At 67.3% G+C, this 56,571-nt stretch carries 57 protein-coding genes (2 of these 57 cut by a window edge); 30 read left to right on the forward strand and 27 right to left on the reverse strand.

Features of this window, described 5'->3' with window-relative positions; genetic code table 11:
• Both E0L93_RS00290 and E0L93_RS00295 read left to right on the forward strand, forming a co-directional pair.
• A protein-coding gene (locus tag E0L93_RS00290) for a proton-conducting membrane transporter (protein WP_132687115.1) crosses the window boundary here: on the forward strand, positions 1-465 show its final stretch. The gene continues 657 nt to the left of window position 1, outside the view; 465 of the gene's 1,122 nt are visible here — the last part of the coding sequence; its start codon lies off the left edge, out of view; the stop codon is at positions 463-465.
• 60 nt (positions 466-525) lie between these two features.
• Positions 526-1,479, forward strand: a complete 954-nt coding sequence (locus tag E0L93_RS00295) for a lysylphosphatidylglycerol synthase transmembrane domain-containing protein (RefSeq protein WP_132687117.1) — start codon at positions 526-528, stop codon at positions 1,477-1,479.
• A 7-nt stretch (positions 1,480-1,486) separates the two neighbouring features.
• Here the strand turns inward: E0L93_RS00295 and E0L93_RS00300 are convergent, their stop codons facing one another.
• On the reverse strand, positions 1,487-2,401 hold the full coding sequence (locus tag E0L93_RS00300) for an ACP S-malonyltransferase (RefSeq protein ID WP_132687119.1): 915 nt from the start codon (positions 2,399-2,401) through the stop codon (positions 1,487-1,489).
• Positions 2,402-2,517: 116 nt separating this feature from the next.
• Positions 2,518-3,405, reverse strand: coding sequence for a diacylglycerol/lipid kinase family protein (locus E0L93_RS00305; RefSeq protein ID WP_132687121.1), 888 nt, complete (start codon positions 3,403-3,405; stop codon positions 2,518-2,520).
• Positions 3,406-3,825: 420 nt separating this feature from the next.
• On the opposite strand from E0L93_RS00305, the gene E0L93_RS00310 reads away from it, so the two are divergent.
• Entirely contained in the window at positions 3,826-4,281 is a 456-nt protein-coding gene (locus E0L93_RS00310; protein ID WP_132687123.1) for a hypothetical protein, read from the forward strand.
• A gap of 123 nt (positions 4,282-4,404) precedes the next feature.
• Here E0L93_RS00310 and thpR read toward each other — a convergent pair whose 3' ends face one another.
• Genes thpR through E0L93_RS00325 form a run of 3 tightly spaced genes read right to left on the reverse strand, consistent with a single transcriptional unit; the run spans position 4,405 to position 6,203 of the window.
• Positions 4,405-4,971 (reverse strand): RNA 2',3'-cyclic phosphodiesterase, encoded by a 567-nt coding sequence (gene thpR, locus E0L93_RS00315; RefSeq protein ID WP_165874050.1) that lies wholly within the window; start codon positions 4,969-4,971, stop codon positions 4,405-4,407.
• Positions 4,968-5,738: a nickel pincer cofactor biosynthesis protein LarB gene (gene larB / locus E0L93_RS00320; RefSeq protein ID WP_132687126.1), complete on the reverse strand. Its 771-nt coding sequence runs from the start codon at positions 5,736-5,738 to the stop codon at positions 4,968-4,970. The genes thpR and larB overlap by 4 nt, the downstream gene beginning before the upstream one ends.
• A 39-nt stretch (positions 5,739-5,777) precedes the next feature.
• Positions 5,778-6,203, reverse strand: coding sequence for a hypothetical protein (locus tag E0L93_RS00325; RefSeq protein WP_132687128.1), 426 nt, complete (start codon positions 6,201-6,203; stop codon positions 5,778-5,780).
• Between the two features lie 100 nt (positions 6,204-6,303).
• Here E0L93_RS00325 and E0L93_RS00330 point away from each other — a divergent pair, with 100 nt between their 5' ends.
• The 4 genes from E0L93_RS00330 to E0L93_RS00345 all read left to right on the forward strand — a co-directional run bounded on the left by E0L93_RS00330 (position 6,304) and on the right by E0L93_RS00345 (position 10,292).
• The gene (locus E0L93_RS00330; RefSeq protein ID WP_165874051.1) at positions 6,304-6,774 is read left to right on the forward strand and encodes a flavodoxin domain-containing protein; all 471 of its coding nucleotides are present in this window, start codon (positions 6,304-6,306) and stop codon (positions 6,772-6,774) included.
• A gap of 104 nt (positions 6,775-6,878) precedes the next feature.
• Positions 6,879-8,276 (forward strand): Mur ligase family protein, encoded by a 1,398-nt coding sequence (locus E0L93_RS00335; protein WP_132687131.1) that lies wholly within the window; start codon positions 6,879-6,881, stop codon positions 8,274-8,276.
• Positions 8,273-9,019 carry a type 1 glutamine amidotransferase gene (locus E0L93_RS00340; protein WP_132687133.1) on the forward strand — a complete coding sequence of 249 codons (747 nt, stop codon included), beginning with the start codon at positions 8,273-8,275 and terminating at the stop codon, positions 9,017-9,019. Before E0L93_RS00335 ends, E0L93_RS00340 begins: the two co-directional genes overlap by 4 nt.
• Before the next feature lie 97 nt (positions 9,020-9,116).
• On the forward strand, positions 9,117-10,292 hold the full coding sequence (locus E0L93_RS00345; RefSeq protein WP_132687135.1) for a SpoIID/LytB domain-containing protein: 1,176 nt from the start codon (positions 9,117-9,119) through the stop codon (positions 10,290-10,292).
• On the opposite strand, the gene E0L93_RS15600 is transcribed toward E0L93_RS00345, so the two are convergent.
• Both E0L93_RS15600 and E0L93_RS15605 read right to left on the reverse strand, forming a co-directional pair.
• Entirely contained in the window at positions 10,289-10,462 is a 174-nt protein-coding gene (locus E0L93_RS15600; RefSeq protein ID WP_165874052.1) for a hypothetical protein, read from the reverse strand. The two genes, E0L93_RS00345 and E0L93_RS15600, sit on opposite strands and share 4 nt — an antisense overlap.
• 34 nt (positions 10,463-10,496) lie before the next feature.
• Positions 10,497-11,099 (reverse strand): hypothetical protein, encoded by a 603-nt coding sequence (locus E0L93_RS15605; RefSeq protein ID WP_165874053.1) that lies wholly within the window; start codon positions 11,097-11,099, stop codon positions 10,497-10,499.
• Positions 11,100-11,129: 30 nt separating this feature from the next.
• Here E0L93_RS15605 and E0L93_RS15610 point away from each other — a divergent pair, with 30 nt between their 5' ends.
• Positions 11,130-11,606 (forward strand): GNAT family N-acetyltransferase, encoded by a 477-nt coding sequence (locus E0L93_RS15610; RefSeq protein WP_165874054.1) that lies wholly within the window; start codon positions 11,130-11,132, stop codon positions 11,604-11,606.
• Here the strand turns inward: E0L93_RS15610 and E0L93_RS00355 are convergent.
• Entirely contained in the window at positions 11,565-12,107 is a 543-nt protein-coding gene (locus E0L93_RS00355; protein WP_132687138.1) for a hypothetical protein, read from the reverse strand. The two genes, E0L93_RS15610 and E0L93_RS00355, sit on opposite strands and share 42 nt — an antisense overlap.
• A gap of 116 nt (positions 12,108-12,223) precedes the next feature.
• Between E0L93_RS00355 and E0L93_RS00360 the strand changes: the two genes are divergently transcribed.
• The 5 genes from E0L93_RS00360 to E0L93_RS00380 all read left to right on the forward strand — a co-directional run bounded on the left by E0L93_RS00360 (position 12,224) and on the right by E0L93_RS00380 (position 19,485).
• Entirely contained in the window at positions 12,224-15,040 is a 2,817-nt protein-coding gene (locus tag E0L93_RS00360; protein ID WP_132687140.1) for an aconitate hydratase, read from the forward strand.
• A 441-nt stretch (positions 15,041-15,481) separates the two neighbouring features.
• The gene (locus E0L93_RS00365; protein ID WP_165874055.1) at positions 15,482-16,603 is read left to right on the forward strand and encodes an iron-containing alcohol dehydrogenase family protein; all 1,122 of its coding nucleotides are present in this window, start codon (positions 15,482-15,484) and stop codon (positions 16,601-16,603) included.
• 64 nt (positions 16,604-16,667) lie between these two features.
• Positions 16,668-17,633, forward strand: coding sequence for a TRAP transporter substrate-binding protein (locus tag E0L93_RS00370; protein ID WP_165874056.1), 966 nt, complete (start codon positions 16,668-16,670; stop codon positions 17,631-17,633).
• Entirely contained in the window at positions 17,630-18,211 is a 582-nt protein-coding gene (locus E0L93_RS00375; RefSeq protein ID WP_132687145.1) for a TRAP transporter small permease, read from the forward strand. The genes E0L93_RS00370 and E0L93_RS00375 overlap by 4 nt, the downstream gene beginning before the upstream one ends.
• Positions 18,208-19,485 carry a TRAP transporter large permease gene (locus E0L93_RS00380; RefSeq protein ID WP_132687146.1) on the forward strand — a complete coding sequence of 426 codons (1,278 nt, stop codon included), beginning with the start codon at positions 18,208-18,210 and terminating at the stop codon, positions 19,483-19,485. Before E0L93_RS00375 ends, E0L93_RS00380 begins: the two co-directional genes overlap by 4 nt.
• Here E0L93_RS00380 and E0L93_RS00385 read toward each other — a convergent pair.
• The 10 genes from E0L93_RS00385 to E0L93_RS00430 form a co-directional block, all read right to left on the reverse strand.
• A complete protein-coding gene (locus tag E0L93_RS00385) occupies positions 19,464-19,907 on the reverse strand; it encodes an amidohydrolase family protein (RefSeq protein ID WP_132687148.1) in 444 nt (147 codons plus the stop codon). The genes E0L93_RS00380 and E0L93_RS00385 overlap by 22 nt on opposite strands.
• 243 nt (positions 19,908-20,150) lie before the next feature.
• The gene (locus E0L93_RS00390) at positions 20,151-21,395 is read right to left on the reverse strand and encodes a hypothetical protein (RefSeq protein ID WP_132687150.1); all 1,245 of its coding nucleotides are present in this window, start codon (positions 21,393-21,395) and stop codon (positions 20,151-20,153) included.
• 113 nt (positions 21,396-21,508) lie between these two features.
• Positions 21,509-23,635 (reverse strand): site-specific DNA-methyltransferase, encoded by a 2,127-nt coding sequence (locus E0L93_RS00395; RefSeq protein ID WP_132687151.1) that lies wholly within the window; start codon positions 23,633-23,635, stop codon positions 21,509-21,511.
• Between the two features lie 6 nt (positions 23,636-23,641).
• Entirely contained in the window at positions 23,642-26,326 is a 2,685-nt protein-coding gene (locus tag E0L93_RS00400; protein ID WP_132687153.1) for a DEAD/DEAH box helicase, read from the reverse strand.
• Positions 26,327-26,457: 131 nt separating this feature from the next.
• A complete protein-coding gene (locus tag E0L93_RS00405) occupies positions 26,458-28,017 on the reverse strand; it encodes a xylulokinase (RefSeq protein ID WP_132687155.1) in 1,560 nt (519 codons plus the stop codon).
• Positions 28,014-29,051, reverse strand: a complete 1,038-nt coding sequence (locus E0L93_RS00410; RefSeq protein WP_132687156.1) for a zinc-dependent dehydrogenase — start codon at positions 29,049-29,051, stop codon at positions 28,014-28,016. Before E0L93_RS00410 ends, E0L93_RS00405 begins: the two co-directional genes overlap by 4 nt.
• Positions 29,048-29,836, reverse strand: a complete 789-nt coding sequence (locus E0L93_RS00415) for a class I fructose-bisphosphate aldolase (RefSeq protein WP_207890243.1) — start codon at positions 29,834-29,836, stop codon at positions 29,048-29,050. Before E0L93_RS00415 ends, E0L93_RS00410 begins: the two co-directional genes overlap by 4 nt.
• 52 nt (positions 29,837-29,888) lie before the next feature.
• Positions 29,889-31,163 (reverse strand): TRAP transporter large permease, encoded by a 1,275-nt coding sequence (locus tag E0L93_RS00420; RefSeq protein WP_132687160.1) that lies wholly within the window; start codon positions 31,161-31,163, stop codon positions 29,889-29,891.
• Positions 31,160-31,711 (reverse strand): TRAP transporter small permease, encoded by a 552-nt coding sequence (locus E0L93_RS00425; protein WP_132687162.1) that lies wholly within the window; start codon positions 31,709-31,711, stop codon positions 31,160-31,162. Before E0L93_RS00425 ends, E0L93_RS00420 begins: the two co-directional genes overlap by 4 nt.
• Positions 31,712-31,715: 4 nt before the next feature.
• A complete protein-coding gene (locus tag E0L93_RS00430) occupies positions 31,716-32,786 on the reverse strand; it encodes a DctP family TRAP transporter solute-binding subunit (protein ID WP_165874057.1) in 1,071 nt (356 codons plus the stop codon).
• Positions 32,787-32,994: 208 nt separating this feature from the next.
• Here E0L93_RS00430 and E0L93_RS00435 point away from each other — a divergent pair, with 208 nt between their 5' ends.
• The 12 genes from E0L93_RS00435 (at position 32,995) to E0L93_RS00490 (ending at position 42,643) form a co-directional block, all read left to right on the forward strand.
• A complete protein-coding gene (locus tag E0L93_RS00435; RefSeq protein ID WP_165874058.1) occupies positions 32,995-33,699 on the forward strand; it encodes a GntR family transcriptional regulator in 705 nt (234 codons plus the stop codon).
• A gap of 134 nt (positions 33,700-33,833) precedes the next feature.
• Positions 33,834-34,898 (forward strand): Ldh family oxidoreductase, encoded by a 1,065-nt coding sequence (locus tag E0L93_RS00440; protein WP_207890244.1) that lies wholly within the window; start codon positions 33,834-33,836, stop codon positions 34,896-34,898.
• Positions 34,899-34,911: 13 nt separating this feature from the next.
• Positions 34,912-36,438 carry an aldehyde dehydrogenase family protein gene (locus E0L93_RS00445; protein ID WP_132687167.1) on the forward strand — a complete coding sequence of 509 codons (1,527 nt, stop codon included), beginning with the start codon at positions 34,912-34,914 and terminating at the stop codon, positions 36,436-36,438.
• Complete coding sequence (locus E0L93_RS00450) at positions 36,435-37,127, forward strand: RraA family protein (protein WP_132687169.1); 693 nt, start codon at positions 36,435-36,437, stop codon at positions 37,125-37,127. Before E0L93_RS00445 ends, E0L93_RS00450 begins: the two co-directional genes overlap by 4 nt.
• Positions 37,124-38,302, forward strand: coding sequence for an iron-containing alcohol dehydrogenase (locus E0L93_RS00455; protein ID WP_132687170.1), 1,179 nt, complete (start codon positions 37,124-37,126; stop codon positions 38,300-38,302). Before E0L93_RS00450 ends, E0L93_RS00455 begins: the two co-directional genes overlap by 4 nt.
• A 141-nt stretch (positions 38,303-38,443) precedes the next feature.
• Positions 38,444-39,394, forward strand: a complete 951-nt coding sequence (locus tag E0L93_RS00460) for a 2-hydroxyacid dehydrogenase (protein ID WP_132687172.1) — start codon at positions 38,444-38,446, stop codon at positions 39,392-39,394.
• Between the two features lie 138 nt (positions 39,395-39,532).
• Positions 39,533-40,045, forward strand: coding sequence for a universal stress protein (locus tag E0L93_RS00465; RefSeq protein WP_132687174.1), 513 nt, complete (start codon positions 39,533-39,535; stop codon positions 40,043-40,045).
• Between the two features lie 123 nt (positions 40,046-40,168).
• Entirely contained in the window at positions 40,169-40,525 is a 357-nt protein-coding gene (locus tag E0L93_RS00470) for an SRPBCC family protein (protein ID WP_132687176.1), read from the forward strand.
• A gap of 139 nt (positions 40,526-40,664) precedes the next feature.
• Positions 40,665-40,916 carry a hypothetical protein gene (locus E0L93_RS00475; protein ID WP_132687177.1) on the forward strand — a complete coding sequence of 84 codons (252 nt, stop codon included), beginning with the start codon at positions 40,665-40,667 and terminating at the stop codon, positions 40,914-40,916.
• A 59-nt stretch (positions 40,917-40,975) separates the two neighbouring features.
• The gene (locus E0L93_RS00480) at positions 40,976-41,530 is read left to right on the forward strand and encodes a CGNR zinc finger domain-containing protein (protein WP_132687179.1); all 555 of its coding nucleotides are present in this window, start codon (positions 40,976-40,978) and stop codon (positions 41,528-41,530) included.
• A gap of 283 nt (positions 41,531-41,813) precedes the next feature.
• Positions 41,814-42,338, forward strand: coding sequence for an AzlC family ABC transporter permease (locus tag E0L93_RS00485; RefSeq protein ID WP_207890245.1), 525 nt, complete (start codon positions 41,814-41,816; stop codon positions 42,336-42,338).
• Positions 42,335-42,643 carry an AzlD domain-containing protein gene (locus E0L93_RS00490; protein WP_207890246.1) on the forward strand — a complete coding sequence of 103 codons (309 nt, stop codon included), beginning with the start codon at positions 42,335-42,337 and terminating at the stop codon, positions 42,641-42,643. Before E0L93_RS00485 ends, E0L93_RS00490 begins: the two co-directional genes overlap by 4 nt.
• Positions 42,644-42,945: 302 nt before the next feature.
• Here E0L93_RS00490 and E0L93_RS00495 read toward each other — a convergent pair whose 3' ends face one another.
• The 9 genes from E0L93_RS00495 to E0L93_RS00535 form a co-directional block, all read right to left on the reverse strand.
• Complete coding sequence (locus E0L93_RS00495; protein ID WP_132687180.1) at positions 42,946-43,974, reverse strand: ABC transporter ATP-binding protein; 1,029 nt, start codon at positions 43,972-43,974, stop codon at positions 42,946-42,948.
• Complete coding sequence (locus E0L93_RS00500) at positions 43,971-44,786, reverse strand: ABC transporter permease (protein WP_132687182.1); 816 nt, start codon at positions 44,784-44,786, stop codon at positions 43,971-43,973. The genes E0L93_RS00495 and E0L93_RS00500 overlap by 4 nt, the downstream gene beginning before the upstream one ends.
• Positions 44,779-45,633, reverse strand: a complete 855-nt coding sequence (locus E0L93_RS00505) for an ABC transporter permease (protein ID WP_207890247.1) — start codon at positions 45,631-45,633, stop codon at positions 44,779-44,781. Before E0L93_RS00505 ends, E0L93_RS00500 begins: the two co-directional genes overlap by 8 nt.
• Positions 45,634-45,636: 3 nt before the next feature.
• The gene (locus tag E0L93_RS00510) at positions 45,637-46,860 is read right to left on the reverse strand and encodes an ABC transporter substrate-binding protein (protein WP_165874059.1); all 1,224 of its coding nucleotides are present in this window, start codon (positions 46,858-46,860) and stop codon (positions 45,637-45,639) included.
• Positions 46,861-46,979: 119 nt separating this feature from the next.
• Entirely contained in the window at positions 46,980-47,492 is a 513-nt protein-coding gene (locus E0L93_RS00515) for a zinc dependent phospholipase C family protein (protein ID WP_165874060.1), read from the reverse strand.
• Between the two features lie 10 nt (positions 47,493-47,502).
• Positions 47,503-48,831 carry an HD-GYP domain-containing protein gene (locus tag E0L93_RS00520; RefSeq protein ID WP_132687187.1) on the reverse strand — a complete coding sequence of 443 codons (1,329 nt, stop codon included), beginning with the start codon at positions 48,829-48,831 and terminating at the stop codon, positions 47,503-47,505.
• Positions 48,832-48,928: 97 nt separating this feature from the next.
• A complete protein-coding gene (locus E0L93_RS00525) occupies positions 48,929-50,125 on the reverse strand; it encodes an MFS transporter (protein ID WP_132687189.1) in 1,197 nt (398 codons plus the stop codon).
• A 175-nt stretch (positions 50,126-50,300) separates the two neighbouring features.
• The gene (locus tag E0L93_RS00530; RefSeq protein WP_132687190.1) at positions 50,301-51,350 is read right to left on the reverse strand and encodes a prephenate dehydrogenase/arogenate dehydrogenase family protein; all 1,050 of its coding nucleotides are present in this window, start codon (positions 51,348-51,350) and stop codon (positions 50,301-50,303) included.
• Positions 51,347-52,408, reverse strand: a complete 1,062-nt coding sequence (locus tag E0L93_RS00535) for a pyridoxal phosphate-dependent aminotransferase (protein ID WP_132687192.1) — start codon at positions 52,406-52,408, stop codon at positions 51,347-51,349. Before E0L93_RS00535 ends, E0L93_RS00530 begins: the two co-directional genes overlap by 4 nt.
• A gap of 89 nt (positions 52,409-52,497) precedes the next feature.
• Here E0L93_RS00535 and E0L93_RS00540 point away from each other — a divergent pair, with 89 nt between their 5' ends.
• The 5 genes from E0L93_RS00540 to E0L93_RS00560 all read left to right on the forward strand — a co-directional run.
• On the forward strand, positions 52,498-52,830 hold the full coding sequence (locus tag E0L93_RS00540) for a chorismate mutase (protein WP_132687194.1): 333 nt from the start codon (positions 52,498-52,500) through the stop codon (positions 52,828-52,830).
• 7 nt (positions 52,831-52,837) lie between these two features.
• Positions 52,838-53,638, forward strand: a complete 801-nt coding sequence (aroF, locus tag E0L93_RS00545; protein WP_132687196.1) for a 3-deoxy-7-phosphoheptulonate synthase — start codon at positions 52,838-52,840, stop codon at positions 53,636-53,638.
• 13 nt (positions 53,639-53,651) lie between these two features.
• Positions 53,652-55,169 carry a serine/threonine-protein kinase gene (locus tag E0L93_RS00550; protein WP_243638048.1) on the forward strand — a complete coding sequence of 506 codons (1,518 nt, stop codon included), beginning with the start codon at positions 53,652-53,654 and terminating at the stop codon, positions 55,167-55,169.
• A 9-nt stretch (positions 55,170-55,178) separates the two neighbouring features.
• The gene (locus tag E0L93_RS00555; RefSeq protein ID WP_132687200.1) at positions 55,179-56,414 is read left to right on the forward strand and encodes a S1C family serine protease; all 1,236 of its coding nucleotides are present in this window, start codon (positions 55,179-55,181) and stop codon (positions 56,412-56,414) included.
• 97 nt (positions 56,415-56,511) lie between these two features.
• On the forward strand, positions 56,512-56,571 hold the beginning of the coding sequence (locus E0L93_RS00560) for a LuxR C-terminal-related transcriptional regulator (protein WP_132687202.1). 621 nt of this gene lie beyond the right edge of the window; the window shows 60 of its 681 coding nt (coding positions 1-60); it begins with the start codon at positions 56,512-56,514; its stop codon lies beyond the right edge, outside the window.

Here is a 56,571-nt window from a genome sequence, read left to right on the forward strand (position 1 = left end):
GTCGATGTGGAGAAGGAGGCCGGCAGGCTCTCGGTGATCGACGGCGGGCCGTACCTGAACGAGATGGGCATCGAGTCTCTGGGCGAGGGCGACGCCTTCGTGCGGCGCACCACCAACGGCTTCCTGGTCATCCCGAAGGGGGTGCCGAGCAAGGAGTACGGCAAGATCGAGACCCGGCTCCCCGAGGAGGGGGCTATCTCGCTGGTCGGGAAGGTCAGCGGGGTCGTCATCCCGCTCGGCGGCCGGTTCCTGACGCCCGCGAGACCGCTCGTCTCCGAGGGCGAGGAGGTCTCCTACGAGCAGAAGCTCGGTGAGCCCGTGGACGAGGGATTGTCTATCGGGGTCTGGTCGAGCATGGACGGCACCGTCTCCTCGATCGAGGACGGCGTGGTGACGATCGACGGCGGCGGGGCCTTCACACGCGGGGCCGGAGCGGAGGCCGGAGCGGCTCGCCCGCGGGAGTAGCGGAGCTGCCCGTCTGCGGGCCGGAAGAGACCCGGTCCGCCTGAGTCCCATGGAGGTTGAGTGAGGCGACCGGCGTTCGGACTGCTCCTGGGAGTTTTATTGAGCCTGGCCGCCCTTGCAGCGGTCGGGCTCCGCGCCGGCGACGGGGCGAGGATGCCGGGGGTGAACGAATGGTGGCCGCTGGCCCTGGCGGTTCCGGCGGCGGGCTTCGGCTGGCTGCTGCACGGCCTGATGCTCGCCGTTCTGGTGCGGCCGCAGCTGCCGGACGTACGGGTGCGGGATATGCTGCGCGTACACCTCGGAGCCTCGTTCGTGGGCGGCGTGACGCCGTTCGGCGGAGCTGAGGTTCCATACCAGATCTACATGCTCCGGAGGCTCGGGCTGGCCTCCGGGCTCGGCGGGGCGGTCATGGCGACCAAGGCGATGCTGAACGTCTCGGTCATAGTCTTCGGCGGGTTGCTGGGCCTAGCCTTCCTCTCGGGGCTCCCCCCGGGCGAGCTCCGGACGCTCCTGGCCGCGGGGGGCGTGGTGGCCCTCGTCTGGCTGCTGATCGCCCGCCTGGTGCGCCGGCCCCGCAGAAGACGCGCCGCGCGGGGCGGGGCGGTGCGGAGGACGGTGGCCGGATTCGTGGAGGACATGAAGGACGGCTTCGTGGTGCTCTGGCGCAAGGAGCCACGCGCCGTCGTGCTCTGCGCGGGGCTCATGGTCCTCTACTGGGCCGTGTACCTGACCCTCGGCCCGCTGGCCCTGATGGCGGCGGGCTGGACGGGGGACTGGGGGCCGGTCATAACGGCCCAGCTGCTGCTGTACGCGCTGCTGCCGCTCTCCCCGACGCCGGGCGGGAGCGGAGCCGCTGAGCTCGGGTTCGCCGCGCTCGTCTCCCCTCATGTTCCGGGCGGCTACCTGCTGAGCGGGGTCCTGCTCTGGCGGGGGATCACCTACCACCTGCCGCTCGTCCTCGGGGCCTTCCTCGTCGGGCAGGAGGTGGGGGGCGGTATGCGGGCCAGAGGCTGAGGAGGGATCACTCCTCCCCACGGTTCCTGCGCGTCAGGAGATTGTTCGCCTGCTGGCTGAGCCGCGAGCGCAGCTCCCCAAAGTTCACGTTCGGCGCCTGCTGGCTGAGCCGCGAGCGCAGCTCCTCCAGGCTCACGCCCCTTAGGGAGATCTCGAAGTCCCGGAGCATGCGGGTGAGCGTGTTGCCGCCGCCGAGCTCCACCCACTCCTCGACGCGCAGCCGGGTCAGGGTCTCTACCACCTTCACCCACCGCACCGGAGCAACCATCTGCTCCTCGAGCGCGGCCTTCACCGCCTCTGCGCTCTCCAGCACGCTCCCGTCCATGGCACTGATAACGGGCACCTGCGGCCTTCGGAACTCCACCGTGTTCAGCGCTTCCCGCATCTTCTCGCCCGCGGCGGCCACATAGGGGGAGTGCGCGGCGAGCGAGACGTTGAGCCGGACGGCCCGGGCCCGCACGGCCTTCAGCCGCGAGACGGCCTCGCCCAGCGCATCCACGACGCCGGAGATGACGGTCTGGCGCGGCGAGTTGTAGTTGGCGGCCACGACGGAGCCCTCCATGCCCTCTAGCGCCCGCTCCACCTCTTCGGGCCGGGTCTGCAGGACGGCGATCATGCCGCCGGGTGTCTTCTCGGCCGCTTCGGCCATGAAGCGGTCCCGTTGAGCCACGAGCCAGAGCCCGGTCTCCAGATCGAAGCAACCGGCCGCGTAGGCAGCGCCGTACTCGCCCAGAGAGTGCCCGGCCACCACGTCCGGCCGGAGGTTCATCCGCTCCGCCTCGCGGGCGTCCTGGGCGGCACGGGCGAAGGCTTTTACCTGATCCGGCACCCGCTCCCCGACGATGCGCCGGATCGCGCCCAGCAGCTCCTCGGGCGGCTCGGGAACCCTGCCGCCCTGACCCGGAAATACGAAAGCTCTCATCTGCACCACACCTCTCGAACGCCGAGTCCTCCGCCCCCCCGCCGGTGCGAAAGGTACGACTTCAGCCCCTGAATATACCCGGGTAGCTTACCATTAAACTCGGGTTTTACGAACCGCTACTCCCCGGGAGGCGCCACCACCCGCAGCGCCCGCGGCAGAACCCGCGCTTGAAACTCGCCCGTGAGCGGCAAGAGCTCGCCGTCCACGTGCGCCGGAGATACCCGCTCCAGCTCCACGGCCACCTCCCTCGCCCGCGCGTGGTGTACCTTGGGGTGATCCAGATGCCTCCCGCGCAGAACGGAGGGGATGAGCCGCAGAACCTCCCCGATGCCGACCTCCTCGGACCAGATCACATCGAAGAGCCCGTCGTCCAGCCGCGAGATGGGAGCCAGCCGGAACCTGGCCCCGTAGGTGGTGCCTAGCGCTACCGCCACCAGCACGGTCTTCGTCTCTACTACCTCACCGTCCAGCGTGATGCGGGCCTCCCGGCACTCCAGCTCCCGCAGCAGCCGGTAGACGGCCCACATATACCTCCCGAACCCCCCGAGCCAGGCAGGAGCCTTGACCACGTTGGCGGCTACCTCGGCGTCGAAACCGATGCCGAGCCCGTTGTTGAACCGGACGCCGTTCACCTCCCCGGCGTCCACCTCCCGGACACAGCCGGCAGCAAGCGCCCGCAGCCCCCTCTCCAGAGAGGGCCCGATCCCGAGCGCCTTTACGTAATCGTTGCCGCTGCCCGCCGGAAGTACCCCCATGATCCGCCGCGTCCCGATGCAGGCCAGCGCTACCTCGTGTACCGTCCCGTCACCGCCCACGGCAACCGGCAGCGCCCCCTCCGGTAGCCCGGCCACTATGCCGGTCGCATCCCCCGGACCCCGCGTGACATGCCAGCGGTGCTCAATCCCGAAGCGGTCCAGAAACCGGGATATGCGCCCCCGCTTGCCGGCAGCCCGCCCCTTACCCGCAACGGGATTTAAGATCAGATGTACCTCGCGTCCCTCCATCTCTTCAACCGCAGCAATATACCAGAGCCCCGGCCCTGCCTGATCCCTGAAAGCGCTTGCATCAACTATTATAGATGAGAGTTAACTGTGAGATTAACAGTGATTCACCTGCAGGAGTGAGGAGGCCGTCCGGGGATGTTGGAGCGGGGGTGCGGCAGGGCCGGACCGGGAAACGCCGGTGTTTGCAGGCAAGAAGGGGCGTGGTTTCTCCGGGAGCCGTCCGCCCCACTTGATATAACGTTTAGGTAGAGGTAGAGTGCATTTTGAGTATTCGGGTTAGAGTCGCCGGATTCTGGAGGGCGGGTAAAATAGGGGGCTGTGATGGAGGATTTATTGGAAGATGCGGGGGGTTGTTCGCATCCGGGTGGTCTGCGGGCGGTAACGGCGCGGGAGTTCCGGTGTCTGAGGTGCGAGGTTCGGATGGATCTCGAGGGGGTACGGGAGTGGGTACGGGCGGCCGAGCGGGCGCGGGATGAGGTTTATCCTCTGCTTGAGGTCGACCGGGAGTTTGGGGAGATCTTGTTGGACGAGCGGCAGCGGGAGGTTTACCGGCGGCGCAGGATTCTGTACGAGGTACAGGAGGCGACGCGGCGGGTGGCGGGCGAGCGTCCGGAGATGATCCTGGTCACCTACGACGCTGCTGGGGACCGCTACGAGTGCCGCCTCTTCTACAAGCAGGCCGGGGCGGTACGGGGGCTGGAGAGGTTTTCTGTGGCGGCCCGGCTGGAGGACGTGCTGGAGTTCGGCTCGCACGCGGACCCCAACGTGCGGCTGGCTTCGGAGAAGATCGGGGAGTTCCACGCCCTCCGGCTCCGGAGGGCGGAGGAGGGGGAGATAGCACCCTCCCGCCGCGTGTTTTACGCCAGCGAGCTGTAGACCGGGATTACGCTGGGGGATAGAATATCCTCTGGCGGTCGTCGCTCTGGAAAGGCCGGTGAACCGATGAGCAGCAACAACTTCATAATGCTGGTCTTCTTGATCCTGCTGATGCTGTTCCTGCTAATGTCCGTGGGGCCCCTGATCGCCCTCTAGAGCGAAGCTCCCGAGCGGCGTATAGACCGGCCCTCCGGGTTTCAGGACGCTCCGCATCAGATCGAACCCCTCTACCCGGAAGCGCCGCTCGGGGATGCTGATCGCTTCCGGATCGAAGGAGACCGGCCGGCCCGCGGGCCGGCCCAGCGTTATGTGGGCCCGGTACTCCCGCTGCTCGCGCTCCAGCCCGGTCCGCCGGTGCAGCGTCTCATCTAGGTCGGCGGCGAGGGCGGCGAGGGGGCCGGCCCCCTCAGAGATGCCGGCCCACACCACCCGCGCCCGGCGCGGTGCGGGGAAGGCTCCCAGGCCCGAGACCGCGGCCTCGAACGGCGCGTGGCGGCGGCGAACTTCCTCCAGAGCGGCAGCGACCTCCTCCAGAGAGCCCTCCGGAACCTCACCTAGGAACTTGAGCGTCAGGTGGAGGTTCTCCGGCTTCGTCCAGCGCACCCTGCCCCGGTGGGGGAGCTCCCGTACCGCCTGCCGCAGGAACTCGCGCAGCTTTTGCGGCAGCGCGACGGCGACGAAGAGCCTCACCCGCGTCCCCGGGCGGCGCGGTTGGCTATGAGGGCGGCCATCGCTCCGGCTCCAACTCCGTTGTCCACGTTCACTACGGCCAGGCCCGGCGAGCAGGTCTGCAGCATGCTGAGTACCGCAGCGGTCCCGTCGCCGCCGAGACCATATCCGGTAGAGGTGGGAAGCCCTACGACCGGCACGTCCACGAGCCCGGCGACCACGCTGGGCAGCGCACCCTCCATCCCGGCGGCGACGACCACGCAATCGGGATCGAAGCTCCTCAACTCCCGCAGGGGGACGCCGAGCCGGTGGATGCCGGCCACCCCGACGTCGTAGAAGCCGCGTACCTCACACCCCATCTGCTCCATCACGGCCGCGGCCTCTTCAGCCACCGGTATGTCCGAGGTCCCGGCCGTCAACAGCCCCACGCGGCCGCCGGTGCGCTCCGGCTCCCCGGCGCCGATCACCAGCGCGCGCCCGGCCCGCTGCGCCGGAACCCCGGGGAGATGCTCCCGGATCGCCGCCTCGTGCCCGGAGTCCGCGCCGCTCACGAGCGCCCTCCTCCCGCCGGAGGAAACGAGCGCCGCGCAGATCCGGGCCACCTGCTCCGGGGTCTTGCCGGGAGCATAGACGACCTCCGGCACGCCCTTGCGGCGCTCCCTCCCGGTATCCAGAGCCGCGAACTCGTCCAGATAGCGTACCTCCCCAGAAGAGAGGCGGCGCTCCGCCTCCCCGGGCGAGATCGCCCCGGCAGCCACGGCGGTCAGGATCTTGCGCAGCTCTTCCATGCTCCGGAGGCGAGTTTAGCATCTCGCGCGAGCGGCGCTCTAGCGGTTCAGCAGCCGGGCCAGAAAACCCCGGCTGCGCAGCTCCTCCAGCTCGCCACGGGCCTCCTTCAGCTCCTGCTCAATGTCCGCTATGTGCTCGATGCGCTCCATGAGCATCAGCCGCTCCTCGGCCGCCGCCCGCAGCTCCATCATCTCCTCCGTGAGCCTGCGCCGCTCGACGGTGCTCTCGCGCAACTCCCTCTGCAGCCGTACGCTCCGCTCTCGCGCCTCCTGAAGCCGGGCCCGCAGATGTCCGATCTCCTCCCGCGCCCGCGCTAGCTCTAAACCCAATACCGCTACCCCCACCCGTGCCCGTACCTCCTCCAGCCGTACCCGGCCCCCGGCATCCGCCAGCTCACGGACCTCCTCCTCCGGAACGCCCAAAAACCGCGCCGCCTCACTTACCGAAATAGTCTCCTCACCCATGCCCGAAAGGATAGCTCATCTCTAACGGATTTGATCGAGATCAATGAAAATAACAATCAGTGTCAGTAAGTTGCTGGGAGAGGCGAGACGAGGAGGCGAGATGGAGCGCGTAGTGATTCTGGTCGGCACTGAGACGGGCACTGCGGAGGATGTGGCGGGTGAGATGGCGGAGGCTCTGGAGGGGGCCGGGGTGGGTGTTGAGGTGGTGGACATGGAGGATGTCGGGCCGGGGGTTTTCGGCGGCGGCCGGGCTGTGATCGTGTGCACGGCGACGCACGGTGATGGGGAGTTGCCGGAGAACTCTGTGGGGTTATACGAGCAACTGGTGGAGGAGCGGCCCGATCTCGGCGGCGTGGCGTTCGCTGTTTGCGGGCTCGGCGACAGCGCGTATCCGGACTTCTGTGCGGCGGGCCGGATCTGGAGCCGCACTCTGGGCGAGCTTGGGGCCGAGGAGGTTATCCGGCGGTACGAGATAGACGGCTGGCCTGAGGAGGAGGATGTAGAGGGGGCTCGCGAGTGGGCCGGGCGGGCGGTGGAGAGGTTCCGCGAGCTCGTGCGGGGCCGCGGCTAGAGAGCATCTCCGGGTACCCCGCTCTGTATTCCTACCGCGCGGCGCGCGGGTGTACACCACGCGCGTTCCCGGAATACCTCCCCTCCGGCCGGTATAATCCCCGCATGGTCGGCATTCTGGAGCGGGCACGGCTTGCGGCGGCGATACTCGCTGCGCGGGCGGCGCGGCACGCGAGCCGTGCTCTGAGGACCGGGGGGGGATCCACGGTCCCCGGCGTGGTCGCGCGGCGGGTGGATCCCGGCGTGCTCGCCAGGCTCTCCGGGATGCTGCCTGAAGGAGCGGTCGCCATCACGGGCACCAACGGCAAGACCACCACCACCCGGATGGTGAGCAGGATACTCTCTGCGGCCGGGATCCGGGCCATGAACAACTCCACCGGGGCGAATCTCGCTACCGGTGTGACGGCGGCGCTCGTCTCGGACTCCGGCCTCTCTGGCCGGCCGCGTTCGGAGATGGGGCTCTTCGAGGTGGACGAGGCCAGCGTTCCCGAGGTCGTGAGGGAGGCGAAGCCGCACACGCTGGCGGTTCTCAATCTGTTCCGGGACCAGCTCGACCGCTACGGCGAGCTCTCCCATACGGGGCGGGTGATCTCCTCGGCCTTCAGCTCGCTGCCGCCGGAGGGCCGGGTTGTACTGAACGCCGACGACCCGCTCGTGGCGAGCCTCGGGTACACCTTCCCGGGCACGCTGTACTTCGGGGTCGAGGAGCCCGCGCTGGACACCGGCGTGCTGCAGCACATCGCCGATTCCCGGAACTGTCCGGTCTGCGGGGCGCCGTTGCGGTACGGAGCCGTCTACTTCGGGCACGTGGGTCTCTACGACTGCGAGAGCTGCGCCTTCTCGCGTCCGGAGCCGCAGTTCGCGGCCCGGGAGGTGAGGCTGGACGGCCCGCGCGGTTCGGACTTCACGCTCGTCACGCCGGAGGGGGAGCACCGGGTGCGGGTGAACCTGCCCGGGCTGTACAACGTCTACAACGCGCTCGCGGCGGCGGCGGTCTCCCTGAGCGCCGGCGTGAAGCCCGGGCGCGTGATGGAGGGCATCCGGGGTTTCGGCGGCGCTTTCGGACGCGTCGAGCGCGTGAGGGCCGGGGACCGGGAGGTCTTCCTGCTGCTCATCAAGAACCCGGTAGGGTTCAACGAGATCTTGCGCACCTTCCTCGCCGGCGGGGAGGCACAGAACGTGCTCATCGCCATCAACGACAACCACGCCGACGGCCGCGACGTCTCCTGGCTGTGGGACGTGGACTTCGAGATGCTCGGCGGGATCCGGGCAGACATAACCACCAGCGGCATCCGGGCTGAGGACATGACCGTGCGCCTGAAGTACGCGGAGATACCCGTGCGGGAGACCGTGCCCGACCGCCGCACGGCGCTGGAGCGCGCGCTCCGGCGGACGCCCCCAGGCGGCACGCTCTACGTGCTGCCGACCTACACGGCGATGCTGGAGATCCGGCGCGTTCTCAGCGACCTGGGGTACACGCACCCGTTCTGGGAGGACAGATGAAGCTCACGATCCATCACCTCTACGCGAACATGATGAACCTCTACGGGGACCGGGGGAACGTCATCTCCATCAAGAAGCGCTGCGAGTGGCGCGGCATCGCCGTGGAGGTGGTGGACGTGGACCTGGGGGAGAAGATAAGGCCGACCGGCTGCGACATCTTCCTCTTCGGCGGCGGGCAGGACCGGGAGCAGGCGCTGCTGGTGGAGGATCTCTCGGGGTCCAAGGGTGCGGACCTGCGGGCCATTGCGGACGACGGCGGCGTGATCCTGGGCGTCTGCGGCGGCTACCAGCTCATGGGCCACTCCTACGAGACGCCGGAGGGTGACCGGCTCTCCGGGGTGGGCATCTTCGACCTCCGCACGGAGCCGCGCAAGCCGCACGAGGAGCGCCTGATCGGGAACGTGATCGTCCGGGTCGGGCTGCCGGACGGCTCCGAGCGCGAGCTGGTCGGGTTCGAGAACCACGGCGGGCGCACCCGGCTTGGGGACGTGGAGCCGCTGGGGTACGTCGTGCTCGGGCACGGCAACAACGGCGAGGACGGCACGGAGGGCGCCCGCCGGGACAACTGCTACGGCACCTACCTGCACGGCTCGCTGCTGCCCAAGAACCCCTGGTTTACGGACCTTTTGATCGAGAGCGCAATCCGCCGGGTGGACGACTCCTTCAAGCTGGAGCCGCTGGACGACTCCGCAGAGCAGGCGGCGTTCGCCGCGGCGGTGGAGCGCGCCCGCGGGCGGCGGTGAGGCTAAAGTCCCGGAGGATTTCTGCCGAAAAATGTTCGTCGACCGCCGGAGTTCCCTGCACGGAAAGGAAGGTTCATTGCATAGAGTATGGGGAGCGTTGCTGGCCGGGATAGCCCTCGCCTTCGGGCTTGCGGTGCTGCTGGCCCCCGCAGCGCCTGCAGAGGGCCAGTCCGGCGTCCGGGTCTGCGGCTCGGGCTACGGGCACGGTGTGGGGATGAGCCAGTGGGGGGCTCTGGGCCGGGCGCAGGCCGGGCAGGGCTACGCCCTGATCATCCGCTCCTACTACGCGGGGACACAGGTACGCCGGCTTCCGGACGATCCCGTGGTGCGGGTGCTGCTGGGCTCCGGCTCCACCCAGGACGTGACGGTGCGCCCGGGGCGCGAGGGGCGTCTCATCAACCGGGCCACGGGGGGGCAGGTGAGCCTGGAGCCCGGCACCTACCGGGTCCGCTACCTCCCCGACCGGAACCTCTACCGGGTCGTGAACGTCTCCGCCGGACGCGCGGTGGGGAGCTACCGGGGGCCGCTGGTCTTCCAGCCCGCCTCCGGCGGACCGCTGGGGTACGGAAGCCGCGACTACCGCGGGGCTCTGCTGATACAGCGCTCCGGCTCCGAGCTGCGGACGGTGAACCGGCTCCGGATCGAGGCCTACATCCGGGGCGTGGTCCCGCTGGAGATGCCACCCTCCTGGCATCAGGCCGCGCTGCGCGCTCAGGCGGTCGCCGCCCGGTCCTTCGCGCGCGCCTCGCTGAAGAGTGGGCCCTACGATCTCACGACCGGCTCCATGGTCTACGGGGGAGCCTCGGCCGAGACTCCGGCCACCAACCGGGCCGTCTCCGCCACCGCCCGGGTCTATGCGCTCTACGACGGACGGCCGATCACGGCCTTCTTCTCGGCGGCGAACGGGGGATACAGCGAGGACTCCCGCTACGTCTTCAACGCCGTACCCTACCTGAAAGCGATCCGGGACGTCGACGCCGCCGGGCGGCCCTTCGAGCGGCGGGCAAACTCGCCCTGGATGCGCTGGAGCGGGACGCTGAGCGGCGCGGGCCTCGGGATCGGGACCGTGACCGAGGCGCGGGTTCTGGAGCGCACTCCCTCGGGACGGGCGATGCGGGTGCGCGTTACCGGAACCGAGGGATCGAGGGAGATCTCCGGCCAGTATGCCATTCGCGACAATCTGCGCACCACCGGCATCCGGCTGGCGGACGGCTCCACCCGCCCGGGCGGACCGCTGCCCGCCGCCCGGATCTGGTTCGGAGACGCCTGCTAGAGACCGGGCCGCCGGTACGAGTGGCAGCGCTCGATCTGCAGCCGGATAAGCCGCCTGCGCTCCGCCTCTTCCACCCGGAGGCGCTCGCGCTCCAGAACCAGCCGGTCCGGCCCGCTCGGTCGGTGCGCCCGCCCGCGGCGGCCCTTGCCCTCCTCTCTGCTGCCGGTCATTCCGGAGACTCCTCGCAAAAAGTATATCATGTTGCTAGGTGGGGGCGGATCTTCCGGCGCGCTCTCGCAGCATGCTGGCCGGGAAGAAGAAGAGCGCGGGCCAGAGCAGGAAGAGCCCGACCGTGGTAATCAGCAGGACGATCCCCAGGCCGGCTATCATCAGGGTCGAGAGGGTGGCCGTAGCCGGCCGCCGGGCCGCGGTTGCGAGCGAGACGCGGAGGGTGTCGCGCAGGCTGAGGCCCTCTCCGACCATGGCCGGGTAGAGGAAGGGGGAGATCAGGGCGAAGGCGAAGAGGAGTCCGAGCGTCAGGGAGAAGGGGAGCGACCAGAGGAGTCCGCTCTGGAGGGCGTAGAACCTGAGGTTGAAGAGGAGGATGGCGAGGATGACCGCGAGCGGCAGGAAGAGGGCCCATGCCCGGAAGAAGTACCGCCGCCCCGTTGCGAAGAAGTCTCGCGGGCCGAAGTCCTGGGATCTCATGGCGTGCGTGGCGGCTCCGGCTCCGGCCGCCAGCGCCGGGGGCAGGAGGATGACCGAGAGGGAGAGGAAGGAGCCCAGAAGGCCGGCCCAGAGCACGGTTCCCAGCCGGTCCCAGATGCGGGAGAGGGCGAAGATCATGTCCGAGTCGCGCCAGTCCACGTTTTCCAGTTTACCCGGGAGAGCGGTGCGGTGAGCGTGCGCCCGGCCCGGCCGGGGGATGCGGAGGCCATCTGCGCCCTCTCCGGCGAGCTCGCGCGGGTGCTGGGCGACGAGCCGCCGGAATTCGCGGAGGTCGGTAGGACGCTCCGGAGGCTGCTGGATGAGGGCAGGGCCCGGGTGCTCGTGGCCGAGGGCGAGGGAGGAGAGGTATTGGGCGCCGCGAGCGTGTGGGTAAAGCCCGACCTTGCGCACGGAGGGGTGGTTGTGGAGGTGCCGATGCTCGTCGTGGCGCGCGGTGCCCGCGGGCGGGGAATCGGGAAGCTCCTGATGTCCGAGGTTCAGGGCATCGGCGCGGAGGAGGGAGCCAGGGCCATAGAGCTCGCGGTGGCTGCGGACAACGAGCCTGCCCGCAACTTCTACCGGTCTTTAGGATTCATAGAGACGGGGCACATCCTGATGGAGTTCCTAGGAGACCTGGAGAATCCCCCGCACCCCGATGAAGAGTAGCGTGGCCACGGCGGCCGCGTTCAGGGCGGCCATGGCGAAGGGGATCTCGCGCACCTTCCAGAGCCCCACCGCCACCAGCAGCCCGCCGAAGTAGGCGGCGGCCGGAAGCTGCAGGGGCGGTATCCAGGAGAGCGTCAGGAAGAACCCGAGCGGGTAGACCAGCGTGCGCCAGGTAGCGGTGAAGCCGTACCGCCCGCCCGGCGTCCCGAGGCGGCACAGTCCGGCGAGGAAGGCCGAGCCCGGCCCGGTCAGGAGCAGGATCAGGAGCGCGGGCAGCCACCCGTGCAGAAGAAGCCACAGCACCGCCGCCGCGACGCTGCAGAAGCCCAGGAACATCGCCGGGGCCCGGATGTCCGGGATGCGGGGCAGGACCTCGAAGAAGTGCGCCGGGTGGGCGACGAGACGCCCCAGCAGGCGGGCGAAGCTGGAGAACGGCCGGGATACGTCCCACTCGCTCGGGCCGCCCCGGATCGTGTCCCGTGTGTATCCCCGCTTCGCCACGACCCCAGTATATACGGGTGCCGGGCGGGCCGCCGCGACTGTCAGGAGCGGGCGTATCCGTTACAATCAGGAAGGTTGCACGCGCATCGGTCGAGAAGAGAGGTTCGCAGGAAGATATGGCATCTGAGAACGGTTTCGGAGCCCGTGGAGAGCTGAAGACCGGCGAGGAGAGGTACCGGATCTACCGCCTCGAGCGGCTGGAGGAGGCGGGGGTGGGGGACGTCTTCTCCTTGCCGTACTCGATCAGGATCCTGCTGGAGTCGCTTCTGCGGAGCTGCGGTGGCAAGTTCGTGAGCGAGGAGGACGTTGAGGCGCTGGCGAACTGGCCGGAGTCGGTCGGACGGGAGCTGCCCTTCTTGCCGGCGCGCGTGATCATGCAGGATTTCACCGGGGTTCCGGCGGTCGTGGACCTGGCGGCGATGCGCTCGGCGATGAGCCGGGTCGGGGGAGATCCGGAGAAGATCAACCCCCTCATCCCCGCCGACCTGGTCATAGACCACTCGGTGCAGGTGGACATGTTCGGCTCGGAGTACGCCCTGATGTACAATGCCGAGCGGGAGTTCGAGCGCAACCGGGAGCGGTACGAGTTTCTGCGCTGGGGGCAGAACGCCTTCGACAACTTCTCCGTCGTGCCGCCGGCGACCGGGATCGTGCACCAGGTGAACCTGGAGTACCTGGCGAAGGTCGTGCAGGTGCGCGACGGGGTGGCCTTCCCGGATACGCTGGTCGGCACCGACAGCCACACGACCATGATCAACGGCCTCGGCGTGCTCGGCTGGGGCGTGGGCGGCATCGAGGCCGAGGCGGCGCTGCTCGGGCAGCCGTACTACATGCTCGTACCGGAGGTGATCGGGTTCAAGCTGACCGGCGCGCTGCCGGAGGGTGCGACCGCGACCGACCTCGTGCTGACCGTCACCCAGATGCTGCGGGCGCACGGGGTTGTCGGGAAGTTCGTGGAGTTCTATGGCGAGGGTCTCTCCAAGCTGCCACTGCCCGACCGCGCCACGATAGCGAACATGGCGCCCGAGTACGGCGCAACGGCCAGCTTCTTCCCGGTGGACGTCGAGACGCTGCGCTACCTGCGCGGCACCGGGCGCGAGGAGGAGCTGGTGCGGCTCGTGGAGGCCTACAGCAAGGAGCAGGGCCTCTTCCGCACCGACGAGACGCCGGACCCGCGCTTCTCCGAGACGCTGGAGCTGGATATGAGCACGGTGGAGCCGTCGCTGGCCGGGCCGCGCCGGCCGCAAGACCGGGTGGCGCTCACGGACATGAAGTCCGGCTTCCGCCGGGCCCTGGCCGAGACCTTCGGGAAGGAGATCCCGCCCTACATGTACGACGAGGAGGACTGGGAGTCGTTCCCGGCGAGCGATCCTCCGGCGGCCATGGCGGGCGTCACGGGCGAGGGGGCTCCGAACCACGATGCCCTCCGGCGGGACGAGCCCTCCGGCGAAGAGCGGGAGATCCCGGCGGCCGAGGCGAGGGTCGAGCTGGACGGAGAGGAGGTAGTGCTGCGGCACGGCTCGGTGGTGATCGCGGCCATAACCAGCTGCACCAACACCTCCAACCCGTCGGTTATGGTCGGGGCGGGGCTTCTGGCGAAGAAGGCCGTCGAGCAGGGCCTTGCGGTCAAGCCGCACGTCAAGACCAGCATGGCTCCGGGGTCGAAGGTGGTCACGGAGTACCTGCAGACCTCCGATCTCTTGCCGTACCTGGAGGAACTGCGCTTCAACGTGGTCGGCTACGGCTGCACCACCTGCATCGGCAACTCCGGCCCGCTGCCGGAGGAGATCTCCGAGGCCGTCGAGGCGAACGACCTGGTCGTGGCGGCGGTCCTCTCCGGCAACCGGAACTTCGAGGGCCGCATAAACCCCGACGTGCGGGCCAACTACCTGGCCTCGCCGCCGCTGGTGGTGGCCTACGCCCTCGCGGGCCGGGTGGACATAGACTTCGAGACCGAGCCTCTCGGGGAGGACGCGGCCGGAAACCCGGTCTACCTGCGGGACATCTGGCCCTCTCAGGCCGAGGTCAGGGCCGAGATAGACCGGGCGCTCGACCCGAACCTCTTCCGCAAGCAGTACGCGAACGTCTACACCGGCAACGAGCAGTGGAACGAGGTCGAGGTGCCGGAGGGCATCCTGTATGAGTGGGACCCTGACTCCACCTACGTCCGGGAGCCGGCCTTCTTCAAGGATCTCGGCCCCGAGCCCGAACCGCTGCAGGACATCCGCGGGGCGCGGGCGCTCGTCTGGGTCGGCGACTCGACCACGACCGACCACATCTCGCCCGCGGGCGCGATCCCGAAGAACAGCCCGGCCGGGCAGTACCTCATCAGCAAGGGCGTCGAGCCCCGGGAGTTCAACTCCTACGGCTCGCGGCGCGGCAACCACGAGGTTATGGTGCGCGGCACCTTCGCCAACATCCGGCTCCGCAACCGGCTCGTGGAGCGCGAGGGCGGCTACACCCGCCACTTGCCGGACGGCGAGGAGATGACCGTGTACGAGGCCGCTATGAAGTACCGGGAGGAGGGCACGCCGCTGGTGGTGCTCGCGGGCAAGGAGTACGGCACCGGCTCCTCGCGCGACTGGGCCGCCAAGGGCACCTTCCTGCTCGGCGTGAAGGCCGTGCTCGCCGAGAGCTACGAGCGTATTCACCGCTCCAACCTCATCGGGATGGGCGTGCTGCCGCTGCAGTTCGCCGACGGCGAGAACGCCGACTCTCTGGGACTCACCGGCCGCGAGACCTTCGATATCGAGGGGATCGCGGGCGAGGTGGAGCCGGGGCAGGACGTGAAGGTCACCGCCCGCACCGAAGACGGCGAGGAGAAGACCTTCACCGTCACGGCCCGCATAGACTCGCCCGTGGAAGCCGGGTACCTGCGCAACGGCGGCATCCTGCAGACCGTGCTGCGCCAGCTCCTCAGGGAGAGCGCGTAGGGCGGGCAGAGAACGAGGCGAAGCCTCTCCGGGGAGCACCGCGCGGCGCTCCCCTCTCGCTTTTCTGGCGTGAGAACCGCGCCGGTGATCCCCGTGCACGGGCTCTCGAAGAATATTTCTGCACTAATATCCTCATATATCGCTGGTGCGGTCGCTGCTCTCTAGAAGACCCTCTTTGTAGGGTTTACTGCCTTCTAGTTCCCAAATTCTAAGTTTTCTGGACGAAAGAAGCGGGAACAAGTGAAGGCTTCCAGAATGGAGCCTTTCTACCCCGTAGCGATGCCAGCTGCATCAAATACAACTTGTGGGTATTCAAAATATGGTATACCATATACGCATAGATGTTCTGAGAGCCATTGAGAGAACACGAATAGGGGTGAGTGCATGGCGCGTGCGGATCGCTGGGGTCAGATAGTACCGAGAAAGAGGAACCCGGACAGGGTGGTTCACTACAGGCTTCCCACCGAGGTAGTGTTCGGGGCGGGTACCGTCGCGCAGTTGGGTTCACGCCTGGTGGAGATGGGGTTAAGCCGCCCGCTCGTGGTAACCGACCGGGGGGTTCGGGACGCCGGTATCGTGGAGAAGGTGCTGGCGTCCCTAGAGGGGTCTGGTATGCGAGCGGCCGTATTCGATGGGGTGGAGTCGGACCCCACAACGCGGGTGGTGGAGGGGATCCGGGACCGGCTGCGCGAGGAGGGGTGCGACTCGGTGGTGGGCGTGGGCGGGGGGAGCCCGATGGACGCCGCCAAGGCGGCCGCCGCGCTCGCCACCAATCCCGGGTCTCCCCTGGAGTACGTCGGCCGGGACAAGGTAAGGAGCGATCCGCTGCCGACCGTGGCGGTGCCCACGACGGCCGGCACGGGCAGCGAGGTCACCATGTTCAGCGTGCTGATCGACTCCGACTCGGGGAGCAAGGTATCCATCGGGGATACGCGCATCATGCCCCGGCTGGCGCTGCTGGACCCGGAGCTGACGCTGGGCCTGCCGGAGCACCTCACGGCGGTTACGGGGATAGACGCTCTCAGCCACGCGGTGGAGTCCTATGGCAGCGTGTGGAGCCATCCCATAGCCGAGGGGCTGGCACTGCGCGCGATCGAGCTGGTCGGAGAGTGCCTGCGGCCGGCGGTGGCGGCCGGGAGCAACCGGGCGGCCCGGCGGGGCATGCTGATGGCGAGCCTGGTGTCGGAGCTGGCGGCAAACTCCACCCGGCTCGGCATCGCCCACGCGCTGGCCATCCCGGTCGGCGCCAGGCACCACGTGCCGCACGGGATGGCCGTTGCGTTGTTGCTGCCTCACGTCGTGGCGTTCAACGAAGCCGCGGACCCCGACCGCTACGCCCGTATCGCCCGGGCGCTCGGGGCCGCCGAGGGCGAGGGAGCGGGCCGGGCTATGGAGCGGCTGAACTACGACATAGGCATCAAGGACCGGCTGTCAGGCTGGGGGGTGGGGGAGGACGACCTGCCCGGGCTGGCGGAGCTGGCGATGAAGAGCGACAACGTCCAGGCGAACCCCCGGGTGGCGGGGGAGGAGGAGCTGGTGGCGGTCCTCAAGGCTGCGCTGTGAGGGCTATGCGCCGGACGAGCACGAAGGGAGATGACCGATGAGAGCAGCTTGTAAGTATGTCCTGTTGGTTGCGGCTGCCGTTCTGACGGCGGCGACGCTTGCCGCGTGCGGGGCGGCGGGAGAGGAGGAGCAGACGCTGGAGCTGGGCCACGTGTGGCCCGAGGACGACTACCAGGCCGAGGGGGTGGCGAGGTTCGCCGAAGAGGTGGAGGAGCTTACCGGCGGCAGCGTTACCGTGAACATCTCCCCGGCCGGCCAGCTAGGTGGGGACCGGGAGATCCTGGAGGGGCTCGAGCTCGGCACCAACGACATGTGGGTCGGAGGGGCCGGAGTGTACAATGCCATAACGCCCGTGGGTCAGCTGTTCCCGGCGCCGTTCATGTTCGATGACCTGGACGCCGCGGCGGAGACCTACGACGGTGAGATCGGCGAGGAGATCAAGCAGCGCATCGAGGAGGACACGGACACCGTGGCCCTGGCCTTCTGGGACCGCGGACCACGCCACCTGACCCTGAACTCCGCGGCCGAGCAGCCGGAAGACCTCGCGGGTAAGAGGATCCGGGTGCCGGAGAACCCCATCTTCATCGAGACGTGGCGGGCGCTCGGGGCTAGCCCCACGCCGATGGAGTTCCCGGAGGTCTTCACCGCCCTGCAGCAGGGTACGATCGACGGGCAGGAGAACCCCCTCGCCCTGACCCACTCATCCGGGTTCTACGACGTACAGTCGCACCTGATGCTTACCGGGCACGTGATCGAGCCCATCGCCGTGGCCATCAGCGCCGGGGCGTGGGAGGGTCTCAGCGAGGAGCAGCAGGACGCGCTCGTGGAGGCGGCCAACGGCGCGGCGAAGGAAGAGGTGGCGCAGATTACCCGGGATCAGGAGGAGGAATTCCGCCGGCTGCTCGAAGAAGAGGGCATGACGGTGATCGAGCCCGACCGGGAGGCCTACCGCGAGGCGACCGAGGGGATCGTCGAGGAGAACTTCCCCGAGATCAGCGACCTGTATAACCGCATCGTAGAGCAGCGGTGAGCACCGGGGGGGAGAGTAGGGGCGGTAACCCCGCCGGGGTGAGCGGCGTGGAGGTCTCCGCGGCGACCGGAGACTCCGGCCTCCTCACCCTGCCGCGGGGCCGGATCGACCGCTTCCTGAGCGTGTTGGTGATCGGGTTGCTCGCCGCGATCTTCGTTACGCTCCTCTCCCAGGTGGTCATGCGCTACGTCTTCGCCTCTCCCCTGGCCTGGTCGGAGGAGCTGGCCCGCTACCTCTTCGTGTGGCTGACCTTCCTGGGAGCCGCCCTGGCCTACCGCCTCGGGGCCCACATCGCCGTGGACCTCCTGGCCGAGTACCTGGAGCGGCGCGCGGGGGCGCGGGCGGGCCAGGTCCTGGCCCTGGCGATCCAGGCCGTGGTGGTCGCCTTCCTGGCGGCGCTGCTGGTCGGCGGGGTGGGTCTGGTGCGCGGGACCACCCACCAGGTCACGCCGGGCCTCGGCATCTCCATGTCCTGGGTCTACCTGGCCATCCCGGTCGGCAGCGCCATCATGATCCTGAGCGCCGCCGGGAAGGCGTTCGCGGCCTGGAGGCAGCGCCGGAGCGGAGCAAGCGGATGATAGAGGGCCTGCTGCTCCTGGGGGTGCTCCTGCTGCTGGTCCTGGTCGGGGTGCCGGTGGCCTTCGCCTTCGGGCTCGCCGCGCTGCTGGTGGTGCTGTTCGTGCTCGAGTTGCCGCTGGTGATCATCGCCCAGCAGGCCGGCACCGGGGCCGACTCGTTTACCCTGCTGGCCATACCGCTCTTCCTGCTGGCCGGGGCGCTGATGAACGCCGGCGGGATCACGCGCCGCCTGGTCCGCTTCGCCAACGTCATCGTGGGGTGGGTGACCGGCGGCCTGGGGCTGGTGAACGTGGGGGTGAGCATCTTCTTCGCCGGCATCTCGGGCTCGGCGGTGGCCGACACCTCGGCGGTGGGCAAGGCCATGATCCCCGGCATGGCGCAGCAGGGCTACCCCCGCTCTTTCGCCGCGGCGGTCACGGCCGCCTCATCGGTGGTCGGGCCCATAATTCCGCCCAGCATCCCCATCGTGGTGTATGCGGTCGCCTCCGGGCTGCCCATAGGCACGCTCTTTCTGGCGGGCATCGGGCCGGGGCTCTTCTTCGGGGCGGTGCTCCTGACGCTCACCTACCTCATCTCGCGGCGGCGGGGCTTCCCGCGCCAGCCGCGCATATCTCTGAAGGTGGCGGTGAAGTCCTTCCTGGACGCCGTCGGGGCGCTGGTGATGCCCCTGATCATCGTGCTGGGGGTGGTGGGCGGCGTCTTTACGGTCACGGAGGCGGCCGCGGCGGCCGCGTTCTACGCCCTGGTCCTCTCGACGCTCGTGTACCGGGAGCTGAAGCTGCGGGACCTGCCCCGGGTGCTGCTGGAGGCCGGGCTCTCCTCGGCGGTGATCATGTTCATCATAGCGGTGGCCAGCCTCTTCGGATGGGTGCTGGTCCGCTCGGGGTTCCCCCGGCTGCTGGGCGACTTCCTCTCCGGCGAGGCTTTCAACCTGATCCTCGTCCTGGCGATGATCAACGTCATGCTCCTGGTCTTCGGGCTCTTCGTGGAGGGGAACGCGGCCATAATCATCTTCACGCCGCTCCTTCTACCGACCGTGACGGCGCTCGGGGTCGATCCCCTGCACTTCGGGATAATCATGGTCTTCAACCTGATGCTCGGCCTCATAACCCCGCCGGTCGGGATGTGCCTGTTCGTGGCCTCGGAGATCGCGGGGGTCTCGGTGGCGAAGCTGAGCTGGGCCCTGGCTCCCTTCCTCGTGGCCGGCATCCTCACCCTGCTCGTCATAACCTACCGGCCGCCGCTGACGCTCTACCTGCCCTCGCTCCTGTAGAACCCCAGGACGCGCAGGATGTTGCCGCCCAGGACCAGCGCCCGGTACATGGCCAGCCGGACGTGCATCATGAAGAACGGGGTGTCGCTGCCAAAGCACACGCGGCCGGCGCCGACTTGCTCGATGGCTTCCAGGACGGCGTTCTCCGGGATGGCGCTCCCGATGATGGTTACGTTTCGGTGCCGGGTTGCGATCTCGATCGCGGCCCGGGAGAGCGGAGGCAGGGCGGCGCCGCCCATGTGGACCATCAGGAACTCGACCTCCGGGAACCTCCCGGCGAGGTTGCCCAGGCCGTAGGGGTGGGTGTTCTCGTAGGAGTCCGCGCCTACGTGGAAGGCGAGGGGCTTGCCGTACTCCGCGGCCCGCTCGATGCAGGGCGGCTTGGGGGCGTCTTCTCGGACGAGCGCGAGGTATGGGGCGATGAAGTACTATTCTTCGTCGGAAACGTCGCTTGGGCATGGTTTTCGAGTAGTCATGCCCAAACACTAACGCTCCCAAGCTATAAAGTTCATTACATTCTTTAGGAGAATAGGCTTGCCGCCTTTCCCCGCTGGCAGACTGCGAACTTACGCTCAGGGGCTTGGGACGATTCGCAGGGGCAGCTTGCGACCCGTCCCGATGGGTCACGCCTTCTCGCCACTAAGATAGGATAGCCACTGGATCGCCTACAAACGCTCAATTTTCTTTAGAGCATTAGCCAGTTCGTAGTCGGGATCCGGAAAGCGGATAATCCAGTAACCTTCGAATCTCTTCCGCGATTCCTCCGCTGCCTCGGAGAAGTCGATCCCGGCTTCCTTCAACTTTTTGGCCTCCGTTTCGTGAAGCGACGAGGTGAAGACCCTCGGCTGCAACCTTCGAACGTTATAGTTGAGGTACGTGAACAGGATGAAAAAGACTGACGCCAAAAGCTTCTCGGCTTCTTTATGGTCGCTCTCGCGAGCCCAGAGTGCCCCCTCGGCGGAGCGTTCTAGCGGTCTGGTGTTAAAGTTGATGCTCACCCCGAACGTCCTTTCGGTAGTGCCCATCTCAACGAAGGTGTCGGCCAGAACCTCCAACGCTTCCATGTCTCCCGCTTCTATCGCGGCCCCTCCGAAGGGCCGGAGGCCGTCCACCAGGTAGTAGATGCTCTCAGCGGGGCCCAATCTTCCCAGTAGGGAGTCCGTGGCGTCCCTCACGAAGGTACAGACTTCTCGCTCGACCCAGACGCTATCGGTGCGCTTCTGTGGGAACTGGTACTCGAAGAAGCCGGGCTTTCTTTCCTTGAGCCGGGATTTCTGCTCCCGCACGTACCATTGCAGGAAATAACTCAGGTGGTTCATGCTCAGGTGCAGACTCGTGTAGTCGGTAGAGAGCGCCAGGTTGTTGAGGGATTCTCCGAGACCGCGGACGGCCAGGGAGACGGTGTTGCGGTCTCCGCGTTTGACTCCCTCTACCGCCCTGGAGAAGACAAAACCGGAAAACTCTGCCGGGCTGATCCGCGCGAACCACACCGCGGCGAACCTCGCCAGCGCCATGAAGGTCAGTATCACGGGTCCCACAGTCCCTGCGGCCCACTCTTGGGTTGACCGGCTCGCGGTCTGACCACTCAAATCCAGCCACCCCAGGAGGAAAATACAGAGGGCGGGCACCTCGAAGAGTAGGGCCACAACGAACATGAATCCCGGACTGTTCACAACCAGCGCACCGGCCCTTCCGGTGTAGGCGGTGGCCTGCTGCTGGATGATGAGCACTATCACGCCGAAGGCTATCGTCACGGGGATGGCGGCGAACTGTGCCAGGGAGGACAGGAAGGTCGAGATTGCCTCGGGGTTATTGGAGAGGAAGGTCCAGCCAGAGAGCTTCTGTGTTATTACGACCAACCCCAGAGAGGCCAGAACGAGTAGCGAGGACTTGATCAGAGCACGGACCATGCGTCATAGCCCCTCGGCTGTTTCGGCCTTCCGGTGCGCCATCGACTCTTTGAAACTATCCCTTCCTAACGGTTGCCCCGCCTGATCCGCCGCACTTTGACAGAAGACGTTTTTTACTCGTTTGCAGCCAACTCTTCCGTGATCAAGACTTCCTCGCCGAGCATGTCGGTGATCTTGACGGCAACCGTAACAGGGCCGCCAGAGTCGGGGGCGGGAAGCTCGTAGGAGCCTTTGACTAGGTCGTTCTTGCTCTCGGGGACGTCGTAGAGGGCAACATCCAGCGCTTCGCCATCGTAGTCGGGGTCGATCATTACGGAGTCGACCATCGCGCGCCAGTCGGTGATCCTGGCCTTGAACAGCGAAGTGTCACCGGCGTCCATGCCGAGCCGCTCTACAATGGTCGGGCTGATGAAGTCTTCGATCTCGACGCGGATCTTGCCGTCGGCCCGGTCCACTCTCACGTCGGCCTGGGCGGGCTGGTGGACGAAGAACTTGCCGTATTGCTGATCCGTGCGGAGCTCTATGACCCGGATCTTATTGGCGAACTCCATGGGACGGTTCATCTTATCGAGCTTGACGATACCCCGGTGCTTGTTCCACTCCTCCAGCCAGTGATCGGCCTGCAGCTCCTTGCCGACGCAGACGAGCAGGATGCCACGCGTCTCCTCTCCCCCGCGGGCTTCGAGCTCGCGCCGGACCTCTTCGAGGTCCATGATACCGAGCGGGTGGTCGAAGGGGACGATCTTGACCAGTTCCTGCTTGCTGCCGGTGCCAAGCGTGCCGTCGAAGAAGCCGTCGGTCTTGGTGCGGTCTATGCCGATGTGCTCGCACGCCAGGTTGGCGGCCTCATTGTGCTGAATCGCCAGGTCGTAGTCGTTGACCCGATAGACGGAGAAGGACGTTTGAGCGGGAACAGGTAGCTCATCTTCCATATCCTCAAAACCATATTGCTCGGGAGCCTTTGCGCGTTCAACCTGGATTGCAATGGTCTTCTGCAAACGCCTGGAGGTCGTCTGAATAGCACCTTTATTGATGTCGCAACCGATCCAGCGACGGCCCAGTTCCTGTGCTGCTATAGCGGTGGTTCCGCTACCGATGAAGCAGTCGAGCACCAGATCGCCTGGATTGGAGAACCCCTGGACAATGCGAGCGAGCAGTGCCCGCGGCTTCTCCGTAGGGTACTCGACGCCACCTTTCATGCGCCCAACCGCAGTCCAGATGGACTGTAGGACCTGGCCTTCCCGTTCGTCCAGGTAGCTGACGCGGCATCTCGCTGCTCCCTTCTCAGGGTTTCTCAAGAACAGCTCTCCCCGTTCCAGAGCCGCTTCCATGCCTTCAAGATCATACGGCCATACACGCTTGTTAGAGGGACGAGCTCCCCGCCAAGTGAATCGGCGGGTAGGGTCATTGCCTTTGTATGTGCAGTCGTCGAGTTTGAAGCGTCGGCCCTGTCCTTCAAGTTCCGGTTTGTAAGGGACCCTATCGCCGTTCTCTAACTCTGTGAGGCTGTATTCCTTGAGCGCCGCTTCGGACAGAGGTTCGGCAACCTCTTGCCAGTTATACGTTACTTTCTCACCCTTGCTGTACCAGAGCAGCGTGTCGTGAATCCGCCCGACCCTACCCTTAGCGTCGTTGTGGGGGTCGGTCCTCTGCCAGATTACTTCGTTCTGCAAAGCTTCTTGCCCAAAAACCTCGTCCATCAGGCAACGTAGCTGATGGCTCTTGTGCCAATCGCAATGCAGCCAGATACTGCCGTCGTTTGCAAGAAGCTCCTTCAAGAGAATTAACCGCTCGTACATAAACTGGAGATAGTTATCGTTGGTCCAGATGTCCGTGTACTGGATCTGCTCTCCGAGCGAAAGGCTCTCTCCTTCGAGCGTTGCCTCCTTAGCAGTGCCTCTTAGCTGAACCTGACGAACATAATCCGCAGCTGAATCGAAAGGCGGGTCTATGTAGATGAGGTTGACCTTGTCGCGGAAGCCGCTCGTCAACAGGTTGGCGAGGACCTCTTTGTTGTCGCCATAGAAGAGCAGGCCACCTTTTGGGTACTGAGCCGGCCAATCTTCCCAGCGGTCGTCCTCCGACTCTGTGGGCGCGCCGTTCGCGTGGTAGGTCTCCATGAGTTGCGCGGGGAAGGCGTTGACCCTGGAGAGGGCGCGCTTGCCGACCCAACTGAGCATGGGGCGGCCCTTGACCGGGCCTATCTTCGCCGTGACACTCGCCTTGTCCTTCGTAGTCATACGGGGCTACCTACCTTCCGTGAACTCGCGGGCGCGCTTCATCTTAGAGCGCACCAGATCGCCCGCCGGGGCGAAGATGATCTCGTACTCGATCTTGCCGGGCTGCAGGTCCTCCAGGCTCTTGACAGCCAGGGCCTTGCGCCCCTCGTCACTGGTGGCCGCGCCGCGCGCCATCTCCTCGGTGACGGTCTTCTCGTACTGCTCGCTCTTTATCTCGACGATCAGGCATCGTCCCGAGCCTTCCGGCTCGCCCTCCTCGGGCTTGAGCCGGATGATGAAGTCGGGGGTGTAGCGCCGGTTCTTGTTCGCCGCGTCCCTCCACTCGACGAAGAAATCCGTCTTCTTGGGATCGGTGATGGCCCCGGTGAAGTAAATGTCTTCGACAAGATCCGGCTTCAGGTTCAGATGTTCGAGCATCTGAGTAAAGAAGGAGCGCTCGGGTACGGAGTCGAAGTTGTAGGGGTGGTAGTGGAACCCGAAGCCATGCGGGTTCTCCGAGTCGGGCAGCAAGTTGAGTATGAGGTGCTCCCTGTCCTCGGCGTAGGAGATAGAGGTTGCGTACTCGCCGTTCTTCTCGTCCAGCCAGCCCTCCGGCTTGACGATCTCGATGGTGAGGGCAACCGTCTCCTCCCCTTCCTCGTAGCGGCAGGTCTGCTCCTCGATCTGTGCCGCCACTGCGGGCAGGTGATCGGCGGGCATCTCACCCTCGGGGTAGAGTCTGGAGAGCAGGCGCCGGGTCTTCAAGGCGTCTAGGCGGTAGGTAGACGCGAGCGACGTAGCCGCCTTATAAAGGTCGGTGGTCTCGCCGGCGACGTCTAAGGGGATGTCATCCACGGCGCGCAGCACGCTCTTGGTGCCGGCCCGTTCGCCGACGCTGTATGTGGTCCGTAGCATCGCCTCTGCGGAGCCGTCGTCCTCGGGCCTCTTCAGCATCAGGCCGTCCGTGATGGAGCCGTTCTCGGAATCGAGCCTGCGGATGACGCGGCGCGTGAAGGTAACGATCAGGGGAGGTGGAGGCGCAGCAGGGTCCTTGAGGTGCAGGACGGCGGTCTTCTTTTTCTTCTCGGATTTGGTGAGGTTCCCGAGCGTTTCGCCGTAGGTCTCCTGGAGCTGCTTGTCCAGGGTGGCGCGGTTCTCATCGGAGATGTAGACGCGAGCACGCACGTTGTTGCCCGGCACCTGCCGCAGGCAGCGGCTCGCGGCCTGCAAGACAAAATTGTTAGAGGTCTTGAGCTTGCGGGCGAGGGCGCAGGCGAAGAGGCTAGGGCAGTTCCAGCCCTCAGTTCCCTTGTTTACCAGCAGGATCACGCGGTGGGGAGAATCCGGGTCGTTGAGGCGGTTGAAGGCGTCGATCTCCTCCTGGCTGGAGTCTGAGGTGTTCCGCAGGACCACGGCAGGACCCAGGCCGATCTCCGAGAGGGTGGCTTCGACGACGGGCCGGAGCTCTTCGAGGTCGTTAGTCTGGGGGAAGTAGATCGCCAGCTTCGCTGGCGCGCCGTCGGGCAGGGCCACGTCCCTGTAACCGTCGAAGAAATCCAGAACTACGTCGCGCACGAACTCGCTGGTCGCCGCGGCGTCGAAGCGGTAGGAAAGGATACTATCCTCCACCTCTTTGAGGATGCCCTCGGCTATGCCCTCGGCGAGGCCGTACCAGATCACCACGTCCTTGAGGACCTGCTTCTTGTAGTAGGGAGTGCCGGTGGTGTTGACGACGCAGACGAGCCGGGTCTTGTCCGCCAAGTAATCTACCGTCTGGCGCACCCTTTTCAGGCTCTTCTCCACGTCCTGTCCGTAGGTGTGGTGCGCCTCGTCGGAGAAGATCGCCAAATGAGGCAAACTCGCTATGGTCTGGAGGCGACGGTTGGCGATTTCCTCGGCCCGCTGCTCCTCGGTCTGCATCTGGAGCTGCGTCCAGCCTTTCTTCTTGCGCACGGGCTGCTTCTGGATGCGGATCTTCTCCGTGTTGGTGACGACCACGTTGAAGGAGGAGCCCCGCACCACAGGCACATCCGGGTCGCCGTCGCGGGTGAAGGCCAGCTTGAAGGACGCCGCGAAGCGTTTGTAGAAGCGCGGCGGCAGGATCTCGTCGTAAGGAACCTCGGCGAGCTCGCGGAGGGAGCCGATGATAGTCTTGCCGGGCGCGAAGACGAGGGCGTTCTCCACAAACTCGCCGTCCGGGTACTCGATAGCCATAGCGAACTCGGTGGCAAAGATCGCGCCAATGAGGATCGTTTTGCCCGCCCCCATTGCGAGCGCGAAGATGTAGCTGGGGTAGTCGAGGGTGAGGGTCTCGCGCAGGGAGTCCAGGCCATGCTCGCGCACCAGCTCGTCGTCGGTCCTGACGCGCTCCAGCAGACCGTCCAATCCTTCGTCGAGGATGATGTCCTGCAGGGCAGCACTGGTCAGTCCCAGCGCGTTGCGGCGCGAGCTGATGGAGGGGAACATCTGTGCGTAGAGGTCCGAGATGTGTGGGGTCTTCTCTATCAGCCGCAGGTACCAGTAGGTTTCGAGAGCGCGCCGTTGCGGCTCTCTAAGGAAGCGCAAAGTATCTACCAGCGCGCCGTCGGATACCTCTTCTGTTTGCACCTGGTACTCTAGGATTTCAGTGATGGCCGGGTATTCATTGCACGGATAGCCAACTTCGCGCCACTCCCTTACCTTCGCCCCAAGCATCTGATGCAGGTGATCCATACGCCCTCTTCTTAGACTATCCCTAATCACCAGCCCGCTGACCTACTACTAATAGAAGACAAGATATGCCTCCCACCTTCGGCCCAAGCTGATCCTTCATTGTCCTACATCTTGCTCCGTCCGACAAAGCCCTAGATCAAGCTTTGGCCCTCTCCCTGCTCTGTCTTGGGGGTCAGCGCGCCGAATGTCTCTCGCAGGGCCGGGTACAGGCCGGTGTAGGCCGCGTACGCGCGGTCGTAGATCTCCCGGACGGCGGTCTCTCCGGTCGGTTCGATCTTCTCTGCCGCGGGCGGCCCGGCTTCCCGGACCGCGCTCCAGGGGTCGTCGTGGACTCCGGCCCCGACCGCAGCCAGCAGCGCCGCGCCCCGGCAGGCGGACTCCACGTCCTCGGCCCGCCGGTAGACCCGGCCCGTTATGTCGGCCTTGAGCTGCGCCCAGAACCGGCTGCGGGCCCCGCCGCCCACGAGCAGCACTTCGTCTATCTTCGAGCCGCTGTGCCGCTCCTCGATCTCCATGATCTGCCGGATGCCATACCCGGCGGACTCGAAGACGGCCCGGATGAGGTCGCTGCGGCCGGTGGCGGTGGACATCCCTACCCAGGCTCCCCGGGCGTCGGGGTCCCATACCGGCGTCCGCTCCCCGAGCAGGTAAGGGAGGAAGACCACACCCCCCGCCCCCGGCTCCGACCTCCCGGCCTCGGCCTCCAACTCTGCGTAGCTCCGGGCCGGGGCTTCCTCGCAGAACACGGCCTCTCTCAGCCAGCGGGTCGCGGCTCCGGTGGCCGACATGGCCCCGTGGGAGAGCCACCGCCCCGCCAGCACGTGGCTCCGGTTCATGAAGAGCCGGTTCTGCGGGGGCTCGGACCGGCAGACGGTCAGCACGCCGGAGGTCCCGGAGGACTCGAAGACCGCTCCGTCCTCGACGCACCCGACGCCGTACGCCGAGCAGGCGGTGTCCGCCGCTCCCGCGACCACCGGCACGCGGGACAGCCCCAGCTCGGAGGCTGCCTCTCCCGAGAGGTCCCCGACCGGCTGCCAGGGAGCGACTACCTCGGGCAGGACCTCCTCGGGCACTTCCAGGGCCTCCAGCGCCTCGCGCGACCACTCGTGCGGCGCTCCGGTGCGCACGAGCCCGGTGTAGGAGGCGTTGGTCCAGTCTATTACCCACCGGCCCGTCAGCCGGCCGGCGAGGTAGGAGTTGAGGTGGCCGACCCGCACCCTGCCCGGTGGCCGGGAAGCCTCGTCCAGCAGGTGGCGCATGGCCGCGGCGGAGCACAGGGAAGAGGTCAGCCGGTTGCCCGTCAGGCGCCAGAACCCCTCCTCCCCTACCCGGTGGCGGACCTCGTTCAGGTACGCCCTCGCCCGGGTGTCCGGGTAGGTTAGCGCTCCGGAGAGGGGGCGCAGGTCCTCTCCCACGAGCACGACTGTGGGGCTGGCTACTGAGAAGGAGATCCCGGCGACCCTCGGGCCCGCGGCGGGATCCGCCACCACCCGGCGAACGACGGATACTACCCTGTCCCACACCCGGTGCAGGTCCAGCTCCTGCAGTCCCGGCCGGGGGCTGCGGGGGGTGAGCGCCGCGCTGCGCCGGCCACGACAGGTTCCCGTCGCGGTAAACAGGCCGGCCTTCACACCGCTCGTCCCGACGTCGACGGCCAGGTAGAGCCCTTCGCCGCCCCGCGCCGGCTTCACGGGATGAGGGCTACCTTCAACCCTTCGCCACCGGCGGCCTTCGAGATCGCCTCGGCGGTCCGCTCCAGGGGGAAGCGGTCCGTGAGCATCGGCCGCACGTCGATCCTGCCCGACTCGATGAGCTTCAGGGCGGTCTCGAAGTCTGAGCGGCGGGCCGCTGTGGTGCCCGTGACCTTCAGCTCGTTGTAGTGGATGAGGTTCGCCTCCACCTCCGTCCACCCCTTGCCGGAGAGCCCGGCGAAGATGTTTATGTAGCCGCCCTTGCGCGTCATGTGCAGCGCGTCGTTCACTAGCCGGGGCAGCCCGATGCAGATGATGGTCGAGTCTACGCCCAGTCCTCCCGTGGTCTCGGAGACGGCCGCGGCCAGGTCCTCGGTCAGGGGGTCCACCACGACGTGAGCGCCGAGCCGGGCGGCAAACTCCCGCCGGAACTCCGAGGGCTCGCTCACGATCACGCTCCGGGCCCCCGCCAGGAGGGCCAGCTGGAGGTGGAAGAGACCTATGGGGCCTGCGCCCAGGATGAGCACCGTACCGTCGAGCCGGATGCCCGAGCTGCGGTGACCGTTGACGCAGCAGCTCAGAGGCTCGGCCAGGGCGAGGTACGCGGGGTCCACCTCCTCCTCGACGCGGAACAGGTTGCCGGCTTCGAGCGCCACGGCGGGGATACGCACGTACTCGCTCATGCCGCCGTCGAACTCGTAGCCCATCGCCTGCCGGTTCTGGCAGGCGTTCTCCAGCCCGTTGCGGCAGTAGAAGCACCGGCGGCAGGGGATCACCGGGGCCATGGCCACCAGATCTCCGACCTCGAAGCCCTCTACCCGGCTTCCGACCTCGGCCACCCGGCCGGCGAACTCGTGGCCCAGGATGGAGGGCTTCCTGACGCCCCGGGTCTTCTCCCCCCGCAGGATGCGGCCGTCCGTGCCGCACAGGGTGTTGGCTCCCACCTTGAGGAGCACCTCGTCCGGGCCAATCGCCGGGACGCCGACCTCCCGGACCTCCAGCTCGCCCGGGCCGTTGAACACCGCCGCGATCATCGTCCCTCCCCGTTTGCGTGTTCCAGAGCTTCCTCGACTCCCCGGTCCTGGTGGACCATGAGCCCGAGCGCCTCGACCACCCGGTCCGGGCGGGGGTGCTGCCACACGAAGCGCCCGTAGGTGAAGCCGGCCGCCCCGGCGGCCAGAGCGTCGGCGGTCATCCGGAAGTAGTCGCGCAACTCCCGGCCCGGGGAGCCCCCGGCCAGCACGACGCGGGCGGGGTGGGCCGCCCGGACCACCTCGGCGAAGCTCTCGGCGCTGCCGGTGTACTCGGTCTTGACCACGTCGACGCCGACCTCCGCTCCCGCGCGAACGGCGTACTGCATGTTCTGCACGGACTTGCGGTCCCCCTCCAGCTTATCGCCCCGCGGGTAGATGTGTGCGGCCAGGGGGAGCCCTGCCGCTTCCGCTTCTCTGGCGATGGAGGAGAGGTGGGTCAGCTGCTGGGCCTGGTCTTCTCCGCCGACCAGCATGCCCACCGAGATGGCGTCGGCTCCCAGCCGCAGGGCCTCTTCCACCGTGGCGGTCGGGGTGTCGAAGGTGGAGTGGAAGGGCGAATAGGAGGTGGCCTTGACGATCAGGGAGATCCCGGCCGCCGCGTACTCCGGGGCGAACAGCCGGGAGGCGATGCCCTTCTGGAGGGTCATGGCGTCGGGGCGGCCCGCGGCCACCGCGGCGACGGCCGCCTTGATGTCCACCAGCCCGGGCAACACGCCGCGGGCGATGGCGTGGTCCAGGGTGATCGCCAGTAGCCGCCCCGACTCCCGGTTGAACAGCCGGCTCAAGCGTATTTCCTTGCCGAGATACATGCGCTGCTTCCTCTCTATCGGTCTGCCGTCACAGGTTGAACAGGTTCACCGGTCCGAGCGTGATAACCGGGATCAGGGCGACCAGCAGCAACTGGACGACGAGTGTCAGGTAGAAGGGTACGGTCTCCCGGGTCAGCCGCTCGATGCTGATGCCGCTGACGTAGGAGGCGGCGAACAGGCAGATGCCTACCGGGGGCGTGGTCAGCCCGAGCGCCAGCGCCATTACCAGGAATACCAGGAAGTGGATGGGGTCTATCCCCACCATCACCGCCGCGGGGGTGAGGATGGGCACCAGCAGGAAGATGGCCGCTATGATGTCCATGAACATCCCCAGCACCACCAGGATCACACCGATCATCAGCATGATCACGACCGGGTTCTCCGAGATGGCCAGCAGCCCGCTGCTGACCTGAGCCGGCAGGCCGTCCACGGTAAAGACGTAGGTGGCTATGCTGGCGCTCATGGCTATGAGCAGGATGGTCCCCGAGGTCCGGGCTGTGCGGATCAAAATGCCCGGCAGGTCGTTCCAGCGCAGGTCGCCGTAGAACAATGCGGAGACGAAGGCCGTGTAGACCACCGCCACGCCGGCCGCCTCCGTCGGGGTTATGAAGCCCCCGAAGATACCCGTCAGGATGACCACCGGGGTGACCAGCGCCGGGATGGCGACCAGGAACATCCGGATGCTCTGCCGGAGCCCGAACGACATCACCTCCCCGTAGCCGCGCCGCACGGAGATTATGTAGTTGGCCAGCATGAACAACGCCGCCAGCATGATGCCCGGACCGAGGCCGCCGGCGAGCGCCGCCGCCACCGACTCCTGGGCCGTCGCGGCGGCGACGATCAGGAGGATGCTCGGGGGTATCATCGAGGCCAGGGTGGAGGTCACCATCACCAGGGAGGCCGCGTAGGGTTTGGGGTAGCCGCGCTCGGTCATCGCCTTTATCTCCAGCGGGCCCAGACTGGCCACGTCCGCGACCGAGGAGCCGGAGATGCCGCCGAAGATCGTGCTCGCCACCACGTTGACGTGCCCCACCCCGCCGCGCCAGCGGCCCACGATACTGCTGGCGAAGTCGAAGATGCGCTCGGACATCCCCCCGCGCTCCATCAGGTTGCCCGCCAGGATGAACAGCGGGACGGCGACCAGGATGAAGGTGTTCATGGAGGTGTACATCGCCTGGGGCACGATGGAGAGCGAGAACCCGTATATATAGAGGACGAACACCGCCGCCAGCCCCAGAGAGACGGCGAGCGGGATGCCCGCCAGCGCCAGCATTGCGAATATGGCTATCAGCAGCCAGCTCACTCCAGGACCTCCCGGGTTCCTTCGAGGGTCTCGCGGGTCTCGGGGTCGAAGTAGGCGCTCTGGATGTGCGCCACGATGGCCAGCACCGCGGAGATCGCCACCGAGAGGGTGATGGTGTAGATGCCGATCTGGAGCGCCGGGGAGACCTGCCCGCTCCGGTACTGGTTGAGCGCGAGGATGGCTCCGTAGTAGGCGACGACGGAGAAGAATACTATTCCGAGCACCACGTAGAGGTGTACGGCCAGCCGGCGCAGGCTCCGCGGCAGCCACCGCAGCACGAACGTGATCCTCGCGTGCTCCACGGTCCGGAAGCCGGAGGCCATGCCCAGGAATATCCCCCACAGGAAGAGGAAGCGGGTAAGCTCCTCCGTCCAGGGCACCGAGTGACCGGCGAGCCGGGAGAAGATCTGGAGCAGCACCGTGACCAGCATGCCGACCACCGCGAGCAGCAGGATCCCGTCTATAACCCGCCACAACACCGAGCGCCGGGCGGCGCTCGGTGGTTGGGCGAAGGTCTCCGGAGCCTCCGAAAGCCTGCCGCCGGCCAAGGGACTAGCTCCCTTCTACGTACTCGAGGGTGGTGTTCATGAACTCCTCGTCCCCCACCAGCTCCTCGAACTGCGGGTAGAGGTCCCGGGCGATCTCCGCGAACTCGGCGCGCTGCTCCTCGGAGAGCTCGTTTACCTGCATCCCGTGCTCGTTCTGCAGCTCCTCGATAATCTCCGCTTCTTCGTCGCGGTCGTACTGGGCCTTGAACTCCGCGGTCTCCTCGGCGGCCTCCTGCAGGGCTTCCTGCTGCTCGGCCGAGAGGGACTCCCAGAGGTCGTTGTTGATCCCGAGCACGTAGCCGTCGGCGATGTGGCCGGTCAGGGAGAGATAATCCTGCACCTCGTAGAAGTTGTTCGCCAGCGGTACCTCAACCGGGTTCTCCTGCCCGTCGATGGTGTCGAGCTGGAGCGCCGAGTAGACCTCGGTGAAGTCCATGGGGGTAGGGTCCGCCCCCAACTCCCGGAAGAACGCGACCCATAGCTGGTTGTTGGGCGTCCGGAGCTTGAGCCCCTGCAGGTCCTCCGGCCCCTCGATCGGCCGCACGGAGTTCGTGACGTGCCGGAAGGTCCGGGTCATCAAGACCAGACCCTTGGTGTTCAACTCCTCAAGCCCCGCGAGCAGCTCCTGGCCAGGCTCGTCCTGCAGGTAGCTCTCGAACTGGTCCATGTCGGAGAACAGGTAGGGCAGGCTGATGGCGTTCATCCTGGAGTCGAAGTTCGCGTACACCGAAGTGCTCAGGATCGCCATGTCCAGCGTGCCGTCGCGCAACTGGTCGATAGCCGCCTCCTGGTCGCCGCCGAAGAGGACGCCGTCCGGATGCACCTCCACCGTTACCGTGCCGCCCGTCTTCTCCTCGACCAACTCGGCGTAGCGCTCGGCCGTTACACCCACGGCCGAGTGGATGGGGTCGCCCACCGCGAGCCGGATGTTGACCGCCTCCTCGCCTTCAGCGGCTTCGCCTCCATCTTCTCCAGCCGTCTGCCCGCAGGCGACGAGCGCCAGAAGCAAGCCCGCCAGTAAAATACCCAGCCCCAGCCTGCTGCCGAAGCTCAAACCCTTCCCTCGTAGTGACAAAGAAGGTCCTCCTTTCTCTGCGCCGGTTCCCGCCAGCGTGTCGTAATCGAGCATATAGTATACCAAATACCGAGTACGTGCAACACGGGTTTCTATTGCCGCCGGGCGGGTATCTGTTCGGAGTAGGAGCGAGTGCCGGATGGAGGTGTCAGAGAGCTCTGACCGGCGGGCTGTTGCATCTCTCCGGTATTTGGTATACCATATTCGCGTGACCAATCTGCGACCGATCAAGACGACGTACGTAAACGAGAGCGTATACGAGGCGCTCGAGCGGGCCATCCTGCACGGCGAGCTGCCGCCCCGGGCCGCGTTGAACGACCGCCGGCTGGCGGAGATGCTAGGGGTGAGCCGGACGCCCGTGCGGGACGCGCTGCACCGGCTGGAGGGTTCGGGGCTCGTGGAGCGCCGGGGCCGGCACGGGTGGGCGGTGGCCGGGCTGGAGCCTCGGGACGTGGAGGAGGTCTTCGAGTTGCGCCGGGTCCTGGAGCCGCTGGGTCTGGAGCGTCTGGCCGAGACGTGGGAAGGGGCGGCGGTGCGGGAGCTCTCGGGCTTCTTCGGCGGGTTCGACGAGCCGTTGCGGCGGGAGCAGTACCCGGAGTATCTCGGGCGGGACCACGACTTCCACAAGAAGATCGTGGCGTGCTCGCGGAACTCGCGGGTCATCGGGTTCTACGGCATCCTGGAGCAGCAGATCGACCGGGTCCGCCACTACCTGTCCTACGGGTATGAGGGGCGCGTCGAGGCCAGCCTGGCGGAGCACAAGCGGATCTGCGCTGCGATCGGCGCCCGCGAGCTGGAATCGGCGAAGGGGCTGTTGCTGGAGCACCTGAACATGGTGGAGAAGACCATGGTCAGCTTCGTCGAGAGCCAGGACCTCGAGCGGATCATCCGGGAGCGCGGTATTGGAGAGTAGGGGGCACGCGGGCTGCGGAGGAGCTGCTAAGGAGAGGCTCCGGCTTTCTGGCTCGTGAGCCTCGTGGGTTTTACGGCTACCGTTGAGGGCGCACCCGGGGGTGTTGGCCCGTTTCCGCGGAGGTAAGGAGGAGAGTGGAGGGTAACACCGTCCGGCCGGAGAGCTTGCGCAGCTTCTCGGAAGAGTGTCTGGAGGCTTGCGGCATGTTGCGGGAGAATGCTCGCGTCGTCTCCGACAGCCTGGTAAAGGCCAACCTGCGCGGGGTGGACTCGCACGGCGTTACCCGGCTCGGCATCTACGTGAAGCGGTTGAAGATGGGTCTGGTCAACCCCAACCCGGAGGTGCGGGTCGTCCAGGAGAGCCCGGCGACGCTGCTCGTCGACGGGGACAACGGCCCGGGACAGGTCGTGGGCTTGCGGGCGCTGGAGCTGGGATTGGAGAAGGTCCGGCGGGGCGGCGGGGTCTCTGTGGGGGTAAAGCACTCCAACCACTTCGGGACGGGGGCGTACTACGTGCAGCGGGCGGTCGAGGCGGACGTGATCTCCTTCGCCTACTCCAACGCGCCGCCGAGCATGGCTCCGTGGGGAGGCGTCGAGCCCTACGTGGGCACCAACCCCTACGCCTACGGCGTGCCTGCGGGCCGGCACGAGCCGATCATCTTCGACATGGCGACCAGCGTCGTGGCGCGGGGCAAGATCATCCTGGCGGCCAAGAAGGGCGAGTTGATACCCGAAGGGTGGGCAATAGATAAGGAAGGTCGGCCTACCACCGATGCCCAGGCCGCTCTGGAGGGGTGCGTGCTGCCCTTCGGCGGGCCGAAAGGATATGCGATCTCCCTTATGATCGACATCATGTCCGGGGTGCTCACCGGGGCCGGGTTCGGCCCGCGCGTCAGGAATCTCTACGAGGACTTCGAGGACTCGCAGAACGTGGGAGCGTTCTTTCACCTGCTCGACGTGGAGCGCTTCATGCCGGTCGAGGAGTTCAAGGGCCGGATAGACCGGATGATCGACGAGATCAAGGCCGTGCGCCGGGCGCGGGGCGTGGAGGAGATCTTCGTCCCCGGGGAGATCGAGCACCGCATAGAGCAGCAGCGCCTCGCCTCCGGGATACCGCTCGGAGCGGAGACGGTCGCGGAGCTGAGAGAGGTGGGCCTGCTCTGCGGCGTCGAGCTGGAAGACTTCGTACACGAGAGCTAGAGGAGGACATATCGTGTCAGAGACGAAGCAAGCTCTGAAGGAGTACCGGAACTACATAGGCGGAGAGTGGGTCGCCGCGAGCAGCGGCGAGACCTACGAGCTGGCCAACGCGGGGAGGACCGACGAGGCCATCGCTCGCGTGCCGGTCTCTACCGCCGAGGACGTCGACCGGGCCGTACAGGCGGCCCACGCGGCGTTCCGGGAGTGGAAGCAGGTCCCGGCCCCGGAGCGGATGGAGTACATCTACGGGCTGATGGAGGTCTGGAAGCGGCGCCGGGACGAGCTGGCCGAGGTGATGGTCCTGGAGATGGGCAAAGCCATCATCGAGGCCCGCAACGAGGTGGACCGGGCTCCCGGCGAGATGCGGTTCGTCGCCGGTGAGGCGTTGCGCATCGACGGCCAGACGCTGCCCAGCGGGCGGCCGAAGGTCTTCGCCTACACGGAGCGCGAGCCGATCGGGGTCGTGGCCGCCATAACCCCCTGGAACTTCCCGGTGCTCTCGCCGCTGCGGAAGGTGATCCCGGCCCTCGTCTACGGCTGCACCGTGGTGCTCAAGCCCGCCTCGCAGTCGCCGCTGACCTCGGCCCTCATCTTCGAGATGCTCCAGGAGGCCGGCCTCCCGGCCGGGGCTGCCAACCTGGTCATCGGGCGGGGCGGGGAGGTCGGCGACGCGCTCGTCACCCACCCCCTGGTGAGCGGTATAACGTTCACCGGCTCTACCGACGTGGGCCTCGGCATCTACGAGAAGACGACCAGGAACAACGCCAAGATACAGCTGGAGATGGGCGGCAAGAACGCCGCGGTCGTCGCGGGCTGCAACGACCTGAAGAGCGCCGCGGCGCAGATCGTGCCCGCAGCCTACGCGGCCACGGGCCAGCGCTGCACCTCCATCAGCCGGGTGATCGTGCTGGAGGAGCACAAGGAGGAGCTGGAGGCGGCGCTCGTCGAAGAGGCCGGGAAGCTCAAGGTCGGCTACGGGCTCGACGAGGAGACGACCATGGGCCCGCTCGTCAACCGCTCCCAGTTCGAGCGGTCCATGCACTACATCGACCGGGCGCAGCAGGACGGGGCCCGGCTCCTCACCGGGGGCAACCGGATAGAAGGCGACGATCTGGACAGAGGCTACTACCTGGAGCCGACGATCCTCACCGACGTCAAGCCGGGGACGCCCGCCGCGCTGGACGAGATCTTCGGCCCGGTGCTCGTGGTGATCCCTGTGGAGAGCTTCGGGGAGGCTCTGGAGGTGAACAACGAGGTCCGCTACGGCCTCACCTCCGCCATCTTCACCGACGACATGGACTGGGCGCGGGCCTACGTGAAGAGCTCCGAGGCCGGCATGGTGCACGTCAACAACGGGACTATCAGCGAGCCGCACATGCCGTTCGGAGGCGTGAAGCAGTCCGGTCGGGGAGCCTACGGCATCGGCTCGACGAATAAGGACTTCTACACCAACCTGAAGGTCGTCTACCACCAGCACGGCTACGACGAGGACGACCTGCCGCCGGCTAACCGGATGGTCGCGGAGGAAGATCCGGCATGAACAACCTCGGGTTCAGAATCTTCCCGCCCACGCGTGCGCCGGAAAAGTTAGTAGAGCTCTTCCGCGGGTTGCCGACGCCGAACATCAGCGACAACATGAACCGCCTCAACGGCGTGAGCGGCGAGATCCGGGCCATGCACGGCCCGGAGCAGTTGCTCGGGTCGGCGTTCACCGTGAGGACGCGGCCGGGGGACAACCTGCTCGTCCACAAGGCGCTGGACATGCTCGAGCCCGGCGACGCGCTCGTCATCGACGCCGGCGGGGAGACCACCAACGCCATCCTGGGCGAGATCATCATGCAGATGGCCATCGGGAGGGGCGCGGCGGGCATCGTGGTGGACGGGGCCATCCGGGACACGGACGCGTTCGCCGAGGCCCGGTTCCCCTGCTTCGCCCGGGGCTCGTCCCACCGGGGACCGTACAAAGACGGTCCGGGGGAGATCAACGTCCCCGCCGTCGTAGGCGGCGCGATCGTGAACCCCGGAGACATCGTGGTCGGGGACAGCGACGGCATAGTCTTCGTCCCGCAGGAGGTCGCGGAGGAGCTGGCGCAGCGGGTGCGCGAGACGAACGCCAAAGAGGAGGAGACGATGCGCCAGATCTCCGCGGGAAGCCTGGACCGCGGCTGGGTGGACCGGACACTGGAGCAGCGGGGATGCCAGTGGGTAGGTCCCGGAGGTCGGGCATGAGCTACCATCACCGCATCTTCGCCTGGGAGCTACCTTCACGCATCGAGTTCGGTATCGGGGCGGCCGCCAACCTCGCGGACCGCGTAAAGGAGTACGGCGCGGACCGCGTCCTCCTGGCCGCCGATCCCGGCCTCCCTGAGGCTGTTCTCAACAAGGTGACCACTCCTCTGGACGAGGGGGGCGTATCCCGGGTGGTCTTCCGGGACATCGAGCCCGAGCCCGACGCCCGGGGGGTCGAAGCCGGCCTGGAGCTCGCCCGCTCCGAGGGGTGCGAGGTCGTCGTCGGGGTGGGCGGGGGCAGCACGCTGGACACGGCCAAGGCCATCGCCGTCATGCTGCGCAACGAGGGCCACATTCGCGACTACGCCGGGCAGGACCTCATTCCCGAGCCGGGCGCGCCGGTCATAGCCATGCCGACCACGGCCGGGACCGGCAGCGAGGTGACCGTCTGGTCCGTGATCGCGGAGAAGGACAAGAAGAAAAAGTACGGCGTCGGCAGCCGGTACATGACGGCCAGCCTCGCCCTCTGCGATCCGGAGCTGACCGTGACCCTGCCGCCGCACATCACGGCGGCCTCCGGCATCGACGCGCTGGCCCACGCCCTGGAGTCGTACGTGAACAAGGCCACGCAGCCCGTCTCGGAGGCGCTCTCGCTGCAGGCCATGCAGCTGGTCGCGAAGTCCCTGCGCCTGGCGGTCGTCGACGGGGAGAACCTGGAGGCCCGGTCGGACATGCTGCTCGCCAGCCTGATTGCGGGGATGGCCTTCAACTCCACCCGGCTGGGCATCGCCCACGCCCTGGCCATGCCGCTCGGGGCCGGGTACAAGATACCTCACAGCACGATAATAGCCATACTGCTACCCGAGGTCATGCGGTTCAATCTGGTCGGCAACCTCGAAAAGTTCGTCCGGATAGCCGCGATTTTCGGCGAGAGGACGGAGGGAATGCCGGTCCGCGACGCCGCGGAGCTGTCCGTAGAGGCGATCCTGAAAGTGTACGAGGACATAGGCATCTCCGACGGGCTGGCCCGCTATGGCGTCCGCGAGGAGCACCTGCGCGGCTTGGCGGAGGCCGGGATAAAGACCGGCAACATACCGGTCAATCCGCGCAAACCGACGGTCGAGGATCTAATAGAGATCATGCGCAGGTCAATGGAGGCTCCGGTTGCCGTCTAGACCCGCACGGCCTGAGATGCTTTAGTGTAAGCGGCGCCATGGGTGCCTGGTCCCCGCAACCTTGCGCATGATCTCATTCCGGTGGCGGGGCATACCGCCCCGGTCCTTTCCAGCCGGCTCAAAGCTGAAACGGAGGGGTGAATGAAGAAGATTCTGGTCACCCGCGAGATCCCGGACGCCGGGATGGAGCTGCTGCAGGAGTTCGAGACGACCGTCCTCTCTGAGGAGCCTCCCGCAAGAGAGGAGCTGCTCGGGGCCGCAGAGGGAGCGAGCGGCGTCCTCTGTACCCTCACCGAACAGATAGACGAGGAGTTCTTCGAGGCGGCCGGGGATAACCTGAAGGTCGTTGCCAACATGGCCGTCGGCTACGACAACATAGACCTCGAAGCCGCCGGGAGGCGCGGGGTGGTGGTCACGAACACTCCCGGCGTGCTGGACGAGACCACGGCTGACACCACCTTCATGCTGCTTCTGGCGGCGGCCCGCAGGCTGGGGGAGGCGGAGAGGATAGTAAGAGGTGGCAGGTGGAAGGCGTGGGGACCGAAGATGCTCCTGGGGCCGGACGTGTGGGGCAAGCGGCTCGGTATCATCGGGATGGGCAGGATCGGGCGGGCCGTCGCCCGCAGGGCGCGGGGCTTCGGGATGCGTATCCTCTACCACAGCCGCTCCGCCAAGCCGCACGCCGAGAAGGAGTTCGGGGCGATCAGGCTGGATCTGGACCAGCTCCTGATCCACAGCGACTTCATCTCTATCCACACCCCGCTTACCCCGGAGACGCACCACCTCATCGGAGAGCGCGAACTCAAGCTGATGAAGTCTACCGCCGTGCTGGTGAACACCTCCCGCGGCCCGGTGGTAGACGAGGCGGCTCTCGCAAAGGCACTCGCCGATAGGCATATCTTCGCCGCCGGGCTGGACGTATACGAGGAGGAGCCGAAAGTGCACCCCGGGCTGCTAGAGCTGGAGAATGTGGTGCTGGTGCCGCATATCGGCAGCGCCTCGTTCGAGACCCGGGACAAGATGGCGCGTATGGCGGCGGAGAACCTGCGGGCCGTGCTGGCGGGCGAGCGACCGCCCAACCCCGTCCGTTAGGGAAGGGGAGGTGGATGAGCGGTGAAGAGAGATTGGCTCTCAACTCGGCAGGGGCAGAGTCTCGTTGCTCCACCGGAGCATTCAGCTTAGTAACATAAGATATAATTGGGTTGCTGAGAACGGGAAAGGACAGGAGAAGTGAGCATCTTTCCGACGAAGATCCTGCTGGCCACCGACGGTTCCAGGGACGCCGAGCTTGCCGCGGCGACCGCCGTTGACCTGGCCGGGAAGACCGGCTCGGAGCTGCACGTGGTCTTCGTCTTGCGCACCCGAGAGGCCTTCGAGTACGACGCCATGGGCTTCACCATCGAAGAATCGCACGAGGAGGTCAAGCAGGAGGGCCAACGGTTGCTCGACGAGCAAGTAAGGAAGGTTGAGGAGATCGGAGGAACCGTCGCGGGCACCCACTTCAGAATGGGGCGACCGGACGAGAAGATCGTCGCCGTGGCGGAGGAGATCGGTGCCGGCCTGATAGTTATGGGAAGCCGGGGACTCGGAGGGATAAGGCGGGCGCTCATGGGCAGCGTCTCTGATTCTGTGGTCCGCCACGCCCACTGTCCCGTCCTGATCATACGCCCCGAGAAGGATGCCGGTAGCCGCGGACATTTCTGGCGGAAGGAGCCCTCAGAGCGGGCCGAAAGCTCCAGGTAAACCCCGTTCGGCACCGGAGAAGGCCGGCGGCGAAACCACTCATTTGGGCGATGCGCCGGGCTTTGCCGGGGGCATAATGCCACAAGGAGACGAGGGTTGTGAGTAGCAAGGGGGATTTCGCCCGTGTCGCCGCCAGAGCTTGCGCGCCTGGGTGTTGCGGTCACCGTCGGGGCCGCAGCGGGGATGCTCCTGGGAGCCCGCGTGGTAAAGACCTACGACTGGCGCACCGAATGGTCTATTCCCGCTCCCCTGCCCGTCGTATACGAAGCCATGACCTCGCGAAGCGCGGTGCGGCAATGGTGGCCTCCCATGGAGCCGGTGGACGATGGCGGAGGAGACCGGCTTCAGGCGGGCAGCGCCGTCTCCTTCCGAGTGCACCAGGCGCCGGAGGTCGCCCGCCTCGCTCCGCCGTTCCATATCCACTGCCTCTACACGGACGTGGAGCCCAAGCGCCGGCTGCGCGAGATCGGCGACTGCTAGCGTAGCTGCATAATTTCCAAGAGTAGCATACCAGGTACTTGGGTGAATAGAGGGGACGCCGACTCGTCAAGAAGATGCACAGCCAAAAATAACTAATAAAAAGTATTGACCGGTTACCATAACCAGTATATTATTTAAGATGGTTAGAAGAGAGGGCTACGGCCCTCCGGAGAGTGAGGAGGACAAGGTGCACGAATACTTGGCCGGGCTCGAGGTATGGCGCCAGCACCGCGAGGATGTGCTCGGGGCGGTGGAGAACGCCCGGCTGGCGAGGGAGATCCGCCGCGGGCGGAGGGGAGCCGGCAGGGAGTGGCGGGTAAGACTTGGGGGATGGACCCTGCATCTGCGAAGGGTTCCGGAGTATGAGGCGAGGCCAGCTGCGAAGAGCTGAAGGCTAGAGCGGTCGTATAAAGTCGTGCATCTACACACTAGGAGGAGGAGATAGGCGCTGTGCAAAGGAATAAGGCCCCCGGCGAGCTGGAGTTGGTTCGCCGGTTCGTAAACACCCGGGACATAGAAGAAGGGAGCGAAGAGTTCGACAGCCCCGACTCCCTGGTCGCCTGGTTTGCCGGCATGGGTCTGCTCGGCGGTGAAGCTACCGCGGATCAGGAAGACCTGGAGCGCGCGCTCGCATTGCGAGAGGGGATACGCTCCCTGCTGCTGGCCAACAACGGCAAAGAGATCGAACCGGAGCGCATCCGGGAGCTTAATCGTGTAACCGGAAGCGTGTGTCTTACGGTCTGTTTCGATGACGGCGGCAGGGCAACACTCAAGCCCCAATCGTCTGGTGTGTCCGCAGCTCTCGGTCGTATCCTCGCCGCCGTGGTGCGGGCCACGGAGGAAGGAGGCTGGGGCAGGTTGAAGGTCTGTCCCAATGATGCCTGCCGGTGGGCCTTTTACGACCGTTCCAAGAACCGCTCCGGCAAATGGTGCACGATGGAGGTCTGCGGGAACCGCATGAAGGCCCGCGCTTTCAGGCAACGTCAGGCTTCTGGCAAAGGATAATCCGCCGGCGAATAAGCTTCCGGTGGATGCACTGGCTTCACCGGGCGTCATCATGCCGGCAAGCACCGATCCGGGAGAAGAGATCACATGACTGACAACTCCAGCGGACGCGAAGACCTGCGGCGATCCGGAGGAGAGGAGTGGGAGACCGGCTCCGAATCGTACCTCGCCGGGGCTCGGGCGGCAATGCCTTTCGCCTTCGCCACTTTCGTGCTCGGCGTCTCCTTCGGAGTGCTCGCCCGCTCTTTAGGGTGGGGGGACCGCCGTCCCGATCGTCTTTTCGGTGATCACGTTCTCCGGCTCGGCCCAGTTCGCGGTCGCTGCCGTCTTGGGAGGTGGGGGTGGAGCGCTCGCGGCGATCATCGCCGCCGTACTGCTCAACGCTCGCTTCGGGCCTATGGGAGTGGCCATCGCTCCGTACCTCAAGGGCGGGCCTCTCCGGCGGGCTCTCGAGGGACAGGCCGTGGTGGATGCCTCTTGGGCGCTGGCCAGCCGGGGCGGTGGGCGTTTCGATCGCGAGTTCATGCTGGGCGCCACGGTCCCGCAGCTGGCCGCGTGGATCGGCGGTACGGCCGTCGGCGTGCTGGGAGGCAACTTCATCGGGGACGCCGGGAAGCTGGGTCTGGACGTCATCTTCCCCGCCTTCTTCCTCGCTCTGCTCGCGGGTGAGCTCCGCAGCGCGCGGGCGAGGGCGGTGGCGCTCCTCGCGGTGGTACTGGCACTAGCCCTCGTGCCGTTCGCGCCCCCCGGCGTGCCGGTCATCGCCGCTTGCGCGGCGGCGCTCCTGGGCCTGAAGGGGTCGTCGTGACGGCGCTGTGGGTCGCCATCATCGCCGTCGCTTTGGCTAACGCCGCCATAAAGGCCGCGGGCCCGGTGATAGTTGGGGGCCAGGAGCTGCCCCCGCGCGCGGTCTCGGTTATAGCTTTGCTGGCGCCGGCGCTGCTGGCAGCCCTGGTTGTCACCGAGACCTTCGGCGAAGAACAGCACCTGGTGCTCGACGAGAGGGCCATCGGAGTGGCGGTCGCCGGACTCGCGCTCGCGTTGCGGGCACCGGTGCTGATCGCAATCGCCCTCGCTGCCGTCGCTACCGCACTGACTCGGGCCTTCGTCTGAGCTTCTCTCTGCGGGCATTGCCGCCTGGTGGACTGCCGGTAGATCTCCTCCACGAGCGAGATCCGGTAGCCTTTCGGGTTCTCTTCTTTCAGCTTCCGGTACTCCCTGACGGCGGCGTTTAGCTCTCGGCCGTCGCCGGGCAGCGGCGATCTCACCAGCAACCGCTGCGTCTTGAAGCCCTCCGGGAAATCCTTGAGTATCGGTTTCATGCAGACCAGTATAGCTACGCTACCGGGCGTAGCTCCGGCTGTTCAGCCCGGGGATGGGGTCCTCGCTGAAGCTTGAAACCTGAAGCCTGAAACCTATTCACTGAACGCCCACAGGGATTCGGCGGGCAGGCGGGCAGAGACCCTCTGCCCGACGCCCAGCTTCACGTGGGGCGGGACGGCGGCCCGCAGCCGGACGCTCCCGGCTTCGAGCGTGTACAGAACCTGGGTGCCCAGATAAGCAGCGCTCAGGATGCGTGCCGGGAACGAGTTTTCGCCGGCCTCCAGCCGCACGGCCTCGGGCCGGATGGTCAGGGTGGCGCTGCCAGGCGGTACCGGCGCGGCGAGCTTCAGGCGGCCGAGCGGGGTCTCGGCCGCGCCGTCTGAGATCCTGCCCTCCAAGAAGTTGGTTGCGCCGAAGAACTCGGCGACCCGGCGGTTCACGGGCCGGTTGTAGAAGGCCTCCGGGGTGTCGTACATCTGGAGCCTCCCATCGAGGAGGAGCGCTATCCTCTCAGCCAGAGACACGGCCTCTCCCTGATCGTGGGTGACGAGCAGCGTGGTGAAGTCTCCTGTTGCGTGCAGGTGCTTGGTGAGCTCCCGCATCTCCTCGCGCAGGTTGGCGTCCAGCGCGGAGAAAGGCTCGTCCAGCAGCAGAAGGCGGGGCTCGGTCACGAGCGCCCGCGCCAGCGCGACCCGCTGCTGCTGGCCGCCGGAGAGCTCTTCGGGGCGGCGGTCGGCGAAGCCTTCCATCCGCACCTGCCGCAGCGCCTGCTCCACGCGGCGGCCGGTCTCCCGGCGCCCCATGCCGCGCATCCTGAGCCCGAAGCCGACGTTGGCCGCGACGCTCAGGTGTGGGAAGAGCAGCGGCTTCTGGAAGACCATCGCCACCCGGCGGCGCTCCGGCGGGACCCCTGTCATGTCGTTCCCGTCCGCGAGTACCGCGCCTGCGGTGGGGCGCAGGAGCCCGGCGATTATCTTCAGCACCGTCGTCTTGCCGCAGCCGGAGGGGCCGAGCAGGGCCACGAGCTCGCCCGGCCCGGCGGTCAGGGTGAGGTGGGAGACCGCCCGCTCCCCGGTGCGGTAGCGGTGAGATATGTCCCGCAGTTCCAGCCGCGTGCTCACGACACCTTGCCCACTCCCAGGAAGCCCCGCTCGTTTCCGGGGTTAAGATAGCGGAGCGCGAGCAGGAGCGCCACTACGGCGGGGAGGGCGAAGACGACCGCGAGGGTGGAGGTGATTACGGGGTCGGTCCCGGAGGCCGCCGAGAAGAGCAGCATCGGCAGCGTGATGACCGTGCCGCCCCCGATGAGCACCGTCAGGATGTACTGGCTCCAGGAGATCAGGAACGCGAACAGCCCGGCGACCGCCACGCCCGGGGCCACCTGCGGCAGCGTGACGTGCCAGAACGCCTGCCAGGGACCGGCTCCCAGGGTCCGGGCCGCCTCTTCGAGTTCGCCGGTGCGTTCGGCGAAGACGCTGGTCAGGATTATGGCGGTGTAGGGGACGGTGGGGACCAGGTGCACCAGGAAGACCCCGAACATGGTGTCCGCGAGCCCGAGCCGGATGAAGGTCAGGTGTATGCCCATCGTAGAGGCCAGGGGCGGGACCAGTATGGGCAGCAGGATGATGAAGATGACCACTCCCTTCAGGCGGAAGTCGTGGGTGCCGAGCGCCATCCCCGCCGGCAGCCCTATAACCACCGCCGCCGCCGTTACCGCGGCGGCTATGACGAGGCTGTTCAGAACCGCCTCGGTGAAGCGGCTGCCGGGGGCCAGCAGGGCCTCCCAGCCCCGCAGCGACCAGGACGCGGGCAGAAGATCCGGGAAGCGCCACTCCCCGGCGAACGACCAGAGTGCGAGCGGGAGCAGGGGCGTTGTCACCAGAACGGCCGCAAGGGCCAGCGCTATCCCGGCGCTCCGGTTCCTCTTATCCACGGCGCAGCTCCCGGCTGAGCCTCAGGTAGGCCGCGGCGAAGAGGGCGGTGAGCAGGGCCAGGATCACGTTTATTGCCATCGCCGCGGGGCGCGCGCTCAGGTCTATGCTCCGGTACTCCCGGTAGGCAGTCACCGGCAGCATGGTCGGGTAGTCCTGTCCGAGGAGGAAGGGGATCTCGAACGCCCCGAAGGTGAACGCGAATACCACCAGGCTCGCCGCGACGACCGCCGGGTAGATGGCGGGGAAGATCACGTACCAGAACCGCTGCCAGGCGTTCGCCCCTAAAGTTTGGGCGACCTCCTCCAGCTCGGAGGCCACTCCCCGGAGCGCGGCGAGCACGATCAGGGCTATGAACGGCGTCTCCTTCCAGACGTAGGTGAGGATGATGCCGGCGGAGTACCGGTCGTAGAGGAGGGCGGGGAAGTCCGCCGGCTCCCCTATGAGCCCCAGAGCGGCCGCAATCCGGGCCCCGAGCCCGGTCTGGGTGACCACCAGTGCTACGCCCACCGCGGCCACGAGGTGCGGGACCGTTACCGGGAGCTGGAAGAGCGCCGTGGAGATGCGGCCCGGGGCTCTCCGGAGCGCCAGCGCTAACAGCACCGCGAGCACGGTGGAGATGGCGGTGGACGCCCCGGCGACGTAGACCGTGAGCGCGAGCGAGTTGAGGAAGTCGGGGCTGGTGAGCACCGCGCGGTAGGCATCCAGGCCGGGCTCCGTCATCCCGATGGCCGGGAAGTAGCCCAGGGACTGCAGCAGCGCGGCGTAGAGCCCGCCGCCGAAGAGGACGAGGATGACGGCCAGGGCCGGGGCCAGAAGCAGCGCTATCCTGGTCCGCTCCCCGATCACCCGCTACTTCCTCTGCACCTCGGAGGCCCATCCGTCCTGCAGCGCCAGCTGCCACTCCGTCCGGGCCTCGGGGAGCCGGTTCGCCTGCAGCTCCTCTAAAGACAGCGCGGCCGGGCCGGGCTTGATCTCGAACTCCTCGCGCAGCTCTTCGGGCAGCCGCTCCACGTCCAGGGTCGTGAGCCCGCCGACCACGTTGCGCCGCTGGAGCTCGGCCTGTGCCTCCGGGCTCTGCAGGAAGTTGGCGACCACCTGCGCCCCTTCCTTGTTCGGGGCGTTGAAGGGGATGGCTACGTAGCTGGTGTTGCTGAGCGTCCCGCCCTCGAAGAGGTAGGTGCGGGTCGTCTCGGGGAAGATGCCGCGCTCTACCTGCCGCTGCGCGAAGTAGGGGTTGTAGCTGACGGTGAAGTCCACCTCGCAGTTCTGGTACAGCTCGTCCAGCGCCGCTCCGCTCGCCGGGTAGGTCTCACCGCCGCGCCACAGGTGCGGCTCCAGCTCGTTTAAAAACTCGTAGAGTTCCGGGGCCTCCTCCTCGAAGACCTCCCGGTCGAACTCTCCCTGGTAGGGCTCTACCTGCTCCGTCACCTGATAGAAGAGCTGCAGGATGAAGGCGTTGCCGAAGAAGTCCGGCGGCGCGGGGTAGGTGAAGCGGCCGGGGTTCTGCCTGGCCCACTCCAGCAGCTCGTCCGGGCTCTCGGGCGGATCTTCTACCCGCTCGGAATCGTAGATCATGACGAACTGCGCCTGGCTCCAGGGGGCCTCGTAGCCGTCCACCGGATATCCGAAGTCCAGGTTTATCTGGGGGTCTTCCCAGTCTATGTAGCGGGCGTTCGGCAGCCCCTCGGCCCACGGCCCCCACCAGAGGTCCGCTTGCGAACCGGTGTAGAAGTTCTCACCGTTAAGCCAGAGCAGGTCTATGGTGCCTTCCTCCCGGCCGGCCTGCTTTTCGTTCAGGAGCTTGTTCACGGCGTCTGAGGTGTCGCTTACCGGGGTGCGCACGAGCTCTATGCCGTGCTCCTCCCGCAGCCGGGGCGCGACCCACTCGTCCACGTAGGCGTTCGTGTCTTCGGCCCCGCCGAACATGAAGAAGTTCACCGTAGTGCCCTCGGCCGCGGCTGCGATCTCCTCCCAGGACCGCCCTTCACCGTTAGAGGCCTCCCCGGCGGTCCCGCCGCAGGATGCCAGCAGGAAGAGCAGCGCCACGAGCGGCAAGAACCCGGTTTTTATCATCTGTCCTCCGGTTTTGAGGTGCGGAAGCTCCATACACTACCATGCATGTACGGGACCGGAGCGCGCCCGGATCAGAGCGCTCTTCGGGCTGCCGGGGGTGGGTGCTGCAGTGGCGCCCGTCACGTTCCGGCAGATCTCCTGCTTGACAGCGCCCGTGCCAAAGCTGCCAGGAGCACCGCGTGCTCTGCGGCGGTGAAGGCTGTGCCGTGATGCTCCGGGCTCCGGTAAGAGACCGGGCTTTGCCACCGGAAGTCCGAGAGCGGCCAGAGCTGCGGGCGGGCGTGTTCGGCATGGGTCAGGAGGTCTGAGGCGTTGTGGGAGAGCCACCCCAGGGCGAAAGAGCGGACGACCCGCCGGGTCTGCGGCTTCAGCGCCGGGCTCAGAGCGAGCGCTAGCGTGGCCGGGAAGAAAGAGTGCAGCGCTGCGTCCAGCTTCGCCGATGCTCCCCCGGTGTAGAGCCGCTCGCAGAACTCCCGCCGCGTCATGGACCTGCGCCGGGGCCAGAGGGCGGCGGCCTTGACCAGAGCCGGCAGGTCTGGCAGAACAGCTCCCAGAGCGGCGGCAGCGGAGACCGTCCCGCCGCCGCGCCGGGCGAGAGTCCAGGCGAGGATGGCGTGAGAGTAGGTTCGCACGGCAGTAATCTTACCCCGGGGAGTCTTCGTCTGTGGTCTCCGGGGCGAAGCGGGGCGTGGAGGCGCGGCGGTACCCTTCGGTCTCGGTTTCGAGGATACGGAGGAAGGCCCGCGCCACACCTCCGTCGAACCGGGTGTCCAGCCCGGCATTCAGCTCGCTCCTGGCCTGCTCGTAGCTCATCCCGGGACGTCCGGGCCGGTCCAAAACCATTGCGGCGTAGGCTTCGGCCACGGAGATGATGCGGGCTTCCGGCGGGATCCAGGGGCCGCGCAGCCCGTCCGGGTAGCCCCGGCCGTCGGGACGCTCGTGGTGCCAGCGGACCCAGGTCGAGATCTCCCGGAACCCGGGCACGGCGGAGAGGATCTTCTCTCCCTCCACCGGGTGTCTCCGGGGATCTTCCGGTGCGCCGGAGAGCCCGATGTTGTGCAGCAGGGCCGCGAGGCGCAGCCTGCGGATGCGCTCCTCGTCCAGCCCCAGCTCTCGCGCGATATCCTGCGCGTAGACCGCCGTGGCGGCCGCATGCCGGTACGCATATCCGTCCCGGCGGCCGAGCTCGCGCATCAACAGGCCCCCGAGCAGCGCGCCGGAGAGCATGAGCGACTCCTCCAGGGACTTTACCCGCTCTTCTAGTTCCTCGACTCTCCCGGCCCGCCGGCGGGCGCGCAGCGCCGGCAACTCGCTCCCGGCGTATCCCGCGGCGAGCACCCCGGCCGCGGCCGCCGGGCCGTATCCTAGCAGCACCGGCACCGTCAGCCCGGCGGTGAGGATGCAGAGCGCGCCCGGGAGCAGGTGCGTCGCCGCCAGCTCCGCCCGGGGCGGGGGCTTGCCGCTCAGGATGCCGGAGATGGCAGCGTCCGAGACCAGGAATACGGCCGCAGCGGTGGCGGCTCCGAGGGCGGCCTCCGCTGCGGAGCCGGGGGAGGAGGTGAGCAGGGGGCCTGGAGCGAGGCCGAAGAACGGCATGCCGGCCAGATGCGCAGCGGTTACGCTCCGGCTCGCCCGGCAGAGGGTGCGGAGGGGATCGGCCCTCTCCGCGAGCGCGGCGTGAGGCGCTGCAGCGGCAGCGGCCCAGGTGGGGCCCAGAAACACGACCGAGAGGGAGAGGATGACGGCGTCTCCGCCGGGACCGGCGCGCCGGCCGGAGAGTGCGGCGCCCGGGATGAGGAGGGCGGTGGCGACTGCCGCGCCGGTCAGGAGCCGGGGGTCGTACCTGAGACCGTACCAGTAGATCCAGGAAGCGGCGAGCGTCAGGGCCAAGGCGGAGAGGACCGCTGCGTGGTTCTTAAGGCGGGTCCCGCTGGCGTGCTCCTGATGCGGGGGTGCCTGCGGGATATCCAATTGTCAGTCGACCTCGCGGACGTGCATCGCGCTCACTCTCCCGGAAAAGACCGCTCGATGGTATCTTACCCGCGCCGGCTGCGGGAGGGAACTTCTCTTAGGGGATGGAGCGCTTCGGAGCGGCGAACACGATCGCGAGCACCAGAACGCCCGCCAGCGCGGTGGTGAGGCCGGAGATGTAGTAGGTCTCGCGGGTGCCGAAGGCGTCCACGGCGAGCCCGCCGGAGAAGTACGCCAGCGACTCGGCGGCTCCTATCCCCAGGAAGCGCACGGCGAAGATCCGGCCCAGGAAGTGCTCCGGGACGCGCTTCTGCAGCAGGGTATCGGTGGCGATGTTGTCTATGCCGTTGGAGATCCCGGCCACCGCTATGGCGCAGAGGGCGAGGAAGAAGGTGGGGGAGAGTCCGGTGGCGCCCATGGCTGCGGCAGAGGCGAAGAAGGCGGCGAAGTAGAGGAGCAGCAGGTTAGACCGGTCTCCCAGCAGCGCCATGAGGGCGGTGCCCGCGATCATGCCCGCTCCCCAGACGCTGACCAGCAGGCCGTAGCCCGTGTCTCCAGCACCGAAGACGTCTTGTGCGAGGAAGACCTCTGCCGGTGTCGTGATGTTTATGGTGAGCACCAGCAGCGAGGTGCCCAGCACGATGGCGAGCGGGATGCGGGCGCCCTTGAGGTAGGAGAAACCCTCCTTCAGGTCGGTACCGAAGCCGCTCTCCTCCTCGCGCTCGGGGCGGGGCATCGGGATGCGGGAGATAAAGGCGGCCGAGATCACGTACGCTACGGCGTCCAGCAGGAAGGCCGCGTTCACCCCGACGGTGGCGACCAGAAATCCGCCCAGGGCCGGTCCGGCCATGATCGAGATGCTGAAGGTCCCGCTGATTATCGAGTTTGCGCGCGTCAGGTCGCCGCCGCCGACCACGCCCGGGAAGGCGGCCCGCACCGTGGGGTTGAAGAAGGTGCGCGCCAGCCCCGAGCAGAAGACCAGGGCGTAGATCAGGGTCATGTCGCGGGTGAAGACGAGGGCGACCATGATCGCCGCCCGCACCAGGTCGCACGTTACCAGGATGATGCGCCGCTCCAGGCGGTCGGCCAGCACGCCGACCACCGGGCCGAGGAGGGTGGGGAGGAAGCGCGCCACCAGGGTGCCGCCGACGTTGGCCGCGCTGCCGGTGATCTGGGCGACCAGGATGATGAGGGCCACCGTGGAGACCGCGTCCCCGAAGAAGGAGAAGGACTGGCCTATCCAGAGCTTCAGGAAGCGCGGGTTCCTGAAGAGGGGTTCGCTGCGGCGTTCCATCTCCCTCCCCGGTGAATTACCTATCTTGCGGAGGGTAAGTATAGAGTAAGTTCGTGTTCGATATTAGCCTCAAGGCGCCCGGGTGATCCGGTTCGAAGCCGTCCCGACCGGCGGGGATCCCATGCCGCGGGTGGGCGGGACTTCGGGATAGCGTGGGGAGATCCTCACGGAGAGCTCAGTCCAGAATCTCGGCGCCAAAACCCGCCTCGCGCAGCGCCGCGCGGGCTTCTTTGACCTGCGCGGAGCTCAGGGTGAGCACGAGCGCGGCCCTCTCCGTGTGGGAGTGGCGCATGTAGAGGTCTAGGATGTTAATGTTCCGGCTGCCCAGCAGGGTCGTAACGCGCGCCAGCGCACCGGGCTGGTTCTCTAGCGGCACGGCGAGCTCCACGTTCTTCCCTTTCCGCTCGAGGAGGATGCCGCCCAGCTCCTCGTAGGCGTCGCGGGCCCTGCGAAAGCGTTCCTCTATGGCTCCCCGGTTGCCGATCTCGCTCCCGATCTGGGCCATCGCCCCCGCGAACGCCCCCAGCGCCTCGCCCAGCGCCGGAGCGTTCGCGGCCAGGATGTCCGCCCACAGCTCGGGGTTTGAGGCTCCCACCCGCGTGAGGTCCCGGAAGGACGGTCCGGCGAACGAGAGGGCCTCCGGCGAGATGTCCGAGGCGACCTTCAGCAGGGCGACCGCCATCAGGTGCGGCAGGTGCGAGAGGGCCGCCATCAGCAGGTCGTGCTTCTCCGGGGGCACGGCCGTGGGTGTTGCTCTCAGGGTGTCGCGGACGAAGGCGCTCACCCGCCGGTAGACCTCCGGGTCGGTCCTCTCGGTCGGGGTTAGGAAGTAGCGGGCGCCGCGGAAGAGGTCGGCGTCGGCGTTGTTCACGCCCGAGAGCTGGCTGCCGGCCATCGGGTGGCCGCCGACGTACCGGAGACCGGCTCTCTCCGCCGCCTCCACGAGCGGCATCTTCACGCTGGCCACGTCGGTCACCGGGGCGTCTGTGGGGGCCAGCTCGCCCAGCAGCCTCGTGGACTGGGAGATGGGGGCGGCCAGGATCACAAGATCCGCTCCCCGCGCCTCCTTCAGGGTCGAGGCCCGGTCTATGGCGCCGAGCGCGGCGGCGCGTTCCAGCACCTCCGCGCGATCCACCCCGACGACCTCCCAGCCGCTCTTGCGGGCCGCGAGCCCGATGGACCCCCCGATAAGCCCGACCCCGACTATCCCGAGGGTGCCGCTCATCTTGCGGAGATCGCTTCTATCACGCGGTCGTTCTCCCCGGAGTCGCCGACCGTTATGCGGCTCCAGCCCGGGAACCCGAGCGCCTCGCCCTCGCGTACCAGCACGCCGCCGCGCTCGAAGAGATCCGCCGGTATCTTCGCCAAGATGAAGTTCCCCTGCGAGGGAACGTAGTCGTAGCCTGCGGCGGCGAAGGCGCTCTGAAGCCTCTCCCGCTCCTCGATCACGAAGCGGGCGCGCTTGCGGATCAGATCTCCCTCCCGCATGGAGGCGGTGGCCGCAGCCTGCGCGGGGGCGTTTACGGAGAACGGGAAGCGGACGCGCTCGAAGTAGTCGGCGACCGGTTCTGGCGCGATGCCGTAACCCACCCGGAGGGCGGCCAGCCCGTGCACCTTGGAGAAGGTGCGCGCCGAGACCACGTTCGGCGTGGAGAGCGCGAGCTCGTGCGAGCCGGCGTAGGCCGGGTCGGAGACGAACTCGTAATAGGCTTCATCCAGCACGAGGAGCACCTCTTCGGGCAGGGAGGCGGCGAGCTCGCGCACCGCGGCGAGCGGGAGGCAGGTGCCCGTGGGGTTGTTCGGGTTGCAGAGCACGACGGCCCGGGTGCGCTCGGTGACCGCTGCCAGCAGGGCTTCGGGGTCCACGGCCTTCTCCGCGGTCAGCTCCACGGGCCGGGACTCGAGCCCGAGGATGCGGGCGATGGCCGGATAGAGCGAGAAGGAGGGCCAGGGGTAGACGATCTCGCCCGGCCGCTCCAGGATGGCGAGGAGGTTAGAGAGCACCTCGCTGGAGCCGTTGCCTATGATGACGTTGGCGGTGGAGCTGCCCGGGTTGGCCGCGGCGACGGCTTCCCGGAGCGCAGCCGCCTCCCGCTCCGGGTAGCGGTTCGCGCGCGCGAGCGACTCGCGCACGGCGGCCTCAGCCCCGGGCAGCGGCCCGAAGGAGAGCTCGTTCATCGTCAGCTTCACGTAGCCGGCCGGGCCGCGGTCCGCCTCCAGCTCTTTGGCCAGATGCGGCGGCCGGTAGGGTCTTAGGGGGTCCAGTTCCGGTCTGAATCTCACTCCGCAGCACTCCTTGGCGAGCTCGCTGTTACACGCAGGTAGACTAGACCCGCCGGAAACGGCTTGCAACAGGCGGTTGCCGGGGAGGTGTGGGGGGTGTTACAATCGCCGGTCTGATGAACGGTTCGGGCAAACCCGAGGTAGACACCAGGATCCGGGAGCTGCGGGCGCGCATAGACGCGGTGGACCTGGAGCTCGTCCGCAAGCTCAACGAGCGCGCCCGGCTGGTGCAGCAGATCGCGGAGCTCAAGGAGGGGGCGGGGGTGAAGATCTACGACCCCAAACGGGAGGAGGAGATCCTGCGCCGTGTGGCCGAGGAGAACCCCGGCCCGATCTACGACTCCTCGATGCGCGAGATCTTTGAGCTGATCCTGCACCGCATCCGGGACCTGGAGGTGCAGCGCGGCGAGTTCTCCGGCTAGGGTGGTTATGGACGGCATAGCGAACGGTTCGACGCCCAACGGCCTCATCCAAGCCGGTGCCTTCCGCATCATCGCCGGCCCCTGCACCGTGGAGAGCTACGAGCAGCTCTCCACCTCGGCGAAGCTGGTGAAGCAGGCCGGTTTCGAGTACCTCAGGGGCGGGGCCTTCAAGCCCCGCACCTCGCCCTACTCCTTCCAGGGGCTCGGGGAGGAGGGGCTGAAGATCCTCTCCCAGGTCGGCCGGGAGCAGGGCCTTAAGGTCGTGACCGAGGTCCTCGACCCCTACGACATCGAGCTGGTGATGGAGCACGCCGAGGTGCTGCAGATCGGCACGCGCAACATGGCGAACTTCGCGCTGCTCAAGCGCGTCGGGGCTGCCATCGCGGGTACGGACCACGGTGTGATCCTCAAGCGCGGGTTCGCAGCTACCGTGGAGGAGTGGCTTCTGGCCGCGGAGTACATCACCAGCGCGGGCGGGGAGAACGTGGTGCTCTGCGAGCGGGGCATCAGGACTTTTGAGACCTCCACGCGCTTCACGCTCGACCTTTCGGCGGTTCAGGTTGCCCGGCGGCTCTCGGACCTGCCGGTGGTCGTGGACCCATCCCACGCCGCCGGGCGCAGGGATCTCGTGCTCCCGCTCAGCAGGGCTGCGGTCGCCGTGGACGCCGACGGGCTTCTGATCGAGAGTCACCACGAGCCGCAGGAGGCGCTCTGCGACGGCGAGCAGGCGCTCCCGGTGGACGGGCTTCTGAGCCTCCGGGAGGCGCTGGAGCCGTTCGCGGCTGCGATGGGCCGCAAGGTCGTATAAACTCCTGCCCGTGATGCGGGATACCGGCGAGATTCGCTTCGCGCGGCGGTTCGTCTTGGAGCGCCAGCTCGGGGCCGGAGGCATGGCCCGCGTCTTCCTGGGCCGGGACGAGGTTCTGGGGCGGCGGGTGGCGGTCAAGATCCTCTACCCCTACTACAGCGACACGGAGATCGGGGCCCGTTTCCGGCGCGAGGGGCGCACCGCGGCCCGGCTCTCGCACCGCAACATAGTCCAGGTTTACGACGCCGGGGAGGCGGAGTTCGAGGGCCGGCAGGTCTCCTACATCGTGATGGAGTACCTGCCCGGCGGGGATCTGAAAGAGCTCATCCAGAGAGACGGCCGCCTGCCGGAGCGGGAGGTCGCCCGGATCGGGAGCGAGCTCGCGGCCGGGCTCGTTCACGCACACGAGCACGGCATCGTCCACCGGGACATCAAGCCGCTCAACGTCCTGATGGACGCCGAAGGGCATCCCAAGCTCTCGGACTTCGGCATCGCCCACGCCCTGGACTTCACGCAGTTCACCCGGACCGGCTCTTTCCTGGGCACCGCGCTCTACGCGCCGCCGGAACAGCTGCGCGGGGAGCGCGTGACCCACAAGAGCGACGTCTATTCTTTAGGGGTCACGCTCTACCACGCGGCGGCCGGCGCCCCGCCGTTCGAGGGCTCGCCGCTCTCGGTTGCGCGCAAGCACGAGTCCGAGCCGCCGCCCCCGCCGCGGGAGAGGGGAGCTCCGATCGGTGCGGAGCTGGAGGCTCTGATCCTGGAATGCCTGGAGAAAGATCCCGGGAGGCGCCCGGACGCCGCTGCGGTGCGCCGGCGCCTGATGGAGATCTCGACCCCCCCGGCGAGCAGGCCCGCCGCTCCGCCTCCGCCGGAGCGGCCCGTGCCGAGAGAGGAGCGGAAGAGGTCGCGCCGGCCGGCGGTGCTGGCTGGCGCGGCCCTGGTGGCGCTCTTGGTCGGCTTCGGGGCCTACGCTCTGCTGGCCGGCGACGGCTTCCAGGAAGCCGGAGAGACTCGGGCCCCCGCAGAGCAGGCACAACGTCCGGAAGAGCCGGCAGAGAGTGCCCCGCCGGAGGGCGGCCCCGCCGGCGCTCCTTCCACCCGCCAGGAAGAGCCCGAACCCGGGGCTGCCGGGCGGGAAGATCCCGAGACGCCGCCGGAAGAGACGGCCGGGGAGCGGGCCTCTCCGCTCTCCGCTGAGGCTGCGGAGCGGGCGGTGCGGGAGATGTATCTCGCGGCGGCGTCGGACGACCCCGGCAGCTCCTGGGACTACCTCTCCGGCCGCTTCCGGCAGCAGGTGGGCTCCCGGGAGGCCTGGACCGGCCAGTTCGACACCCTGGAGCGGATAGAGTTCCTGCGGGGACCGGAGGCCGAGGTCTCGGGAGACACGGCCCGGGTCTCCTTCGTGACCCTGGCCCGTCACACGGACCGCACGGAGCAGAACACCGCCACCTGGGTTCTTATCAGCGAGGGAGGGGTGTGGAAGCTGGACGAGCTTGCCGCCATCCAGACGCGGGTGGTAGAGAGCTGATCTCTCCGGATGCCGGACCGGATATGGTTTAGAATCAGCGGCGGCAGGCGTAGCGCAGGCGGGAGGTTCTCTGCCCTGAAAACCGCACTCACATCGCTCGTTTCGGCCGTCATCGGGGGGCTGGTCGCGATCCTGCTGGTGGCGGCCGGCGTCCTGGGCATAGACGACGCCCCGACGGGTGACGTTACGATCAACGAGGTGGCGCCCGAGAGCCTGCCGCGATCCGACGCCCCCGCCGCAGGCCCCGGTGCCCTGCCGGTGCGCGAGATCTACACGCGGGACGGGCCGGGCGTGGTGAGCGTCGAGGTGCAATCGAATGGCAGCCTCGGCGGCGGCTCCGGGTTCGTGCTGGACGAGAGCGGGCACATACTCACCAACCAGCACGTGATAGACGGGGCGGAGAGGGTCCTGATCCAGTTCTCCAGCGGGGCCCGGGCGGAGGCCGAGATCGTGGGGGAGGACCCCTCGACGGACATCGCCGTGCTCCGGGTCGAGGAGACCGGCGAGCCGCTGGTGCCGCTCACGCTGGGCGACTCCGACTCCGTGCGGGTGGGTGATCCGGTCATAGCCATCGGGAATCCCCTCAACGTCGGTGCCAGCGTCACGACCGGGATCGTGAGCGGCATCGGACGCGCCATAAAGGCGCCCAACGATTTCACCATAGACGGCGCGATCCAGACGGATGCGGCCATCAATCCCGGCAACTCCGGCGGGCCGCTGCTGGACGCCCGCGGGCTCGTGGTGGGCGTCAACTCCCAGATCATCTCCGAGACCGGCGGGTTCCAGGGCGTCGGCTTCGCGGTGCCCATCAACACGGTCAAGGATGTTGTGCGACAGCTCATAACCACCGGTGAGGTCCGGCACGGCTACCTGGGCGTCCAGATGTTCTCGGTCGGGGTGGAGGAGCTGGCGGCCTACAGCGGCCTCTCCCCCGAGGAATTCTCCCGGGAGCACGGCCTGCCGGAGAACGGAGCGATCGTGACCGACGTGGTGCCGGACGGTCCGGCCGACCGGGCCGGGATCCGGGGCGGCCGGGAGGAGCGCGAGATCGCCGGGCTCCCCGTCCCGATAGGGGACGTGATCACGGAGATAGACGGCGAACCCGTCCGCGACTCGGAGGACGTTATCCGGGCCGTCAACGCCTCCCGGCCGGGAGACGAGCTGGATCTGACCGTCGTCTCTCCCGGAGGCGAGCCGCGCACCGAGCGGGTGACGCTCGGTGTCCAGCCCTCGCAGACCCCCTGAGCGGCAGATACCTCAAATGAGGGATTGCGCCTGGGGCCGGAGCGGGGCATGATCCCGGTTAGAGAGAGAACGGGCTCTTCTGAAGGGTGGCGAGCCGATGACCCCGTCCGGGCGGGTGGCACTGATCGAGGATCATGTCTCGTTCCGGCAGGCCCTG

Source organism: Rubrobacter taiwanensis, from assembly GCF_004337705.1.
Taxonomy (GTDB): domain Bacteria; phylum Actinomycetota; class Rubrobacteria; order Rubrobacterales; family Rubrobacteraceae; genus Rubrobacter_C; species Rubrobacter_C taiwanensis.

Bases quoted from the DNA above. Each gene is read 5' to 3' on its own strand.
- E0L93_RS00300 (WP_132687119.1), bottom strand. From the start codon at position 2,401: ATGAGAGCTTTCGTATTTCCGGGTCAGGGCGGCAGGGTTCCCGAGCCG.
- E0L93_RS00305 (WP_132687121.1), bottom strand. From the start codon at position 3,405: ATGGAGGGACGCGAGGTACATCTGATCTTAAATCCCGTTGCGGGTAAG.
- E0L93_RS00310 (WP_132687123.1), top strand. From the start codon at position 3,826: ATGGATCTCGAGGGGGTACGGGAGTGGGTACGGGCGGCCGAGCGGGCG.
- larB (WP_132687126.1), bottom strand. From the start codon at position 5,738: ATGGAAGAGCTGCGCAAGATCCTGACCGCCGTGGCTGCCGGGGCGATC.
- E0L93_RS00325 (WP_132687128.1), bottom strand. From the start codon at position 6,203: ATGGGTGAGGAGACTATTTCGGTAAGTGAGGCGGCGCGGTTTTTGGGC.
- E0L93_RS00330 (WP_165874051.1), top strand. From the start codon at position 6,304: ATGGAGCGCGTAGTGATTCTGGTCGGCACTGAGACGGGCACTGCGGAG.
- E0L93_RS00335 (WP_132687131.1), top strand. From the start codon at position 6,879: ATGGTCGGCATTCTGGAGCGGGCACGGCTTGCGGCGGCGATACTCGCT.
- E0L93_RS00340 (WP_132687133.1), top strand. From the start codon at position 8,273: ATGAAGCTCACGATCCATCACCTCTACGCGAACATGATGAACCTCTAC.
- E0L93_RS15600 (WP_165874052.1), bottom strand. From the start codon at position 10,462: ATGACCGGCAGCAGAGAGGAGGGCAAGGGCCGCCGCGGGCGGGCGCAC.
- E0L93_RS00360 (WP_132687140.1), top strand. From the start codon at position 12,224: ATGGCATCTGAGAACGGTTTCGGAGCCCGTGGAGAGCTGAAGACCGGC.
- E0L93_RS00380 (WP_132687146.1), top strand. From the start codon at position 18,208: ATGATAGAGGGCCTGCTGCTCCTGGGGGTGCTCCTGCTGCTGGTCCTG.
- E0L93_RS00390 (WP_132687150.1), bottom strand. From the start codon at position 21,395: ATGGTCCGTGCTCTGATCAAGTCCTCGCTACTCGTTCTGGCCTCTCTG.
- E0L93_RS00395 (WP_132687151.1), bottom strand. From the start codon at position 23,635: ATGACTACGAAGGACAAGGCGAGTGTCACGGCGAAGATAGGCCCGGTC.
- E0L93_RS00400 (WP_132687153.1), bottom strand. From the start codon at position 26,326: ATGGATCACCTGCATCAGATGCTTGGGGCGAAGGTAAGGGAGTGGCGC.
- E0L93_RS00410 (WP_132687156.1), bottom strand. From the start codon at position 29,051: ATGATCGCGGCGGTGTTCAACGGCCCGGGCGAGCTGGAGGTCCGGGAG.
- E0L93_RS00450 (WP_132687169.1), top strand. From the start codon at position 36,435: ATGAACAACCTCGGGTTCAGAATCTTCCCGCCCACGCGTGCGCCGGAA.
- E0L93_RS00455 (WP_132687170.1), top strand. From the start codon at position 37,124: ATGAGCTACCATCACCGCATCTTCGCCTGGGAGCTACCTTCACGCATC.
- E0L93_RS00460 (WP_132687172.1), top strand. From the start codon at position 38,444: ATGAAGAAGATTCTGGTCACCCGCGAGATCCCGGACGCCGGGATGGAG.
- E0L93_RS00475 (WP_132687177.1), top strand. From the start codon at position 40,665: ATGGTTAGAAGAGAGGGCTACGGCCCTCCGGAGAGTGAGGAGGACAAG.
- E0L93_RS00510 (WP_165874059.1), bottom strand. From the start codon at position 46,860: ATGATAAAAACCGGGTTCTTGCCGCTCGTGGCGCTGCTCTTCCTGCTG.
- E0L93_RS00525 (WP_132687189.1), bottom strand. From the start codon at position 50,125: ATGGAACGCCGCAGCGAACCCCTCTTCAGGAACCCGCGCTTCCTGAAG.
- E0L93_RS00530 (WP_132687190.1), bottom strand. From the start codon at position 51,350: ATGAGCGGCACCCTCGGGATAGTCGGGGTCGGGCTTATCGGGGGGTCC.
- aroF (WP_132687196.1), top strand. From the start codon at position 52,838: ATGGACGGCATAGCGAACGGTTCGACGCCCAACGGCCTCATCCAAGCC.
- E0L93_RS00550 (WP_243638048.1), top strand. From the start codon at position 53,652: ATGCGGGATACCGGCGAGATTCGCTTCGCGCGGCGGTTCGTCTTGGAG.
- E0L93_RS00555 (WP_132687200.1), top strand. From the start codon at position 55,179: ATGCCGGACCGGATATGGTTTAGAATCAGCGGCGGCAGGCGTAGCGCA.